The sequence below is a fragment of the Limnobacter sp. genome, from assembly GCF_036405155.1.
Lineage (GTDB): Bacteria > Pseudomonadota > Gammaproteobacteria > Burkholderiales > Burkholderiaceae_B > Limnobacter.
Genome location: NZ_DASWYD010000004.1, coordinates 57672 through 115207 on the forward strand (window position 1 = coordinate 57672; position 57536 = coordinate 115207).

A 57536-nucleotide genomic window follows, 5' to 3' on the forward strand; every position below is an offset into this window, starting at 1 on the left:
GCTGCGCGGTTTGAAAACCACGTACTACCTCCGCACCATTGGCGCAACACACGCCGAAAAGTCCACCCTGAGCGGTGGCGAGCTGAACTCGGTGAGTGCCGACGGTGCCGGTGGCGGCAACAGCTTTGCCGGTGCGGCAGCCGGTGGCGTGGTGCCCAACCTGCCCGAGCCTGAAATTGAAGGCAAGGTGTGCACACTGCGCCCAGGCGACGCCGGTTTCGAAGAGTGCGAGGCCTGCCAGTAAGGTTAGTTTGAGTAAAAGACCAGCGATTTGGGTGAGCCTTCAAGGCTTGCCCAATTAAATAAAAATGAACATAATGGCACTGTTGTTATATACAGTGTATTGGTTAAGGAGTTAAAAATATGCTGTCTTGGGACGATGAATTTGACGCGGCCATGAGCAAACCTGCAGCGGCTACAAAGCCTGCTGCCATGCCCATGCCGCCCGCCATGGGGTCTGTTGCGTCAGGTCAAGGCCTGTACCAGCAAGCGGCGCGCCCTGTGCAGCAGCCTGCTGCTGAAGGCGCACGTGCTGGCCGTGTTAACGCAGCCGACAAGCGCGTGATCAATGGCACCACCGACGTCAACCAACTGGTGCCCTTCAAGTACAAGTGGGCCTGGGAAAAGTACCTCAGCCAGTGCGCCAACCACTGGATGCCGCAAGAAATCAACATGGACCGCGACATCGCCTTGTGGAAAGACCCCAACGGGTTGACCGAAGACGAGCGCCTCATCGTGAAGCGCAACCTCGGCTTTTTTGTCACGGCCGACTCGCTGGCCGCCAATAACATTGTGCTGGGCACCTACCGCCACATTACAGCGCCCGAGTGCCGCCAGTTTTTGCTGCGCCAGGCGTTTGATGAAGCCATTCACACCCACGCCTACCAGTACATTGTGGAAAGCCTGGGCATTCCCGAAGCCGAAACTTTCAACGCGTACAACGAAATCAAATGCATTCGGGACAAAGACGAGTTCCTGATTCCGTTCATTGACGTGTTGACCGACCCCGAGTTCAAAACCGGCACCCTGGAAAACGACCAGAAACTGCTGAAGAGCTTGATTGCCTTTGCTTGCATTATGGAAGGCATGTTCTTCTACGTGGGCTTTGTGCAAATTTTGGCACTGGGCCGCCAAAACAAAATGATTGGTGCTGCCGAGCAGTTCCAGTACATTTTGCGTGACGAGTCTGCCCACTGCACATTCGGTATCGACCTCATCAACACCGTGAAACTGGAAAACCCACACCTGTGGACACCCGAGTTCAAGGAAGAGATCAAGGCCATGTTCCGCAAGGCTGTTGAGCTTGAGCACGCCTATGCCGTAGACACCATGCCCCGTGGTGTGTTGGGTCTGAACTCGGCCCAGTTTATGGAGTACATGAAGTTTATTTGCAACCGCCGTTCAAACCAGATTGGCCTGGGCACACTGTACGAAGGCGCGACCAACCCATTCCCGTGGATGAGCGAGATGATGGACCTGAAAAAGGAAACCAACTTCTTCGAGCGCCGCGTAACCGAGTACCAAACCGGTGGAGCACTCAGCTGGGATTGATTCGGTTCAATGCCCTGATTTTTAAAAAGCAGCCTGCGGGCTGCTTTTTTTATGGCGGACCGCTTGTGAACCTATCATTGATTGTTTGTTTATTATAGTTTATGGTTATTAAACTATAAATATTGATGGCGGTTTTATAGATTGCGTAAATCTGACTTGCATCCAACACTGCAAAAAACATGCGTTCCTGTTCCGGGCCGGTCAGGTTGTTTTGCTGTTGTTCCACCACCAGTTCCTCATTTGCTACAGCTTCCCGATACCTACGTTATTTCGGGGGTTGCGCATGCTGAGTTGTCGCATTTGGTGATGCGCTTAAAAAAAAGCCCGGATATGGCTGAGTTGATTCTTTTTATGCTGAATCGACGCGAGGCCGTAGAAAGCAGCCAGATTGAGGGTACTTCAACCACATTCGATGGCTTGCTTTTGCATGAAAATACAACGGATGTTGAGGCCGACACAAACCCCGATGCAGCCGAGACACTGGCGTATGTAGTGGCGTTGCAGGAGGCGCTACAAAAAGTGCGCCAACCAAGGTTCAAAGGTTTTAGTCACCAGTTGATTGCGCATATTCACCAACGTTTGATGCAACAGTACCCCGACAGGCTGCCGGGTAAATACAAAAACAGTGTGAATTACATCGGCGGTTTTCACATGGAAACCGCGCGCTTTATTCCCGCCCCGCCCCAGTGTGTAAAGCCGTTGATGGATGACCTATTGACGTTGATGAACTACGAGCAGGACAGCCCGCTTGCCACACCACTGCTCATGCGGGCCGCCATTGTTCATGCCCAATTCGAATCAATTCACCCGTTTCTGGACGGCAATGGGCGAACGGGGCGCATGCTGATCCCCTTAATGCTTGAGGCCGAGGGATATCCGGGAATACATCTCGCCACTTTTTTAAAGTTGCGCAAGCAGGATTACTACGATGCCTTGCTCCAAGTTCAAATGAAACTGAATTGGTCGCCCTGGTTAACGCTGTTTTATGAATGTGTGGTTGCATCTTGTCGACACACCATTGCGCTTATCGACAAATTGGAAGCCTTGCAAGCGCAGTGGTCTATTCAGTTGGATCAAGCTGGTGTGCGCAGCGATGCTTCCGCCCGAAAGATTGCAGCGTTGCTGTTGGGGCGGCCTATTTTGACTGTGAAACAGGCCTCGGCGCTGTGCGATGTAACGTTTGCAGCAGCAAACAACGGTTTGGAAAAGTTGCATGCGTTGGGTATTGTTTCGCAGCGGGGGCAGGCAACACGGAAGCGTGTATTCCAGGCCAATGCGGTGCTTTCAGCGTTGTACGATGGTGTGAACTCCATGATGGATTCAGCGGCAAGCCGCTAGGCACCGTCCTGTTTATTTCGGCTTGTACTGCGTGGGGCAATGGTGGCGGTTTACATCGCTGCTGCGCAGCTTCACGTGCTTGGTGTTACGCCCATGCATGCGCTTGCGCCACATGCGGAAGCTGGAAGACTTCATGTGGGTGCGCATCAGCTCAATCACAGCCGACTCGTTCAGGCCAAACTGGGTTTCAATCGCCTCAAAGGGCGTGCGGTCTTCCCAGGCCATTTCAATAATGCGGGAAATGTCTTCTTCAGAAAGCGTGGACATGGCATGCAACGGTGCTACAAACAACAGCGCCCAGCATAACGCCAAAACGGTCCGTGAGGCATACTAACCGCACAGCCACCCATCACAGTCCAACCACGCCATGATCAAAGCCCTGTTGCGCCAACTGCCTGCCACTGCCCTCAGCAAAATTGACCGGGCCGACGCCGCGCAAGGTAAGCCCTTTACACAAGCCGACATCTTGGTGCCCGAGGTGAACTCGCGCTATTACGGCTGGACCCACTACGGCGTGATGATTCCAGACCTGCCTGCTCCGCACCGGTTTTTCAGCATCATGTCGGTGATTGGCACGCCCGGCGCGTTGGCGTTTGACACCGACCATGCCCTAAAAACCAGCCCCCGCAACAACGCCACCGTGGTGTGCGGCACCGCCGCCACCCACCCCAGCCACTTTGGTGGCTACAGCATTGCCGGGCAATGCCACATGGTGGCAGACGGCAGCCACATTCAGTTTGGTGAGGAGGTGACCATTACCGGCCAATACCCCAACTACACCGTGAAGGCGCAGTGGGCTGGCTTTGAGCTAAGCATTGAACTGCGGTGTACGGACAAGGTGTCGTGGTTTGTGAAAAACCCGGTGTACGACCACCTAAGCCTGCTGAGCCACTACAGCGGCCACATTACCCTCCACGGCAAAACGTTGCATATACAGGGCGCATGCACGTTTGAATATGCCCGCTGCCCCAGCCCCTACCTGCTGCGCAACCAACCCCTGGCCAGCCAGCTGAAGGTGCCGCTGGACTTTTTTACCTACCATGTGGTGAACCTACCCAACAGCGAACAACTGCTGATGACACAGGCCATGGTGAAGGGTGTGCCCATCATTACGGCGGCGTATATGCGGTCAAGCACAGCCTACAGCTTGACCTACCGCGATGTGCAGTTTGTGGTGGAGGAATACGCAGCCGATGAGTTGGTGTCGCCGGATGGCATTGCCATGAAAGTGCCCAGCCGGTTTCGGTGGGAGATTAAAAAGAATGGGGCTCATGTGATGAGCCTGCAGGGTGTGGTTGATACACCGCTGACGTATGGGCTGGGTAGTGGATATGTGGGTGGGTACAGTTACACGGGTGAGTACCAAGGGCAGGCGATTGCAGGCCCGGGGTACATTGAATATATTGATCGACGGGTGGGGTAGATATTTGGTTTGATGGAATTTTAGGTCCAAAATTTTTATCGCGGATCATTAGTTGTAGATTGTCACTCTTTCATTTCCTACTTATCGGATATCCACAGTGAATTCGTTACGGCATTAAATTACTATGTTTAAACAAGTAAATTACGGCATCATCGTTTTATAAATTAACTTAGGTCGAGGGTATAGGAGATGCGTGATGTCAAGTGATGGACTGGGCGACTGGCGTATTGCTGTAGTGACGACTCTAGCCGAAGATATACCGCCGGCGTATTTTGGCGGGCCATCGCATAAGAAGGGTGCAGGTGTTTATTTGACTACTGCCACCGAAAGTGAGGCACATGGGAAACTATCATTCATCACGCCACATCCAAGCGCGCTGTCATTTAATATCGCATTCGAAAACTCTCGGGAGGCGAAAAAATTACAGTCGCGTCTAGCTAGGATTGAGGTCGTCGCGCCCGGGGGGCCAGCACAAGCGATACAGATGCAGAACATACCATTTCTGTATGACTATTTTGAACAAGCTATGGTGGTTGTTACATTTAGTTTTCAGGCTATTGAGGCATTTGTTAACAATGAAATCGTTCACAACGCAAAGGGTGACATTAGAATAAAAAGAAAAGGTAAGTTGCATGTGTATACCCCAATAGATGCTGAAAGAGCACTATCGACGGAGGAGAAAGTAGCTATAGTCCTCCCGGATATATTAAAGATTCCCACGCCTAGAGGAAAAACGCCATGGGAAGGTTTTAAGAAGCTAAAAAAAGCAAGGGATGCAACGATGCACTTAAAGAATAAGGATGTTCATCAATTATCGGGCTCCGAAAGTCTTTTTATAGATCTTCTGGTAGATGATCCAGAGCAATACCCGTTATACGCGTTTGAGCTTGTAAACTGGTTTTACAAGGGCCGCGAGAAACCTAGGTGGTTTCAGTTATTAGCAGATCAGAGAAATCTCGTTTAATAAAAGAACGCGGCGGCAAAAATTGTGTAGTCATTTACATTGGTTTTTACAGTTCACATCTTATGGCTGCTAATGGAGGGGTGATCCCCCAACCATAAGCAGGGCAATCCATGTGCGTATAAAAAGTACCTAGAAGAAGCAATGCGACTCACCCCCAAAATGAAACGCCCCAGCGTTACACTGGCGGTTCTTATTGCAGTAACCAAGGAGCAGTACACATGGATTTGTTTGATGCAATTTACCAGCGCCGCGCAATCAAGGGCTTTGATCCCGAGTTTGTCATTCCCGCTGCGGACGAAACCAAAATGCTGGAGGCCGCCATTCAGGCCCCCACCAGCTTCAATATTCAACACTGGCGTTTTGTCGTGGTACGCGACAAGGCCTTGCGTCAAGAAATGCGCAAGCTGGGTAACGACCAAGCGCAAATCACGGATGCATCGTTGCTGATCATCATGACCGCCGACACCAAAGCCTGGCAGAAAAACCCCGCGCGTTATTGGGAAAAGGCGCCCAAGGAAGTGGCGGACCTGTTGGTCGGTTGGATGGGCCCTTTCCACGATGGCCGCGACTGGCTGCAGCGCGATGAGGCACAGCGTTCAATCGGCATGGCCATGCAAACCCTGATGCTGTCTGCAAAGGGCTTGGGCTACGATTCCTGCCCCATGATTGGCTTTGACATTGAGGCGGTGGCCAAGCTGATCAACCTGCCGGCAGACCATGTGATGGGCCCCATGGTTGCCATCGGCAAAGGCACCAAACAGCCTTGGCCAAAGCCAGGTCAGCTGGCACTGAATGATGTAGTCATCAACAACAAGTTCTAAATGAGCTGATGCATTGAACTCAAAAAAGCGGGGCACATTGTCCCGCTTTTTTATTTGAACTTGGGCAGCTGTGAATGCGCTATCCTCCCCTTGAGGAGGAGGCAACACCATGACAACAACACCCACCAGCCCCACAACCCGCATTGCATTCAGCGGTGCTCCGGGCTCGCCCTACACCCGCAAAATGTTGGCGCTGCTGCGATACCGCCACGTGCCTTACCGGTATTTGGTCAACAACGATTTAAAGGCCAACTTGCCCGTTGCGAAGCCCGCACTGCTGCCCACATTTTATTTGCCCGGCGAGGGCGGTGCGCTGCAAGCCGTCACCGATTCAACCCCGCTGATTCGTCGTCTGGAAACTGTTCAAACGGGCAGGGCGGTGGTGCCCAACAACCCGGTGCTGGCCCTGCTGGACTGTTTGTTGGAAGACTACGCAGACGAATGGCTCACCAAGCCCATGTTCCATTACCGCTGGGCTTTCCCGGCCGATGTGGACCGGGCCAGTCGCATTGTGCCCCTGCCCATGAACATTCAAGCCAGCGACGACGAGTTGGCGTGGGTGGCGCAGGCATTTGGTGGGCGGCAGGTGTCTCGCTTGGGGGTGGTTGGGTCCAACCCTGGCACGGCGCCGTTGATTGAGGCCAGCTACACGCGCTTGTTGAGTATTCTGGAACGGCACTTGGCCAGCAACGCTTTCCTGATGGGTCGCAGGCCGGGCGCAAGCGACTTTGCGTTGTATGGGCAACTTAGCCAGTTGGCATTGTTCGACCCAACGCCCATGGCTTTAACCTGCCAAACAGCACCGCGCGTGGTGGCGTGGACCCAACTGGTGGAAGACCTCAGCGGCCTGGAGCCTTCGGATGCCGATTGGTTAAGCCCCACTGCATTGCCACCCACACTCACCGAGCTGTTGGCTGAAATGGGCCGAACCTATGTACCGGTCATGCTGGCCAACGAACAGGCCTTGCAGGCCGGTAGCAAAGAGGTGAACACCGAGGTGGACGGCAAACCGTGGGTGCAGCAAACCTTTCCATACCAGGCCAAGTGTTTGGGTTGGTTGCGGCGTGACTTTGCAGAACTGAACGCACAAGACCAGGCTCAATTCATGAGCCTGCTAAACGGCACGGGTTGTGAACGTTTATTTGCTGACCGCTTGTGTTTGCGCCCGCTTTGATTCAAAGTCAGGCTTATTGCCCCGTTCTCCGCCGCCATGAAAGCTTGCCTTGCCATTGTTGTTTGCGTGTTCGCACTGCCTTGTTTTGCACAGTCTGTACCGCCCGGTGGCGTAACCTCGGTGAAACCCATTTTGACCCCCGATGCCTTAAAGGGGGAGTATTCAACACCGCCACTGGCTGGTTTGGAGCGTGCAGCCGAAGGGGGCGACGCCAATGCGCAGTACCAGATGGGCATGGCCTATTTACAGGGGGCTGTGGTGAAAAAAGACCTGGCGCAGGCGGCACAGTGGTTTGCCATGGCGGCCAATCAGGGCGATGACCGCGCACAGGTTCGGTTGGGCGACTTGCTGGCGTTTGGCCGCGGTGTAAAGGCCGATACCACGGCAGCGGCGCGCCTCTACGAGCAGTCCGCCTTGCAGGGCAACACGGAGGCGCAGGCGCGCTATGGTCAGTGCCTTGAGCAGGGTTCTGGTGTGAAAAAAGACCTCATCAAAGCCTATGCGTTTTACCTCTTGGGTCACCGTGGCGGAAGTGAACAGGCGGGCAAGGCTGTGCGGCGGCTTTCACCCACACTGACGGAAGCCCAAAAAGGCAAAGCGCAGGAACTGGCCGCCAAGGCGCAATCCCAGGGTGGTCGACAGTATTAGTCGTGCTGATTGAATAGACCCGCCTCTCAACCATTCCAGGTTGGCCACAGTACATCCACGTTGTAATCAGGGCGGTGCGGTATCCCTCTCTGTGTCGCGTGTGGCCTCGGCTTCTCACCCTTGAAGCCATGGTGATAGCCTTAGCCGCTATTCCACCCTAACTATTTCCCCATGTTCAAAAAACCGCTTCGATTCTGGTTGTGGTTGTCGGCCCTTTGTTTGCTGTTTCTTTCCTCAGGAGCCCTGGCCATGCGCTTGGACAATCTCATACTGTGCTCGCCGATTGAAGGCCAACTGCTGGACCATGGAAAGCCCGCGCCCGGTTTGAAGATAGAACGGCGATTGAAGTGGAACATGGAAAAAACGCCACGCACCGACTATGCCGTTACGGATGCGCAGGGCCGGTTCACCTTACCCGAGGTTAGAGGGGGGGCGGACTTTGGTTGGTTGAGCAAGTATTTGCATGTGCCCAGCGTCGGTATCCGGATACGGTTGGTTGAGGGCGATCAAAAATCGGATTTGGTTTACTTCACCAGAAACTCTTATGACGTGTCGGCCGAGTTTGGGGTTCCATTGATCCAGATGCGTTGCGACCTTGCTGATCGAACATTGGTTGATCAGACCTTTCCAGTCATCAAATGTCATCTGAACAACATTGAGGAGAGCTCCAATGTCAAATAGATCTTTGAAGCCCATGGAAGTCCACGCGCTATCTCAGTTTGTTTATGAGGCAGATGGTACTTATCAATCCGTCAGATCAGAGTCGCCCGGTAAGTCGAATGTGGCGGTTCGTAAGGAGGCAGAGTTTCTGTTGAAGTCAGCGGCGCCAACCAAAGGGCTTCAATTGAACACGGATCAGTTCTCCCTGCTCACCGCAAAGTCTGGCCTTTTCAATTTGGAAAAGCTCACCGGCTTTGGCTTCGTCGCCCAAGGCATAGGCGGCCGTTCAGGCGAACTGGTATTGGCCACACGGGGCACCAACTTTGAAGACAACAAATTCGACTTGGGCACCGATGCAAACTGTGGTGTCAGCCGTGGCCCCAGAAATTTGCCGGTCCACCGGGGCTTCTTGAAAACATTCCGGGGTTATCAGCAAGAGCTGGTGCATTTTGTAACCGATGGCGGGCGCAAGCGGCCCAGCACCATCCACTGCATGGGGCACAGTTTGGGCGGTGCCTTGGCCAACCTCAATGCGGTGGCCCTGTACGACCATGGCTTTGATGTGCACCTCTACACCATTGGCTCGCCACGGGTGGGTGTTCATTCATTTGCGGCGGATATTACGCGGCACATACCCGCATCCAAAATTTACCGCGCGGTGAACCCTTGCGATGTGGTGCCCATGATGCCCCTGTATCCCTTTATGCATGGGTCCAGCGGCACCTCCGAATACCTGGTGGACAACGGTTCCGACAAAATCAGCCTGCAAGCGCACTTCATGAGCGAGGGCTATTTGCCCATGAGCCGCAAAACCAGTTGGAGCGACTTTCCCCAGCCCGAGAATTACCTGCGGGCCAGCATTCGCGATTTAAACGCAGAGCTGGCCAAGGTGGGCGGTGGGCACATGTTCAGCAAAACCGTGTTGGTGCTCATCAACCGGGCTTTGGTTGAGCTGGCCAAGGCTTTGGGCTATGTCACGTTGATATGTCTGCAATCCACTTTCAGCAACCTGTTTACGGCGGCCGACTTGCTCAGCGAAATATTGACCAAAGCCTACTATGCAGGAAAGGAATTTCTGGAGGCTGTGCGCAGCGTATTGAATGGCATGTTGCAATTCATGGGACGCTTGGCCTTGGTGCAAGAAACCATTGAGGTGACCACGCTGCGCTGGATCGTCAACCAGTTTCGCTCAGACATGGGTGGCCGTGCACAACAGGCCATGAACCAGGCCATGCGCCTTGCCTAGCAAGGCGTTTTAATCGCCCACCCACTCCAGGTCGGCCACATAGGCGCGGCTGCTGCCTTGGGTGTTGTCGGCGTCGCCCATAATGGCCACGTTCAGCAGCTTGCCGGGCGCTTGGCCAAACGCCTTCACATAGTCTTCGTGAATGTTGCGGTCAAACGCCCGCCACTGGCCTTCGCCTTGGGGCTCGCCACGCACTTGCACTGCTTTAATCCGCACGGTCTGCGTGTGTTGCGAGGTCACAATCTCCATGGGTTCAACACCGCCAGCCACCGAGTACATCAAGGTGGCAAAGGGGGCTGGGCGGCGGGTCAACATTTCCAGCCGCTGCAAAAAGCCTTGGTCCGCTTCGCTCAGTGTGCTGCGGTTGCCGTCAAAGGTGAGCACCACGCGCACGGGTGAGTCTTCCAGCGCACGGTCGCGGGTTTGGGCTTTGGGGTTGCCTTCGGCCACCCACCATTTCCAGCGCAGCCGGCTGTTGTTGCCCACAGGTTTGTTCATGGCAAACACCAGGGACGATGCCGAGGCCTTGGCATCCACCGTGAGGTAGCGCTGGCCATTGCTGGGGCATTGCTGCAAACCAAAGCGGGTGGGCAATTTGAACGGAAAGAAGGTGATGTGCTGCCAGTGTTGAAGGGGGCTGTCGTCGGGCAGGCCATGCACGGTGGCGGGCTCCGTGTTCAACAATTGAAGACCGTTAGTTGCAGGGGTAGCCTCGAGTTGCTCGCACGCGGCTTGCCGCTCGGCAGCCAGACGAGTGGTTGGGGAGGTTGGCACGCTGCTGCAAGCGTTTATCAGCAGTGCAATCAACAATGTCGGGTAAATGGCCATGTTTGTTTTCATCCTGTCCTCAATACATTCCCAGGCTCAAGCCCGCTGCAACGGCAGCACCCAAATCGCGGCAGCGTTGCAGGTCGGGTTCATCAATCATTTTCGCTTGCGCAATCCGCTCGGGTGTTTGTGCATGGGTACACACCACCAAGGGTTCGGCCACTGCCTTTAAGCGCCAGCCAGTGGCAATGCGCTGCACTTGCCGCACAGCGCCTTGTCCATCACTGCCCGCACACACCAGCAGGGCGTAGGCTCGCCCGGTGAGCTTGTCCAGCACCGGGTAATAGCACCGGTCAAAAAAGTCTTTCATCAGTCCCGACATGCTGCCCAACATTTCGGGGCATGCAAACACCAAACCATCGGCGCGCAACACGTGTGCGGGGTTCGCTTGTTGCGCAGGCAGGCAGACCACGCTGCAGTGGGGCTCGCTTTGGGCGCCCTGTGCCACGGCGTCGGCCATTTGCCGGGTTCCGCCTGTCACAGAATGATAAATGATGGTCAGTTGTTTCATGTTGCAATGTGGGTGACAAGCTGGCCGGAGGCATACCCTGCATCTCGTCTTTTTGTACGATTTTCTGCCTTGTCGGCGAAACCTATACTGGGCCACCGTTCAGTTTTTAGGCCTGTCGCATGTTCGCGTTCCTCATCAAACCCCGTGTGGCGTTTCAAAACCGTGTTCTGTCCTGGTGTGTGGCCGGCATGCTCGGCCTGGGCCTGCTGGGTGGCTGCGCCATCATGGATTTCACCAACTCGATTGTGCCCGGTTTTCGCAGTGTTCTCAAAGGTGAAAACGGCAAAGAGGCCCTGGCTTCGCTGACGCAGGAACAGCGGGACACCTTGCTGTACTTCACCTATGGCGATGACTACCTCTACCTGACCCCGGCGCAACGCGACAGCATGTTTGCCGATTCACGCGCGTTTTTGTGGAATGTGGCGGCCCGGTTTGATGTGTACCTCAGCGTGTACATGGACAACCTGTTGGCTGGTAAAAAAGTGGAAATTCCGAATGGAAAGGGCGGGTTTGTTACGCTGCAGGCTGAGCCCGGCATGATGGATGAACTGAAAGCACGCAAGCTGGAAATCGATCAGGCCATCAAGGCGTGGCCCACCGTTCGGCAGTTGAACATTGGTTTGAACAAAGCCGCCATTGATGAGCGCTTGGCACTGATCAAACAGCGTGTGGGGCAGGCCGCCTTCAACACCTTGACATCGGGCCGGGCGCGCACCTTGGCCACCCTGGTGCACGACGATGCGGCCTTGGCCAAGTTCCTCACCGACGACCAAACCGCGGTGGACGCCGTGCAAGCCGCGCTGGGTGAGTACGGCTACGACAATGAAGTTCGTGGTTATGCCTTCGACAACCGGCCCACCGCGTATTTCACAGCCGATTCATTGCTGCAGCAATTGCAACCGGTGACTTCATTTCCAACCACCCGAATTGGCAGCTGATTGCCAACCAAGCAACCCAATATTTTGCCCCGAGGATTGTAGTGATGAGACTTTCCAATCGATTGCTTGAACAAGCGCTGTTGGCCGCTGGCCTGTTGACCCTGCCTGTGGCCGTGATGGCGCAGCAAATTCCCTCGGACCTGGTGCCTGCCAAAGGACCCAAGCTGGGTGCGTACACGGGGCCACGGGACATCAAGCCGCTGGGTGAGATTGATCCGCCCTTTTTCTCGGACATCAAGGTGAAGTTGGACGTGGGGCAAAGCCAGGCCGATTCGAAGGATGCCAGCCTGCCTGCCTCATCCATTGACGGCACGGATGTGACGGCAACGCTGTCGAGCCGCTTGGGCAGCAAAGGCTTTGGAGCGTTGTCGGTGGGCTACGTCAAGAACGAAACCGATTCGCAAATTGTGGCCTTCCCGTTGCAGTTGACTGGCAACTCAAGCCAGGACCAATACACGCTGACCCTCGGTTACATGCCTTTGGACTGGTTGGCTGTGGGTGCGTTTTATGGTCAAAACAATTTGTCGGGCAGCTACCAGTTCACCTTGGGTGGCCCACCCACCGACACCACTGGCGACACCGATGTGAGCGGTGCATTCATCACCGCATTCATGCCTTACCAGGACTGGTTGTTTAGCGCGGGCTATTCGCATGTGCGCTCTAACCAGCATCAGGATTATGGCAACGGCAACACCCCACCCACGCAGCAGGCGGTGGTGGACATCGACACCGTGTCGGTGGGGGCCAATTACAACTTTGGGAATGGGTGGATGTTCAAGTCCAACCTGGCCAGCAATTTCACCGATGGTCGTCAGCCGCTGCCCACCGAGCCAGCGCTGGACAAGCAGTGGTTTACCTTGGGGCTGGGGGTTGATTACAAAATCAATGCCAACTGGACGGCTGGTGTGAATGCATCCACGTGGCTGGGCAATTCCAAAACGGATTACAACCGCGTTGGTGTTTCTGTGGTGTATTCGTTTTAAGGGGGCACTATGAAAATGATGCGTTGGATTGCCCCCGTATTGCTGAGTGTGGCATTGCTGCAGGGCTGTGTGTCCGTGGACCGCATGGACCAAGTGGCCTATGCGTTTTTGTTGAAAACTCAAGATGGAGACATCAAGGACCTGGACAGCGCGCTGGCCCTGGCTGATCGGGATAAGCGGGATTCCTTGGTTCAGCAAATTTATGGGGATGACGCCAAGTATTTGTCGCAGCAGCAGGTGGACGACATGTTCACCAACACCCGCAGTTTGATTCTCAATTTGCTGGGTGGCAAGGCCGATGAATTGAAGGCCATGATTATTGAAAAGGCCATTGAGTTTTTGCCGAAAGACAAAGCGATCAAGACGTCGTATGGCAACATTGCGCTGAATGATGCGCAAGCCAAATTACTGGAAGACATTCTGGGGCTGCTTGATTTTTCCAAAGCAAATTGGGAAAAAATCAAGGCCTTGAACATTCAACAAAACAAAGCGGCCATTGATGAGCGGGCTGACTTGTTGAAACAACGCTTTGGTGAGGCTGGTTACCGCCTGCTGGAGCAGGGTGACCGTGAGCAATTTCGACGCTTGGTTAGCGGCACTTCAGACGACGAACTCATCAAGGTGTTGACCGATGCTGACGCAGCCAACCGGGCGCTGAACAATGCGCGCTTGTCTGCTTCGATTGGCCGCACTTACCCTGGCAATGCCATGGATGACTTCAATGCAGGCATCAAGGATTTGGGCCCGGTGATTTTTTCGCCCACATCTCGCATTGGTTCTTGACCAGCAGGTCCTCCTCGGGGGTGTCCGCAGTGGAAATGGGTCGTGCTAAACTCAGCCGACCCATTTTTATTCTCTGCCATGTCACTACTGTCCAGCCTATTGATCTTGATTGTGGCCGCCCGGTTATTCGGCCGCCTGTTTGCCCGTTACAACCAGCCAGAGTTGATCGGTGAGATTTTGGCGGGCGTGTTGCTGGGCCCGGCAGTGCTGGGCCTCATCAGCCCCAACAAGGCCTTGGCGGGCATTACCGAGCTGGCAGTGTTTCTCATCATTTTGAGTGCCGGGCTTGAAATGCGGCTGGCCGACATCGTGAGCGCCATGAAAGGCCGCGGCCTGGCCTTGGCTGCGCTCAGCTTTGCCATTCCGTTTGCGGGCGGTATTGTGGTTGCCCAGGCTTACGAGTTGGACGTGATGCGCATGGTGTTTTTGGGCTTGTGTATTTCGATTACCGCATTGCCCGTGGCTGTGAAGTTGATGGAAAGCCTGGGTGTGCTGCACACGCCGATTGCCAAGTACGCCCTGGCCACAGCCATTGTGAATGATGTGGCTGCGCTGTTTGTGTTGGGCATTGTGTTGAACCTGCCCGAAAAAATCACGGTGAATGACGCCTTGGACACGGTGGGCATTGCCACGCTGAAACTGATGGCATTTGCCGCTGTGGTGTTTGCACTCAACAAACTGCTGGAATGGCTGGATGCACGCAATTTCAGTGTGGCCACATTCCCTGAGGCCGCCATTCGCATTTTTGGACCCGAGGCTTTGTTCGGCATTGTGGTGGTGTTTGTGCTGGTGTTTGGCACCATCAGCGAGGCCTTGGGTTTTCACTTTGTGATTGGTGCTTTTTTTGGTGCCTTGTTTTTGGACAAGCGGCATTTTTTGGCGTCCCGCTACACCGATTTGCAAAACACCTTGGGATCGATTACCAACGGTTTTTTGGCACCGGTGTTTTTTGCTTACCTCGGCCTGGAGTTTCATTGGTTCTCGCTCAGCGATTGGGATTTCCCCCTGATCGTGATTATTATTTCCGTATTCACCAAAATGCTCTCGGGCTGGCTGGGCGGGGCCATCGTCGGCATGGGCTCCCGTGAAGCCATTGGCCTGGGTTGTGTGTTGAATGGTCGGGGCGTGATGGAGCTGGTGGTGGCGGGCATTGCCTATCAAAAAGGGTTTATCGGCCCTACCATGTTTTCAACATTGGTGTTGATGGGCATTGTGACCACATTTTTAACCCCCATCTTTTTCAAGCAGGTGTTTTCAGGCGGCTTGCTGGAGCAGTATCGAAGCCAGCACCGTTGACAGGGTATTCAATTTCTGTTTTAATGTGTTTAAACGCATCAACGCGTTTTAAACCCTCGAGCACCAACATACATGAGCAAAGCCGCCAAGCAGCACTGGACCTTGAAAGACGTCAAAAAGTCGCTGGACCGGTGTGCGCCGCTGTTTCACGCCTTGGGTGACGTCAACCGGCAAGCCATTTTGTTGTTGCTCGCCGAGTTTGATCGTTTGAATGTGAGCGAAATCAGCGAGCGGGTCAGTTTTTCCCGGCCCACGGTGTCGCACCATTTGAAGGTGTTGAAGGAGGCCGGGTTGATCGCTGTTGAAAAAGAGTCTCGCGAAAACTACTACACCTTGGTGTGGGATGAGCCCATTGGGCAGTTGAAGACATTGATTGAACAGGCGGAAGTGGCCTGTTCCTGACATTTGTGAAGGAACCGCGCCCGGGGATATTCAGTGAACCCGGGTTTTTAAAGGTTAAATAGGTTGATGTGTTTAAACGCATCGGTATTTTTACAATGGGAGAATCACCATGAAACAGTGGGCATTGGTGACCGGCGCTTCGTCCGGTATTGGATTGCATTTTGCAGAACAGTTGGCCAAAGGGGGCGTGTCGCTGGTGATTTCAGCGCGCAGCGCCGGCAAGCTGGATGAGTTGGCCGCCCAGTGGCGCAGCCAGTATGGTGTGCAGGTGGAAACCGTGCCCGGCGACTTGTCGCGCCAAGGTGCAGCCAGCGAGTTGGTGGAGGCTGTGCGCGCCAAAGGCATTACCCTGAATTACCTGGTGAACAACGCCGGTGTGGGTGTGTTTGGCGAGTTCAAGGACACCAACCTGGAAGACGAGTTGGCCATGATGCGCTTGAATATGGACTCGCTCACCATACTCACCAAACGCTTTTTGCCCGACCTCATGGCCAACCGCGGCAAAATTCTGAATGTGGCCTCCACCGCTTCATTCCAGCCCGGTCCATACATGGCGGTGTACTACGCCACCAAGGCGTATGTGTTGAGCTTCTCCGAGGCCTTGGCCGAGGAGTTGGCACCGCACGGTGTGTCCGTCACTGCCCTGTGCCCTGGCCCAACCGCATCGGGCTTTCAGGACAAGGCCGACATGCACCATTCGGCCATGGTCAAGAACAAACGCTTGCCCACTTCCGAGCAGGTGGCCATTGAGGGTTATCACGCCATGATGGGCGGCAAGCGGGTGTTCATCCAGGGCTTCATGAACTGGTTGATGGCGCAAAGCGTGCGCTTCACGCCCCGGCGCGTGGTCACTGCCTTGGTGGCCTACCTGACCCGCCCCACCCGGATTTGACCCACAGGCTAGGCATGCCCGATAATTCGGGCATGTCAGCATCCACCTTCACGGTGTTGTCGCTCATCCCGCCGATGACGCAGCTCAACACCCCATACCCCTCCACAGCCTACCTCACCGGCTTTTTGCGCTCGCAGGGCATTCATGCCGTGCAGGCCGACATTGCCTTGGGCTTGGTGCTGAGGCTGTTTTCACCGGAAGGGCTGGATGCGATTGCCGACGAAATTGAAGCGCAACCCGAAGTGACTGAGCGCGTGGCCGCCTTCATGAGCCGCTTCGACCAATACCGCGCCACCATTGGGCCCACCATCCGGTTTTTGCAGGGTGGCGACTCCACCTTGGCCCACCGCATCAACACCCGCAACTATTTGCCGGAGGGTGAGCGCTTTGAGTCGCTCAACAGTTATGTGGACGAGGGGGGCGATTCACTGGCTTGGGCCTTTGGGGCACTGGGCGCACAAGACCGTGCCCGCCATTTGGCCACGCTGTACTTGAACGACTTGTCCGATGTGATTCGCGACGCCATCGATGAACGGTTTGAGTTTGTGCGCTATGCCGAAAGCCTGGCCAGCGGCCAAGCCAGCTTTGACCCCATGGAAGCGGCGCTGGAAGGCGACACCACCTTGGTGGACGATGTGCTGGTGAGCCTGGCCCTAGAAGCCTGTGACGAACACCAACCCAACCTGGTGCTGTTGTCGGTGCCGTTTCCCGGTGCCATGTATGCAGCACTGCGCATTGGCCAGGCCATCAAGGCCGAGTTTCCCAACACCCACATTTCGCTGGGCGGTGGCTACCCCAACACCGAGCTGCGCGAGCTGGCCGAACCCCGGGTGTTCAACTATGTGGACACCATCACGCTGGACGCAGGCGAGCGGCCGCTGCTGGCACTGATTGAGCATTTGCAGGGCAAGCGTGGCCCACAGCGCCTGGTGCGCACCTTTGTGCGAACCGATGCTGGCGAGGTGAAGTACGTGAATTGGGCCGAACCCGATGTGCCGTTTGAACAGGTGGGCACACCCACTTGGGACGGTTTGCCCATTCACAGTTACCTCAGCCTGCTGGACATGTTGAACCCCATGCACCGCCTGTGGAGCGATGGCCGCTGGAACAAGCTGACGGTGGCCCATGGCTGCTACTGGAAAAAGTGCAGTTTTTGCGATGTGTCGCTGGACTACATTGGCCGCTACGAAACCGCCACCGCCACCGAGTTGGTGAACCGCATTGAACGCATTGTGGAAGAAACTGGGCAAACCGGCTTTCATTTTGTGGATGAGGCTGCACCCCCCAAGTCGCTCAAGGCGCTGGCGCATGAACTGCTGGAACGGCAGGTGTCCATCTCCTGGTGGGGCAATATCCGGTTTGAAAAATCCTTCACGCCCGAGCTGTGCCAACTGATGGCGCAAAGCGGTTGCATTGCCATCAGCGGTGGTTTGGAAGTGGCCTCAGACCGTTTGCTGAAGCTGATGCAAAAGGGCGTGTCAGTGGCGCAGGTGGCGCGGGTCACCAAGGCGTTTTCAGAGGCTGGTGTTCTGGTGCATGCCTACCTCATGTATGGCTTTCCCACACAAACCGTTCAAGACACGGTGGACGCGCTGGAGTATGTGCGCCAGTTGTTTGCGGAAGGGTGTATTCAATCGGGGTTTTTTCACCGGTTTGCCTGCACGGTGCACTCGCCCGTGGGCAAAAACCCGGAAGCCTATGGGGTGACCTTGTTGCCGCTGCCCGAGGGCAAATTTGCCAAAAACGATGTGGGCTTTGTCGACCCCACCGGGGTTGACCACGACGCACTGGGCAAGGGCCTGAACAAGGCCCTGTACAACTACATGCACGGCGTGGGGCTGGACCAGAATGTTCGCAGCTGGTTCGACATGACCGTGCCCAAGCCCACCGTGCCGCGCGATTACATCGCGCGGGCACTGGCGGGTCAGGAGTCGCTGTCCACCTTGGTGAAACGCTGAACCGGGTGGTTGTTGACCATCACCTTTTCAAAGAACACCGACAGGGGCCTGCACCAGGCTTGGTGCTTGTCGCCTTTGTCCAACGGGTGGTAGACCACCATTTTGCTGCCGTCTGATTCCAGAATGGCTTCGCAGATCACTTCGTACAAACCGCCCTTGTAGTGCCGGTAACGTTCACCGGGTTTGACATGGTGCTCTGCAACGGGCACTGCGCTCATGGTGGTCTCCTGTTCGCGTTTTAATGTTTACAGCGCACCGATGGCGGCCAAGCCATGTTTGGCCACAAAGGCATCCTGTGTGGAATGCATGCCGGATACGCCGATCCCGCCCACCACTTTGCCATTGAGCAGCACTGGAAGTCCACCCTCCAGTGGGGTCATGCCGGGCATGGCCAACAGGCGTGTGCCCAAACCACCACCAGCCACCAGTTCTTCAAACACGCGGGTTTCGCGGCGGAAGTTCACGGCGCAGGTTGCTTTGGCGATGGCGATGTCCACACTGGCGCGCTGGGCGTTGTCGTGGCGGTGCAGCATCAGCAGGCTGCCGGTGCTGTCCACAATCGCAATCACCATGGGCCAGCCTTCGGCATTGGCGCAGTCCTCAGCGGCCTTCATCATTTGTGCGGCTTGGGCGGCGGTCAGCGGTGTGCCGTATTCCGGGGGCAGTACGGTGGGCACGGTGGGGCGGGCAATTTCAGCCATGAACAGTTCTCCAGAAAGGTTTTTCAAGACCGACAGTGTGGCGAATGCAGCGCTGCAGGGCAATGGGTGAAGTCCCGAGGGGCAGTGATTGGTCCAGATTCATTTTTTCGGACAAAGCAGCGGAAGAGGGCTTGTAGGACTTCCCTTCGCTGTCAAATTTCAGCAATCTAGGGTCCACAAATATTCCTATACATTGCGAGACACATGAACCACTTTGAAGAAGACATCCTGATTGTGGGCGCTGGCCTGTCGGGCATCAGCGCCGCCTGCCACCTGCAAAAGGAATGCCCCAAGCGCCGTTTCACGATTCTGGAACGCCGCACCAACATTGGCGGCACCTGGGACTTGTTCCGTTACCCCGGTGTGCGGTCCGACTCGGACATGTTTTCCTTTGGTTTCAAGTTCAAGCCTTGGCGCAATGCGCACTTCTTTTCCCAAGGGGCCGACATCCGGGACTATGTTCACGAGGCGGCCACCGAAAACAAGGTGTTTGACCACATTCGCTTTCAGCGCAAGGTGGTGAGTGCAGACTGGAATTCGCGCGCCAAGCGCTGGATTGTGAAAGTGGTCAACGATGCCACGGGCGAAGAGGAAACTTACCGCGCAAAATTCTTTTGGTGCTGTGCCGGCTACTACAACTACGACAAAGGCTACAAGCCCGACTTCCCGGGTGAAGACACCTTCAAGGGTCAAATTGTGCACCCCCAGCACTGGCCCGAGGGCCTGGACTACACCGGCAAACGGGTGGTGGTGATTGGCAGTGGTGCCACAGCCGTGACCCTGGTGCCCAGCATGGTGGACAAAGCCGCGCGCGTGACCATGCTGCAGCGTTCGCCCACCTATATTTTCTCGCTGCCATCGGTGGATGCCATCACGCAGGTGCTGCAAAAAACCCTGCCTGCCAACCTGGCCTACAAACTGAACCGCACACGCACCATTGGCTTGGCGCACGTCATGTTCAAGGCCTGTAAAAGTCGGCCAGCGGCCATGCGCAAGTTTATTTTGAAGATGGTGGCCCGCCAGTTGAAAGGCTCGAATGTGGACATCAAGCACTTCAGCCCCAGCTACATGCCCTGGGACCAGCGCCTGTGCCTGGTGCCCGATGGCGACTTTTTCAAGGCCCTGCGGGGCGGCAAGGCTGATGTGGTCACCGACCAGATTGAACGCTTTGAGCCGGAAGGCATTCGCTTGAAGTCGGGAGAACTGCTGGAGGCCGACCTGATTGTGACGGCCACCGGTTTGAACGTGCAGATGGTGGGCGGCATGGCGTTGATGAAAGACGGCGTGCCGGTGAACCTGGGCCAGAAGATGTTCTACAAAAGTGTGCTGCTGCAAGACGTACCGAATGCTGCGGTGGTGCTGGGCTATACCCACGCCAGCTGGACCTTGAAGTCGGACCTGGCCGCCGGGTTTGTGTGCCGCCTGCTCAAGCACATGGACAAGCACGGCCTGACCGTGGCCACGCCGCATGCAGGCGATGTGCCTGTGGTCAATGAGCTGACGGTGCTGGGTGGTTTGAGTTCAAACTATTTGAAACGGGTGGCTGACCAGTTGCCCCGGCAAGGCGCCACGCACCCCTGGCGCAACAAGCAGGACTACTACCACGACCAGAAAGTATTGCTGAAAGACCCGGTGGATGAAGACGGCTTAATGTTTGCTTAATTCCGATTGCTTACGCTTTGCCCAACTTGAGAGGGACAAAGCGTGCAGCAATACAGGGGTGTCGAGCAGGAAGGCCTGGGGGTTCAAGCCGTGTTGTTGCTGCTGCTGGGTGCGTTGATTGTGTACATCAACCGCTTTACCCACTTGGATTTCACCGTGGCTGACTGGTTTTACTCCAGTTCGCAGCATGCGTTTCCGTTACAGCACCAGTGGTGGGCCGAGCAACTGCTCCACAACCGCCTGAAGCACTTCAGCACCGTGCTGTGGTTTGGTTTGCTGGCGTGGGTGTTGGTTCAGCGTTTTGTGCGGAAGGCTGGTTGGTCGCACCAGGCGTTGTTTGTGCTGATCAGCAGCATGGTGTCGGCGGCTGTGGTCAGTCTGCTCAAGACCAAGTCGATGCACAGTTGCCCCTGGGACCTGCAAGCCTACGGTGGCCAAAGCACCTGGTTGCCCTTGTTTTACGATGCCTCCTCCGTTGACTTGTCACAGGCTGGATCTGGCAAATGCTTTCCCAGCGGGCATGCCAGCGTGGGCCTCATGTGGTTGGGGGTGTTTTTTCTACCACGCATTCGGCGCGCCTTGGCATGGCCTGCAGGGCGCCACCAGCGGGCCTTGTCGGTGGCTGTGTTGTCGCTCAGCCTGGTTGTTGGTCTGGTGCAACTGGTGCGCGGGGCTCATTTCTTGAGCCATGTGTTGGCAACACTGTGGCTTTGTTGGCTCATTTCCCTGTTGGTGTCGGCGCTTTACATTCGGCTATTTGTTGTGTATTCAAGACCTTACTGCTACTCTTCTCAGAGCAATTCTAAGAACAAGATGGGAGAGTTTGCATGCCAGCCACTCAGCGAGCCAAAGGATCATCCAAGCCTGCCGTGAAGCCCGCGGCCAAGTCCACCGTGAAGGGGGCAGTGAAACCGGCAGCGAAACCTGCTGCGAAACCAGCCACCAAGCCTGCCGCAGCCAAGCCTGCAGCTAAGCCAGTGGCAAAGAAGACCGAGGCAAAAAAGCCGGCGCCCAAGAAAGCGGCCCCGGTGGTGGCCACCAAAAAAAGCCCGGCCAAACCCTCGGCCAAGTCGGCAAGCAAGCCCGCTGTGAAAGCCACCGCGAAGCCAGCCCCAAAAGCGACCGCCAAGAAGACCGCCAGCACGGTGGTGTCCAAGGTGAAGGCCGCTGTGAAAAAAGCGGTGAGCACCGCAAAAAATTCTGCGAAATCCAAAGCAAGCGACGTGAAGTCTTCGGCTGTTAAAAAAGCCGTGCCGGTGGTGAAAGCCGTCAAGACCACCCTTAAGGCGGTGCCCGACAAAAAGGTGAAAAGTCCTGCAAAGTCCGGTAAAATAGCGGATTCAGTTGTGCCAACCAAGCCTGTGGCCAAGCCCTCGCCCAAGGTTGCGCAGAAACCCACTCAACCCCCTGTGGCCAAGCCTGTTCAAGCGCCTGCCCCGGTGATTCAAGCACCCGTGGTTGTGGAAGCAGCAAAGGCCCAGCCTGTTCAAGAAAGCAGTCCTGTGACCACTCCGATCAAATCTGCAAGCTCGTCTCGCAAACCGTCCAAAACTGCCCTGTCACCCGGCGAGGTAACCCCCTTGGCCCTGTTGACCCCGGTCAAGCCTGCACGTCGCCGGCGTTCGGGCGCTGCAAAACCACGTAAACTGAAAGGTGCAACCACCACCTGGCCGTTCCCCACGGGTTCACGGCCCTAACAGTTTTACGGGGGCATATGCTGCTGATTGATATTTTGCGCCTGGTGCTTGAGACAGCCGCCAGCCTTGTCGTGTTTTGCTTGCTGCTGCGGGCCTTGATGCAATGGGTGAGAATTCACCCCAACAACCCCTTGTCGCCGTTTATTTTCTCCATGACCGATTGGCTGGTGAAGCCCTTGCGCAAAGGCGTGCCAGGTTATGGTGGTGTGGACTGGGCCTCGGTGTTGGGGGCATTCCTGGTCTCGTTTGTGTTGCACATGGTGCTGGTGGGGCTGTCGGTTGCCTTGTCCCGAAGCAGTCCAGGCGTGGCAGCGTTGGTCACCTTTTCAATCCCCTTGGCCATTTTCTGGGTTATTCGCAACATTGCATACCTGTTGATGGGCATTGTGCTGGTGCAGGTGGTGCTGAGCTGGGTCAACCCGTTTTCGCCCATGGCCGCCATTCTCAACGAGTTGTCGCGGCCCTTTCTGGAGCCGCTGCGGCGGGTGTTGCCATCCATCGGCAACGTCGACTTGTCGCCGCTGGTGTTCTTCCTCATCCTGCAAATCGTGATGATGGTGCTGCAGCGGGTCATGCCCGGGTTTTAAGCGGCATCGTCCGCCAAACCCGACTCTGCACTGCCACAGTGGGCGCAAAACTTGGTCAGCGAGTTTTTGACTTCACCACAACTGGCGCACCGGGTTTTAATGCCAAACCCACAGTGTGGGCAGTGCAGGGGTTTGCCTTCGTGCTCTTTGATAAAGTCCGCAATCGGTTTCTCGCAACTGGGGCAAGTACCGGCTTTCAGTTTTTTCATCGACGCGTCGTACTGGGTGTCTTTTGACAACATCGCCTTGCGGGCCTGGCTGCTGGTTTTTTCCAGTTCCCTTTGCCGGGCCAGGTAGTCATTCAATGCCTGTATGGTTTTCACCCCGGCAAACACCGTCAGGCCGATGGCGCACAGGCTGTACACGTATTTTCCAAAACCAAAGTCTGGAATGTAGGGCGTTAGCTCCACAAAAAAGAAGGTGAAGGCCGCGGCGGCAAAGCCATACACAAAGGGCCAGTAGGTGCCTTTGCGGTGCTTTTTTAGCACGTAGGCGGCAGCCAGCACCAAGGGCACAATCAGTGCGAGGCGAATAAAAAACACCCTCAAGTCAAAGGCTTGTTTGGCTTTGGCCTCTGCCTCGTCCATGGTGCCCTTCAGGGTATTGAGCGCTTGTATTTGAACTGCTGCGCCTTCCCGCAAATCCGACAGTGACTTCTTGTCTTTGGCAATTTGTTCGTCCAGGCCTTGAAGGTCTTTCAGTGCTTGCGCCACCTCTGCGTTCAAGGTTTTGATGCTGTCGTTGTACTGCGCATCCTGACTGGCGGTGCGGCTTTCAAGCAGGGACCGCTGTTGCGCTTTCAGGTTTTGATAGACGCTGTTTTGGGCATCCCGTTGCGATTGCAGTTCCTTGAGGTGGGTGTTGATGGGGGCCGTTTGGCTGTCCAGTTTTTCCTGCACGCCTTGCAGTTCTTTCAGGCGGGCGCGGTCTTGTTCACTGGACGCGGCATACGGAGTTTGGCTCTGCTGGTAGGCCGTGGGCAGGTCTTGCATCAGGGTGGAGCCAAAGCTCACCAGGGTGAAATAGAAAAACGCGCTAACCACCCATAAAATTCGCTGATGATTTTTGGCTGAACTGCTGATGTATGTGTTCACGACCCGTCCTTTTAAAACGCCAATCTGAAATGCCCAATAAAAAACCCGCCCTCTGAATATATCTAGAGGACGGGCCTGGTTCAATCCGCAGAACGGATTGTGGGGTGATGTAGTTTTGAGTAGCTTGCTTGTGGACTCGCTTAGTGACTAACGCGCGACACACCGCCGTTGCTGACAATCCGAACACGTTCGCCAGGGCGGAACTGCTCGTCCGCATCTTGAACATAGGCGCGCAGTGTGCCGTTGTCCATTTTCACGGTGATTTCAAGCCCTGGGCGGTTGGACAGGTTGCGCTCGGCAGCCTGGCCTGCAATGCCACCGGCCACAGCACCCAAAATGGCGCCCGCTGCACGGCCACTGCCGCCGCCAATGTTGCTGCCAGCCATGCCGCCCAGCACGCCACCGGCCAAGGTGCCCACGTTGTTGGTGTCGCCTTGAATGGTCACATTGCGGACGCTTTCAACCACGCCCTGCTCAATGATTTGCGCGCGGCGTGCCTCGCCCTCGCGGTACACCTGCCCAGAAGTGCTTTGAGTGGCACAGCCCGCCAGGCCAGTCAGGGCAATGAAGGCGACGATTGCGGTGGTTTTGATGCGTGAATTCAAGCGGTTGGACATGGTGAACGGTTCCTTTCAAATAATCAAAGTTGCTCGCCAAACGCGGTGGCGTAATGCGCTGCAATGTCTTCGCGGGTCAGGCGGTAATTTTGGCCACCCTTGTGCGCAATCTTCAACGACCCCATCAAGCTGGCCAACTGGGCGGCCTTGCGGATGGGCATGCCCTGCGACAAGCCATACAGCAAACCACCCCGGTAAGCATCGCCACAGCCAGTGGGGTCGGCAATTGTTTCAGCTTTAACGCATGGGATGTCCAGGCGTTGACCCTCTGTAAATATCCAGCTGCCTTCGGCACCACGCGTGACCACCAGGGCTTTCAGCCGGGTCGCAATCTGCTCCAGGCTGAGGCCGGTTTTGTCGCACAACATTTTGGCCTCATAGTCATTGACCGCTGCGTAGGTGGCAAGTTCCAGAAAACGCTCCAACTCCGGTTTGCCAAACATGGGCAAGCCTTGGCCCGGGTCAAACACAAACGGAATGCCAGCGGCGGCAAATTGTTCAGCATGCTGAATCATCCCGTCCCGTCCGTCTGGGGCGATGATGCCCAAGGCAATCGGGCCGGCTTGCGCCACGGTGTTGAGGTGGGAGTGGCTCATGGCACCGGGGTGAAATGCAGTGATCTGATTGTCGTCGAGGTCGGTGGTGATGAAGGCTTGTGCCGTGAACTCGTCGTTCACCATGCGCAGCATGCTGGTGTCGATGCCCAGGCCTTTCAAGCGTTCAACATACCCGGCACCATCGTGACCCACGGTGGCCATGGGCACGGCCGAGCCACCCAGCATGTTCAGGCTGTAAGCGATGTTGCCAGCGCAACCGCCCCAGTCCTTGCGCAGGGTGGGCACCAAAAAGGCCACATTCAGGATGTGAACCTGGTCAGGCAAAATCTGGTCTTTAAAACGGCCTTCAAACACCATGATAGTGTCAAAGGCGATGGAGCCGCAAATCAGAACGCGTGGACTGCTCATGGTGGGGTGTCGCCGGTAAAAAGGTCAGTGGGGGTCGAGCAATGCAACCCGAAACCCCGTGGTGGCGCTTTCAGGCAATTGCTCGTTCAGTGTTCGGGTGTTCAAGTATGCCAGCACTTCCACGGTTTGATGGACCCGGATGGGCGCTGCAAGGGCTGCGCTGGGCGATTCCGCAGCTGCTGTCTTTGCTGCATCCCGAAGCTGGTATTCGCTGGGTTGGATCAATTTGCTGACCAGCACCAGGCCTTGGGGGTCCAGCAGTTCGACCTTCAACACGGGCCACTGTACAGGCAGGCGGCCTTGGTTGTTCAAGGTCAGGTCCACTCGAAGGGTGTTTTCGTCGAGTGCCGTCAGGCCGCTGCCATCCACCACCAAAGCGTTGCCGGGCTTGCCCGCAGCCAGCTTGAGCACCCAGCCGGGCAGGTTGGTTTGCTGAAACACGGGCAGGTGTTGCATCCAGCTTTGGCGCCACCACCACAGGCTTTGCACCAGCAGCAGGGCAAGCAGCAGGCCTGTGGCCCAGCGCTGCGGGCGCGTCAGTTGAACTTTACGAGCTGAGGGGCGGGCTGCCGCGCCCAAAAACTCGGGTGCTGTTGGGGTGGCTTGCACCGCGCTGGGGACGCTGATGTGCGTGGTTTGCCAGGCATCGGCATCGGCCGCGGTGAGGTGGTCAATGCCTGAAAACACCTGCTGGCAATGGCCACAGCGCACCTGCCCCTGGTGAATTTGCAGTTGCCCTGACGTGACCTTGAACAGGGTGTTGCAGTGGGGGCAGCGCGTGGCCAGGCTCATGGAGTGCGCCTGGCGTCAGTGGGTGCTTGGTTTCGTGCCGTGCAGGCACACCCAGCCGTCGCGCTCGGCCCACACCTGCATGGGCATCCACTGGGCGTAGTGTGCAATCACTTCGTCGGCCTGGCGGGCCAACACGCCCGACAGCACGAGGTGCCCGCCGGGCTGCACATGCCCACACAGCGATGGGGCCAACACTTTCAGCGGATTGCTCAAAATATTGGCAACCACCACCGGGAATGTGCGCTTGGCTTGCTCAAAGTCGGGCAGGCCACAGGGCATGCTCACACCATTGTTTTGGGCATTGTAGGCCGTGCTTTCCACGGCTTGGGGATCAATGTCCACGCCGATGGCCTGGGATGCCCCCAGCTTGAGTGCTGCAATACCCAAAATGCCAGACCCACAACCATAGTCGAGCACAGCCTGCCCGTTGAGCGTGTGTTGGCAGAGCCAGCGCAGGCACAGGGCGGTGGTGGGGTGTGAACCTGTGCCAAACGCCAAGCCGGGGTCCAGCACCAGGTTGACCCGGTTGCCCGTGTTTTCCGGGGTGTGCCACGAGGGCACAATCCACAGCCGTTCGGTGATTTCGATGGGGTCGAATTGCGATTGCGTGAGCCGAACCCAGTCTTCCTGTGGCACTTCGGAAAACTCGATGTCGGCCATGGTGAAGGCGGTATCGGCCGCATCTTCGGCGTACAGGCTCAGAATTTCGCCAAACACCTGCTCACCTTCTGCCCGGTTGCGAAACAGGGCCACCACGTGGTTGGTGCCCCAAGCGGCTTGCTCCGGTTCCATGCCGGGCTCGCCAAACAGCGGTTGTTCGTCTTCGCTGTTGGCGTTGGCATCTTCCAGGCTGACGGCCAATGCACCCAGTTCCATGAGGGCATCGGACACCTGGTCGGCCAGATCGAAGGGCAGGGTGAGGGTGGCTTGGACGAGGTTCATGTCATTTCACAACGCGATGCTCAAGCTTGTGCTCAAGGTAATGGATGCTGGTGCCGCCCTCGATAAAGCGCGCATCGTCCATCAGTTCCCGGTGCAGCGGGATGTTGGTTTTGATGCCGTCCACCACGGTTTCGGCCAGTGCCTGGCGCATGCGGGCCATGGCCTGCTTGCGGTCTTCACCGAAGGTGATGATTTTCGCGATCATGGAGTCGTAATGTGGAGGCACGTTGTAGCCGGAGTACACGTGCGAATCTACCCGAACGCCCGGGCCGCCCGGTGCGTGCCAAGCCTTGATGGGGCCTGGGGAGGGGGTGAATTTGAACGGGTCTTCGGCATTCACGCGGCACTCAATGGCGTGTCCACGGAATTCGATGTCGCGTTGGCGGAAGCGCAGTTTTTGGCCGGCTGCAATGCGGATCTGTTCCTGAACGATGTCCACGCCCGTGATGAGTTCGGTCACCGGGTGCTCAACCTGCACGCGGGTGTTCATTTCAATGAAGTAGAACTCGCCATTTTCGTACAAAAATTCAAAAGTGCCGGCGCCCCGGTAGGCAATTTTCCGGCAAGCCTCGGCACAGCGCTCGCCAATGCGCTCAATCAACCGGCGTGGAATGTTCGGTGCAGGCGCTTCTTCAATCACCTTTTGGTGGCGGCGCTGCATGGAACAGTCCCGCTCACCCAGCCACACTGCGTTTTTGTGCTCATCGGCCAGCACCTGGATTTCAATGTGCCGTGGGTTTTCCAAAAACTTTTCCATGTACACGGCCGGGTTGTTAAACGCCTGGCCGGCTTCTGTTTTGGTCATGGTGACGGCGTTGAGCAGTGCTGCTTCGGTGTGCACCACCCGCATGCCACGGCCGCCGCCGCCGCCGGCGGCTTTGATGATGACTGGGTAGCCAATTTGGCGGGCAATTTTCACGATCTCGCGGGGATCGTCGGGCAACTCGCCCTCGGAGCCCGGTACGCAAGGCACGCCCGCTGCAATCATGGCGCGTTTGGCGGACACCTTGTCGCCCATCAGCAAGATGGACTCGGCACGGGGGCCAATGAACACGAAGCCGCTTTTTTCAACCCGGTCTGCAAAGTTGGCATTCTCGGACAGGAAGCCATAACCGGGGTGGATGGCTTCCGAGTCGGTCACTTCGGCCGCACTGATGATGGCCGGAATATTGAGGTAGCTCTCTTTGGAGGAGGGCGGGCCAATGCACACCGATTCATCGGCCAATTTGACGTATTTGGCGTCAATGTCGGCCGTGGAGTGCACTGCAACGGTTTTGATGCCCAGCTCTCGGCACGCTCGCAATATGCGCAAGGCAATCTCGCCCCGGTTGGCGATCAGGATTTTTCCAAACATGGTGATCGTCCTCCGACCTACTCGATGATGAACAGCGCTTGACCGAATTCAACAGGTTGGCCGTTGTCCACCAGAATGGCCTTCACCACGCCGGCTTTGTCGCTTTCGATTTCATTGAGCAATTTCATGGCTTCAATGATGCAGAGTGTTTGGCCTTCCTTAACGGTGCTGCCAATTTCAACAAAGTTGGAGGCGCCGGGGCTGGGGGCGCGGTACAAGGTGCCCACCATGGGTGATGTCACCTTGTGGCCGCTTTCAATGGCCGGAGCGGCCGGTGCACTGGCCACCGCCGGTGCAGCAGCTGCAACCGCCGGTTGGGCTGCGGGTGCCATCATGGTTGGGGCAGCCATGGCGTATTGCACGGGCTGGCTTTTCACAATTCTCACTTTGCCTTCGCCTTCCGTCACTTCCAGTTCGGAAATGTCGGATTCAGCCACCAGGTCAATGAGGGTTTTAAGCTTTCTGAGGTCCATCTACGACTCCATCGAGGAGGTTGATCGTTTGGGCCCGACTCTTGGGACGGGCCATCGAGGTGTGTCGCTTGGTGCTGCCCATTTGCGCTTAATGTTGTATTAAGTTCGCTCAGTGTGCGCCCAATTGCGATCTATTTCTAGTTGGTACTGCCGAAAGTACAATGCGCGTTTTCATGGTGCACATGCAGCAATTTCGAACTTGCGTGAGCATACAACAATTTACCGGGTGAGTGCGGCCTTGATTTCATCGGCATGGATTCTGCCGGCTTTGGTGAGGATTTTTTCACCATCTGCGTTCAAAACGACGGTATAGGGCAACCCGCCCTGGGTATTGCCGAGTTTTTTGGCGAGCTCTGTTCCAGTTAGGCCACCCAGTACCACGGTGTAGTCTACCGGTGTTTTTTCCAGAAATTGCTTCACGTTCGAGGGTGAATCAATGGCAATACCGATCAATTCAATGTTCTTGGCCTTCAGTTCTGGGTACAGGGCGTTGAGTTCTGGCATTTCTTCCACACAGGGGGGGCACCAGGTGGCCCAGAAGTTCACCACCACGGTTTTTCCTTTCAGTGCTGCCATGTCCAAGGCTGTGCCTTGAGGGGTTTCAAAGGTTTGACCGGCCAGCGGGTAAGCAGTTTGAGTGCTGACAGGGGACAGGCCCAGTTGCACGGATGCGAAAAAACCAATGGCCAAGGCTGCAACGCCGGTCAATGCAGGAATCCACTTCTTGTTCATGATGCCTCGAGTAAGCGGGTCAAGCCCGGAATGTCTGTTTGGAACATAGACCCATCGCCATGGTTTCGGTTCAACAACCCACGCCGCTGCGCAGGGTTGGCCACACCCAGTTGCACCCACCGGTGTTTCCACTGGAATGCCACCGCTGGAAAAGCCTTGCCAGCCAACAAGGCATCCTCGCAGGCATCAAACGCCACGTTTTGATTGAGCAGCCAGTAGTCCACTTCCTTTTCATCGTCTGCAAACACCAGCAGGTGGATGTCGGAATGGGCGCTGCCAGTGCCGTTGACCTGTGCGCCGTACACAATCGGCTCAAAATGGGCCAGTTTTTGCATCAATTGCAGGGTGATTTCGCGCAGTTCACGCAGCTCGCGGGGCTGTGTGTCGGCCAAAAACAGGGCTTGATAGGCCCGCACTTCATCCTGAATTTCGGCATGGGTTGGAATGCGGTCGCGTGGAAGGCGCTCACGGCCGGCCACACTGCGAACCGCCTGATTGCAGGCCGAACCGTAGTCCAAACCATCTTCAGCAATCAATCGGGCCGCTGCCATGGCAATTTCACGGCGCAGATCGTCTTCCGGGGGGGTGAATTCGTCCATCGCCAGAGTGTATCCAAATTCGGAGGCACTACAATATGCACTTGCTCTGACAGGACGAAAGAATGCACATCCATATCCTCGGAATTTGCGGCACCTTCATGGGTGGCGTGGCCCAGCTGGCCAAGGCGCTGGGGCACACCGTGACGGGCTGCGATGCCAATGTTTATCCGCCCATGAGCACGCAGCTCACCCAGGCAGGCATTGCGCTGACCGAGGGTTTTGGGGTGGAACAGTTGGCCATACAGCCCGACTTGTGGGTGGTGGGCAATGTGGTGTCGCGAGGCAACCCCTTGATGGAAGCCATCTTGAACCAGGGCTTGCCCTACACCAGTGGCCCCCAGTGGGTGGGCGAACACATTTTGCGGGGGCGCACGGTGCTGGCGGTGGCCGGTACCCATGGCAAAACCACCACGGCGTCGATGTTGGCCTGGGTGCTGGACTGGGCCGGCCAAAAACCCGGCTTCCTGATTGGCGGTGTGCCCGGTGGTTTTGATGTGTCAGCGCGGTTGGGCGAAGGGCCCACCTTTGTGATTGAGGCCGATGAATACGACACGGCCTTTTTCGACAAGCGGTCCAAGTTTGTGCATTACCGGCCCCGTGTGGCCGTGCTCAACAACCTCGAATACGATCACGCCGACATCTTCCCCGATTTGGCGGCCATTGAGACCCAATTTCACCACTTGGTACGCACCGTGCCCAGTGAAGGGCGCATTGTTTGTCCAGCCAATACAGACAGCCTGCAGCGGGTGTTGAGGCGCGGCTGCTGGACGCCAGTGGACCATTTTGGTGTGCAGGGGCAAGGGGCGCTGGGCAACGATGTGGCCTGGCAGGCACGGCCGCTGGGCGCTTCCCGCTTTGAGGTGCTGCACCAAGGCGCTGTGGCAGGTACTGTGGATTGGGCTTGGTCGGGTGTGCACAACATCAACAACGCTCTGGCTGTGATGGCTGCGGCCCAAGCGCTGGGTGTGCCAGTGGCCACAGCATGCGATGCGTTGTCCAACTTCCCGGGTGTGAAGCGCCGCATGGAATTGCGGGGTGAGGCCGATGGTGTGCGGGTGTACGATGATTTTGCCCATCACCCCACAGCCATAGACACCACGCTGGCGGGTGCCCGCGCTTTGATGAATGAACAGGCTGCGCGCGAAAACCGCCAGCCCGGCCGTTTGATTGCCTTGTTTGAACCGCGCTCCAACACCATGAAAATGGGCACGCTGGCGCAGGCCTTGCCAGCCTCGTTCAACATGGCCGATGCCGTGTTGTGCTACACCGCAGGCATTACCTGGAATGTGAACGACACGCTGAGCCCACTGGGCGAACGTTTGTTTGCCAGTGCCAACCTGGACGAGGTGATAGGCCGGGTGGTGGCGGATGCACGTGCGGGTGACTGGGTGGTGGCCATGAGCAACGGCGCATTTGGCGGCATACACCAGCGCTTGCTGGATGCCTTGGCCCAACGCCAGCAGGTTGCCTGACCATGTGGCCTTTTGTGCTGGAAAGCCCGGGTGGATTTTCCGCACCGCCTCAACCCTTGGACTGGGTGGTGTATTTGCACGGCTTTCGCTCCAGCTCGCGGTCTGTGAAAGCCCAAAAAACCATTGATGCGTTTGCGCAAGCAGGCCAGGGCGACCGCCTGTGGGTGCCTGATTTGCCCGCCTCACCGGCGCAGGCGCTGGCCTTGGTTGAAGACGAGTTGCGGGTTCGACTGCACAACAACCCCCGCTTGCGCTTGGGGTTTATGGGCAGTTCGCTGGGCGGCTTTTATGCCACGGTGTTGGGCGAGCGCCACCTCAATGCACGCGTTGCCTTGCTCAACCCGGCGGTGAAGCCTTACAACGATTTGCAAGAACAGATTGGCCGCAAGGCGGTGTATTTTTCCGATGAGGAAATCGAGTTTGTTCCAGCCTACCTGGACGAGCTTCGGGCCATGGAAACAACGCAGTTGACCCAGGCAGACCGCTACCTGCTGGTGGCGGCGACCGGGGATGAGGTGCTGAGTTTTGCCAGCATGGTGGCCCGCTACCCAGGGGCCCACCAATTGCGCATACAGGGCTCAGACCATGCCCTGAGCGATTATGACGAGCAACTGCCGTTTGTGCGCCTGTTTATGGGGTTGGCATGACAGTGAACCGCTGGCATGCTGCATGCCCGGCCACCTGGCCGACCTGGGCGCGCGACTGGGCCTGCACCACAGGCTCACTGACTGTGCGCTTAAAAAGCCTGCAACGGGGGTTTGAGGTGGAGCCCGTGGCGCAAGGGTTGGCTGCGGTGCCGCCACGAACAGTGCCTGATGACCTGGCGACACGGCGGCACACCATGCGGCAGCGGCTGGTGCGCTTGAAAGTGGGTGGCCAGGTGGTGGTGTTGGCGCAAACCGTGATGACCTTGAACGGCAAAGCCTGCGACTGGCCTATTTGGAGTCGACTGGGAAAGCGCTCCTTGGGGTCGGTGTTGTTCACCGATCCGCTCGTGAGGCGCGGCCCTTTGCGCTTTGCGCGCTTGCCCGCCAGCACGCCGTGGATACAACAATTGCTCCGCAGGCAACCGGCATGCGCGGGGTTGCCGGTGGATTTGAATTTGAATGCGATGCGGATGGTGTATGCCCGATGTGCGCGGTTTGAACGCCGCCCGGGCCGCACGCCGCTGTGGGTGATGGAAGTGTTTCTTCCCACCCTAAACCTTTTTAAGCAGGACACAGCATGAATGTGTATTTCGAAGAAGCCGGCGCCTTCAAAATAGGGCGGGTGCTTCAAGAGCAGGGCAACGCTTACCAGGTGGAAACCTTGCATGGCAAACGCACCAAAGTGAAAGCCAACAGCATCTTCCTGAAGTTTGATTCACCCGACATGGCCGAGTTTGCAGAAAGCATCGACGCCCTGTCCAAGGAAGTGGACACTCAGTTGCTGTACGACTGCGCACCGGCCGATGAGTTTGAGTTCACCGCAATGGCTCAAGAATACTTTGGTGAAAAGCCGAACGTGGTTCAGCAGGCCGCCACCTTGCTGGCCCTGCATTCGGCGCCGATTCATTTTCACCGCAAGGGGCGTGGCATGTACAAGGCCGCACCCGCCGATATTTTGCAGGCGGCATTGGCTGGTCTTGAAAAGAAGCGTTTGCAGGCCGAGCAGCAGGAGGCCTGGGCCGAAGCCTTGGTGCGACGGGAATTGCCCGACCCATTCTTGAAGCAGGCCGCTCTGCTGCTGGTGCGGCCCGACAAAAACAGTCAAGAGTACAAAGCCCTGATGCTGGCGTGCACCCGCGCAGGCCGCTCGCCCGACGTGTTGTTGCTGGAGTGCGGTGCGTTCAAGAGCGTGCACGAGATGATGCGGGCCCGTTTTGCGGCCGTGCATTTCCCCAGGGGTACCGAGATTGATTTGCCCGCGCCCGCCGTACCGCAGGAATTGGCTGAATTGCCAGTGGCCTCGGTCCGTGCTTTTTCAATTGACGACATTTCCACCACGGAAATTGACGATGCATTCAGCGTGGTGCTGCTGGAGGGCAAGCGCGCCCGCGTGGGGGTACACATTGCCGCACCGGCCTTGCTGATTGAGCGTGGCAGCCCGCACGACAAAGTGGCGCGGGACCGCTTGTCCACCGTGTACGCACCGGGCGACAAAATCACCATGCTGCCCGCCAATGTCGTGGAGTTCAGTACCTTGGCCGAAGGCCGCACCGTGCCAGCTGTCAGCCTCTATGTGGACGTGGACACGGAAACCGGCGAGGTGGTTGGCACCCACACCAGCGTGATTGAACAGGTGCCGATTGCCGCCAATTTGCGCCACAACCACTTGGACGAGGCCTTGAGTGCCGAGGTGCTGGAAGATGCGTCGCTCACCGAGTTGCCTGCAGTGGGCGAGTTTTTACCGGCGCTGAAGGTGTTGTGGACCTGTGCCAAGGCCCTGAAGGCGGAGCGGGAGCGCGTGCGTGGACAACCCGAGAAACATGCCCGCATCGACTTCAACTTTTATGTTCACGACGATGGCACGGTGGACATTGTGCCGCGCCGCCGCGATGCGCCGTTGGACATTCTGGTGGCCGAATGGATGATTTTGGTGAACCGGGAGTGGGGCGGCTTTCTGAATCAACACAAGGTCACCGGCATTTACCGAATTCAACCGCCCATGGGCCGCGTGCGCATGTCCACCCATGCTGCACCCCATGCGGGTTTGGGTGTGCCCCAGTATGCCTGGAGCACCTCACCCCTGCGCCGCTATGTGGATTTGGTTAACCAGCAGCAACTCATTTCGGTGCTGCGTTCGGAAGCCCCGGTGTACACCGCCACCGATGCCGACTTGCTGTCGGCGGTGAACAGCTTCGACATCACCTACAAGGCGTATGCCGAGTTCCAGCAAAGCATGGAACGCTACTGGTGCCTGCGCTGGATTCAACAGCGCAACCGCAAACAGTTTGATGGGGTGGTGGTGAAAGACGAACTGGTACGGCTGGATGAAATCCCTCTGTTTGTCCGCTTGGTGGGCGTCACCTCACCGGGCCGTGGTGTGCAGGTGGAGGTGGAGCTGGACGAGGTCGATGAATTGACCTTGACGGTGTCCTGCAAGTTGATTGCGTTGAAGAAAGGCACGCCGACCCGTTTGCTGGATGATGAGGAGTTGGATGAACTGGTGGGTGATTCACCGGTTGGTGAATCTGTTGGGGAAGCTGCGGATGTGGCACCCGACAATGGGGAGGCTGCCGCTTGATGGTGATGGGTTTCCAAGGCCGCATGTTCAACCTTCAGAAAGCCTTGTTGCTGTCTGTGGTGTTGCATGCTGTGCTGCTCAGCATTCACTTTGTGAAGCCCCGTGCGGACAAACCCCTGCGCGCACCCCTGGAAGTGATTTTGGTGAATGCCAAATCCGCCAAGTCGCCCGACCAGGCGCAGGCCTTGGCACAGGTTGCACTCGATGGTGGTGGGCAAGCGGACAAAGGCCGCGCAACCACCTTGCCCAGCGAGGCTGAAGATGAGGTGATGCAGCGCGAGTTGGTGGCCAGCCAGAAAAAGTTGCAGGCATTGGAGCACTTACAGCGTGAGCTGACGGGTGGTGGCCTGCGGTTTTCGCCCAAAGACCCAGCGCTTGGGCATGCGGATGGCAAGTCGTCCATCGAGTCGGCAGACAGCCGCAACGGCCAGGACAACCAATCCCAGCGTGCCCTGGAGATCAAGCGTTTGCAGGCCCAAATCGCCGACAACATCAAGACCTACAACGAACGGCCACGCAAGCATTTCTTTTCCCCACGCACATCGCCGTATATATTCGCCATGTACGAAGAAGCCTGGCGGCACAAAGTGGAAACCGTGGGAAATGCCCATTATCCCGATGAGCTGAAAGGAAAAATTTACGGCAAACTGCGATTAACTGCTTACATCAAGGCGGATGGCAGTTTAGAGGAAGTGGAAATTGACCGGTCGTCAGGCTCAACCATTTTGGACCGTGCGGCAGTGCGCATTCTTCGGCAATCCGCGCCGTTTCCGCCGTTTTCCTCAGACATGCGGCAAAAAATTGATGTGCTGGCCATTACCCGAACCTGGGTATTCAGCCGTGACGAAATACGGACCGAGTAGACACAATGAGCACGCCTTTGCGTTTGGTGGTTTTGGGCAACCCGATTGCCCACAGCAAGTCCCCAGCCATTCACCGGGATTTTGCCAGTCAGTTGGGTTTGCCTGTTCAGTATGAGCGTGTGCTGGCCCCGCTGGATGGCTTTGTAGGCACAGTGCGCGCTTTGCAAGCAGCGGGTGTGGCGGGTGCGAATGTCACCGTGCCCTTCAAGCAGGCGGCCTTTGAATTGGCTAGCCAGTTTAGCGAGGGTGCGCGGTTTGCAGAAGCGGCCAACACGCTGGTGTTTTCTTCGGAAGGCATACGTGCCGACAACACCGATGGCGGTGGGCTGTGTCGCGACCTGAACCGGCAACTTCAGGCTCAGCAGTTGAGCCTGGCCGATTGTGAAGTGGTGTTGCTGGGGGCCGGGGGTGCTGCCAGTGGTTGCATGGCCGCCTTTAAAAACCACGGTGTGCAGGCATTGACCATTTTGAACCGCACGGTTCACAAGGCTGAGGCCCTGGCCCAGCGGGCCAGCAGTATTGGCTTGCCCTCTGCAGGTGCTGGCTTTGATGCAAAAGCCCCATCCACCAGTTTGCCTCGCGTGGTGGTGAATGCCTCGTCGGCCAGCCTGGCTGGTGAGGCACCTGCAGTGGACCCCGCTTGGTACAACAACGCGGTGTTGGCCTACGACATGATGTACGGTGCAGAGCCCACAGCCTTTGTACGCAAGGTGGCGAGCATGAACCCGGCATTGCCCACCAGCGACGGTTTGGGCATGCTGGTGTTTCAGGCGGCTTTGGCCTTTGAAATTTGGACTGGGCGTGCGCCCGATGGGCTGGCCACCCTGGCCCGCATGCGACAAGGGTTGGGGCAGCAACATGGTTAAACGGGGCAATACACAACGAGGCGCCGGCGGTGTTGTATTCGCCCCGGTGCGCTGGGTGTTCAAGTTGCTGTTCTGGGCATTTTGTGCAGTGGTGTTGCTGCAGTTGTGGTACTTGGCGCAAATCACATACTGGGCCCGCTTTAACCCCAGCAGCACCAGTTTCATGAACATTCGCCTGGAAGAAATGCGCAAAACCGACCGCAGTGCGCAGCTCAAACACGAGTGGGTGCCGTACGACCAAATTTCGATGAACCTGAAGCGCGCTGTGGTGGCGGCTGAAGACAGCGGTTTCATGAACCACTATGGTGTTGAGCCCGAGGCCATCGAAGTGGCCATTCAAAAAAACCAGCGGCGCGGCAAGGTCACGCATGGCGGGTCGACCATCACCCAGCAACTGGCCAAAAACCTGTTTTTGACCAGCAAGCGCAGTTACATCCGCAAAGGGCAGGAACTGGTCATTGCCTTCATGTTGGAGGCGATTTGGGGCAAACGCCGCATTCTGGAGGTGTACCTGAACGTGGTGGAATGGGGCAATGGGGTGTACGGTGCGCAAGCCGCATCGCGCTATTACTATGGCGTCAATGCCAGCCAGTTGAACGCTGCCCAAGCCTCCCGACTGGCCAGCATGCTGCCTGCCCCCCGTTACTTTGACAAACGCCGGGGCTCACCCTTCCTGGCTCGAAAAACCGCCACCGTTCAAGCCCGGTTGTATCAGGTCGCGGTGCCCAAATAAAACACGTCTGCGTCAATTGGCCTGGTTCAGTCTTCACCCATCAGCTCAGCCCACAAGGCTTGGATGGGCTGACGCAGGGCCATCATGGCGGGGTCGCTGCTGCGGCTTTTTTCATGGCCAGCCAATCGAAGGGCGTGTTGTTTGGCACGCAGCAGTCGGTAGGCATCGGCCACTGTCTGCGCCAGGTCTGCGGGTATCAAGCCCAAATCACCCGACTTTTTCAGCAAGGCAATGTTGCCCTTGTTTTTGGTGAGCGCCGGGTATTGGTGTGAATGGCCCAGCACCAAGGCTTGCACCATGAACTCGACATCCACCATGCCGCCGCGGTCGTGCTTGACATCAAACAGTTCAGTCGGGTTGGGGTGGCCTTCCAGCATTTTGTGGCGCATCGCAATCACCTCACGTTTCACCTCAGCCCAGTCACGGGGCAGGCAAAGAATTTCATCCCGCAGGGCTTCAAACCGTTGCCCAATGTGTGCATCGCCCACACAGAAGCGCGCGCGGGTGAGGGCTTGGTGTTCCCAAAACCATGCACCCACACCGCCTTCACGGCGTTGGTAGGATTCAAATGAGTCCACGGTGCTCACCAACAAACCAGCCTCTCCATTGGGGCGTAAGCGGAAGTCGGTTTCAAACAGGGTGCCCGCTGCGGTGTGGGTGGTCAGCCAGCGGTTCACGCGTTTGGCCAGGCTCGCGTACAGTTCGGGTGCACGCTCGTCGTCGTCTTCAAACAGGAAAATCATGTCCAGGTCGGACGCATAGCCCAACTCTTTGCCGCCATGTTTGCCGTAGGCGATGATGGCAAATTTGGGTTGCTCCACATGGCGTTTGGGCACCTGGCTCCACGCGGCTTCCAGCACCACTTCCAATGTGCAGTCGGCCAGTTCGGACAACAGGTCCGACACCACTTCCACGGTCAGCAGGTTTTCAAGGTCTTGTGCCAACACCCGGAAGAGCTGTGCATGGTGTTGCTCGCGCACCAGGTCCATCTGGCGCTCCAGGTCGGGTTGCCCGTCGGGCGTCACGGCCTGTGCCAAGGCTTCCCGAACCTGGGCTTTCCATTGGCCAAAGTTGGGGGGTGCCAGCAGGGTGCGGCTGTCCAGCAACTCATCGAGCAAAATGGGGTGGCGAATCAGAAAATGTGCCGCCCAAGGGCTGGCCGCCAGCATGCGGCTGACGCGCATGCGCGCCACCGGGTATTCGTCCAGCAGCGAGAGGTAAGCGCCGCGTCGCGACACCGTCTCAATGAGGTCGCAGCAAAATTTCCAGCAGGTATCGGGCTCATTGGATGAGCCTGAGGCTGCCAGCAAAGCCGGCATTACCCGGTCCACCCGTTCCCGGTGGGCAGTGGGCAGCGTTTGGTAGCGGCCCGACTCGATAAACTGTTGGTAACGGTCTTGGGCTGCCTGCGGGTTTTTAAATCCTTGGGTGAGCTTTTCCGGCCAGGGCAGGGACAGGTCCGCAGTTTCTTCGTCTTCGGTTTTGTCGCCAAACACCAGGTCAAAGTGATCGGCCACAAAGGCCATGTGCTCGGTCAGGGTTTGCTGGAACAGCGCAGCATCGTCAAAACCCATGGACAAGGCAATGCGCTGTACCTCGGCATCACCTGCAGGCAAGCGGTGGGTTTGGGCATCGTCCACATACTGCAGGCGGTGCTCTACATCGCGCAAAAAATGGTAAGCCGCCACCATGCGTTCAAATTCGTGAGCATTGAGCAAACCCAGTTCAACACACACCGCGAGTACGTCCACTGTGCGCCGCCGTTGCAGCTTGGGTTCGCGCCCACCCCGAATCAGCTGAAAAGCCTGGGCCGTGAATTCAATTTCGCGAATACCGCCGCGGCCCAGTTTGACGTGCACGGTGCCGGGGTGCTGGTGCTCACGTTTGTTCACCTCGCTGCGAATTTGCGCATGCAAGGCCCGCAGAGCCCGAATGGCGCCGAAGTCGAGGTATTTCCGGTAGACAAAAGGCCGAATGATGCTGTTCAGGTTGTTCAGCGTTTGCTGAAAAGCCTCGTCCTGGCTGGGGTTCACCGTCCAGTTGATGACCCGCGCCTTGATCCACGCATAGCGTTCCCATTCCCGGCCCTGCACCATGAAATACTCTTCCAGCATGTCCAGGCTGACCACCAGGGGGCCCGAGTCGCCATTGGGGCGAAGCCGCATGTCCACCCGGAACACAAAGCCGTCCTCGGTCACTTCCGAAATCAATTTGATCAGCTTGCGGCCCACTTGGGTAAAAAATTCTGCATGGGACTGTTTGCGGCCGGTTGGACCACCCAGGGTCTCGCCGTCCTGGTTGTACAAAAAAATCAGGTCAATGTCGCTGGAGGCATTCAGTTCTAGACCCCCCAGCTTGCCCATGCCCACCACCATCAGGCTGTCTTGCTGCTCGGGCTCACCATACCGTTCGACCTGGGCAGCGTGGCAGTGGTTGAGTGCAATTTGCACCGAGGCATCGGCCAAAAAGGACAGGGCCTCGGTGACCTCAAAGAGTTCCGCCTGCTTCAACAGGTCCCGTTTCATGATTTCCAGCATGCTGCGCTGGCGGGCCAGCCGCAGTGCCTTCATCAGCGCCGCCTCGTCGCTCAGGCCCCGCGCCGGTTCCAGCCAGCGGTTGATGAGCGTGATCAGGTCCAGCCCCGGGTCGGTGTCGGTGTTCCAGTCCGGAAAACGGTTCAACCAGCGTTGGGCGTAGTGCGAATGGGCGGGCCACACAGCGTGGCAGAAATCCATGGGGAGGGTCATGTGGTGGCGGTACGGTAAGGGTGCTTGGTTTTACAATAGCGTACACGATGTACCACTTCTTGTTGGAAGCACTGTTTGCTGGACGAATCCACCCCTGTTGAAATGACCACACTGGCTGTGGTTGACCCGTGGCGCCGGGCGCGCACCTGGGCGTTTTGGGTGTTGGCTTCCCTCTACATCCCGTTGTGCATGGCCTTGATTGCGCTCAAGTGGTGGGTGTTGCCGCAGGTGGATACTTATCGACCCCGCCTGGAGCAGTGGTTGAGCGAACAAACCGGTCAGCCCGTCAAAATGGGTGCGCTAAAGGCCCAATGGCGGGGCTTAAGTCCGCAAATCACGCTGGAAGGGCTCACCATTTCAAGGGCTGATGGCACGCCCGGCTTTGAAACACCGCTGGTTCGCATGGACTGGTCGCTGCCCAGTTTGCTGGCTTTCAACCCCAATTTGTCCAATCTGGAAATTCATTCGCCCGTGTTGCAAGTGCGTCGGTTGAATGACGGGGTGTTTGAAGTGGCTGGCATTCACATCAAGCCGGACGGACGTACCGACAACCCTGGTCTGGACTGGTTGCTGCGTCAGCGGCGCGTGTTGCTGAACGACATTCAAGTGGTGTGGCAAGACGACCAAGGCCTCTGGCCCAACGCGGCCATTACACAGGGTGAGGTCCTTCTCCGCAATGCGTTTGGGCAGCACCGTTTGGGGGGCGAGCTGGTGTTGCCTGCCTTGGGCCAGCAACCCATCCGCGTTCAGTCCCGATTCAGCACGCCTTTGTGGTCGACCCAACCCGGCAATGTCCGGAATTGGTCCGGCGTGGTGTTTACCAGCCTGAAGCTGGACAATTCGGAGCCCATCGCCCGTTTGCTGAAACTGTTCAAACTGGACGTGGGCTTGGAGGCTGCCGACGCCCGAATCTGGCTGGATTTTGCAGAGGGTCTTGTTCAAGGTTCCCTCATGGATGCCCGGGTGGAGCGTTTCAGCCTGTCCAATCCGGATGTGGATGCCTCGCCATTTCGTTTGACCCATGCCAGTGCCTTGGTGGAGGTGCAGGGTGAGCATTCATTGTTCAAGCCCACTGCAGTCACCTTGAAAAACCTGACCGGGCAGCTGAGTGGGCAACGCCAGTTTGGCCCTAGTAATGTGGGCTTTGCCAGGGCTGAAGTGCAAAGTGCCTTGAACTGGTCACTGATTGTTCAAAATCTGGATGCTGAGCAAGCGCGAGCTGTGGCCCGTGAATTGGCCCCGCACATTGGGCAGGCCGAGGCCTTGGCGCGCCTCGATGATTACGACATTTCCGGCCGTCTCGACAAAGCCCTGTTAACCTGGAAAACACCGATTTCCGCGGTAAGTGGGAATGCTGGCCAGGAATCTGCGCCCGTTGATCTCGCCTTTCAAAGCGATGTGGTTTTTCGGGACTTGACCTTGCTGCACACCAGCGAGATTCAAACCAAAGGCCAGCCAGCTCGCAAGCAGGTCACAGGTTTTCGACATCTCAGTGGTTCGTTCAGGGGCAATAACCAAAAAGGCCAGTGGCAAATCAACGGCCAGAACAGCAGTTTGGCGCTGCCTGAGGTGTTTGAAACCCCCTCGCTGGAATTTGCAGACCTCCAAGGTGAAGGCCGCTGGGCGAACCTGTTCACACCCGGCTCGCCGGTTGACCTCACCGTTCAACAGCTTCGGGTACATAACGCCGATTTAACAGCTGATGTGCAGGGCACTTACCGTTTTGTTGAGCAGGGGGAAGATGAAATGAACCTCCGGGGTTCGATTGAACAGGCCCAGGTTCAACAAGTGCCCAAGTATTTGCCCTTGGTGGTGGGTGAATCGGCCCGCAGCTGGTTACAGACCGGCCTGAAAGGTGGTGTGGCCCGGCAAGGCCAATTTGTGATCGAGGGCAAGGTCAGTGATTTTCCGTACGGTGAGGCCAAGTATCCGGGGCGTTTCAACATCGACATTCCCTTTTCAGAAGGTGTGCTGCAATTTGCACCCGAGTGGCCCCAGATCAGCAACATTCGCGGCCGGGCCGTGTTTGAAGGCAAGGCCATGCGCATTGTGGCGGACACCGCCGAAACCCAGGGTGTGCCGCTGCGCAACGTGGAAGCCAAAATTGCCGATTTGGGGGCCACCAAAACACTGTTGACCATTGATGGCCACGGTGAAGGCGAACTCAAGAACATGGTGGCGTATGTCAACAACAGCCCGGTGAGTGGCCTCTTGGGGCAGGCACTCAGCAAAGCGGATGCGGAGGGCAATGCAAAGTTGCTGCTGGGCTTGCGCATCCCCCTGGATGCTGTTCAAAACACCGAGGTCAAAGGCAACCTGCAATTGAAGGGCAACGCCATCAAACTGGTGCGTGGCATGCCCAAGGTCACTGCGTTGGACGGCAGCATTGCCTTTTCCAACAAAGGCCTGCGAATCGACCAATTGCAGGGGCAGGCCCTGGGTGCTCCTGTTCAAATCAAAGGCACCACCGACGCCAACGGTCGCATGGAAATTCGGGCCACGGGTGTAGCCCGCGCCGCTGGTTTGGCCCAATACCTCAACCCCTTGATGGAGCCGTATTTGTCCGGCTCAACGCCTTTTAGTGTCATGGTCAGCAGCCGCAACAATCGGCTGGACATCGACATCAACAGCCAGCTTCAGGGCTTGGAGGTCAAACTTCCCGCGCCATTGGGTAAAAAGGCGGATGTTCGTTTGCCCCTCAAAATCCAGCAATCCATCAGCAACAACACGGGCCGGTGGACGGTGGACTTGGGGCCAGATGGCAGCACCAACAGCGCCGCCATGGCAGGCCAATTGCGTGCGGTGGTCAGTGACCGTGGTGAACAAACCGACGTTGATTCACTTCAGTTTGTGATTGGCACCCCCTTGCCAGTGCCTGCTGCTGGCATTCAGGGTGACGTGCGGGTGGCCACGCTGGATGTCGACACATGGCGCAACATTGTCGATCAAATTTCTGGTGAGGCCTCGGCCCACAAAGGCAGCGCGCAACGCCCCACCGGTTTGTTGGGCGACTGGTTGGCAGAGCAAGGGGATGGCTCAGCCCGGGTGCGCCTGCGCCTGCGCGCAGACAAAATCAACCTCAGTGGCAAGTCGTTTGAAGGCGTGTCGCTCACGGCCCGCACCATTGAAAAGCGTTGGCAGTTTGATGTGGCAGCCAAAGGTGTGGATGGCTACTTGTCCTGGGTGAAAGACAAAGCCCGCCCGGAAGGCGCTGTGCTGGCACGCTTCAAAAAGCTGACCATTCCGAAGTCGCTGGATGGCGGGGTGAAAAAGCTGGTGGATGAACCCGCATCCAGCATTCCTGCACTGGATGTGCAGGCCGATGAGTTTGTGATGAACGACCTGCGCATGGGTGCGCTCACGGTGCGGGCATTCAACCAAACCCGGGATGAAGTGCTGTCCAACCCGCAGCGGCAACGCGAATGGCGTCTGGAGGAGTTGAAACTTGAAAACCCCGAGTCCGTGACTGTAGCGAAAGGCGTTTGGCAGTACACCCCGGGCCTCGTTAACCAACGCACAGACCTCGACATCAATCAAACCGTGAAAGACGCCGGTGGGTTGCTGGCCCGCTTGGGCATGAATGATGTTTTCAAGGGCGGTGAAGGCACCTTGACCGGCCGTCTGCGTTGGAACGATGGGCCCACCAGCATCGATTACGACAGCTTGAGTGGGCAGTTCAAACTAAGTAGCCGAAAAGGCCAGTTTTTGAAGGCCGACCCGGGTGCCGCCAAGTTGCTGGGCGTGCTGTCACTGCAAAGCATTCCTCGGCGCTTTACGCTGGACTTCAAGGACATTTTTTCCCAAGGTTTTGCCTACGACACCATTGAGGCCGATGTCACCCTGAATGAAGGCATAGCCACCACCCGAAATTTCAAAATGACGGCGCCCAGCGCCACGGTGCTGATGGACGGCACCCTCGACCTTGACAAAGAAACGCAAAACCTGAACGTGGTGGTGTTGCCTGACTTGAACGCCACCGGGGGGTCGCTGGTGTATTCGCTGATTGCAGCCAACCCCGCAGTGGGCATTGCCTCTCTGATTGCAGATTTTTTGTTCAAAGACCCCATTTCCAAGGTGTTCTCGGTTCAGTACAAGGTCAGTGGTCCATGGGCATCACCTACCATTGAACGCCTGAAAAAGTCGGGTGAAACCGGCGATGCCCGAGGAGGATGAATGACCCCAAACACGCCTGCCGCAGTGCGCGTTGCTGCCCTGCAAATGATTTCCACCCCCGAGCTAGAGCGCAACCTGGAAACCGCCGAGCGCCTTGTTCAGCGGGCTGCCGCCGAGGGCGCCGAGTTGGTGCTGTTGCCGGAGTATTTCTGCCTGATGGGCCACAAAGACACTGACAAACTGGCCATTGCCGAGGCCTATGGACACGGGCCCATCCAAACATTTTTGTCCGAAGTGGCGGCCAGCAACCAAGTCAACATCGTGGCGGGCACGCTGCCGCTGAAAGTGCCCGAGGTCGATCTGCCCGATGCAACACCGCGGGTGTTCAACAGCAGCCTGGCCTTCGACAGCACAGGCCAGTGCGTGGCCCGCTACGACAAAATCCACCTGTTCTGCTTTAACAAAGGCGCCGAGAGTTACGACGAGGCCCGGGTGTTGAAAGCCGGCAACACGCCCGTGGTTGCCGAATTGGCTGGCTTGAATGTCGGCTTGTCAGTCTGTTACGACCTGCGCTTTCCCGAGTTGTACCGCCGCATGGGGCAGCTTCAAGGCCCGCTGGACCTGATCCTGATGCCGGCTGCATTTACTTACACGACCGGCCGTGCCCACTGGGAGGTGTTGATGCGCGCCCGCGCCATTGAAAACCAATGCTATGTGCTGGCCTGCGGGCAGGGCGGTCTGCACCCCAATGGTCGCCGCACCTATGGGCATTCCATGCTGGTGAATGCCTGGGGTGAGGTAGAGGCTGTGCAAGCCGACGGTGAGGGTGTGGTGATGGGCACCGTGGACCCTGCTAAGATGAACGATATCCGGGCCAGCCTGCCAGCGCTGACCCACCGCGTGTTGTAAAAGGAACATCCATTCATGAACGTTGTTGACCCATCCATCGAAAACCTCGCCATTGCCCAAAACCTGTTGTGGACGCCCTACGGCATCGACGAGCAGGTGGTGCACAAGGCCTTTGGCGAAATGTTCAGCCACAAGGTGGATTTTGCCGACCTGTATTTTCAGTATGGGTGCGTGGAAGGTTGGTCCCTGGATGAAGGCATTGTCAAAAGCGGCAGCTACAACATTGAGCAAGGCGTGGGCGTGCGCGCGGTCAGCGGCGAAAAAACTGCCTTTGCCTATTCCGACGACATTGCTTTGAAGCCCATCTTGGCGGCGGCCAAAAGCGTGCGTGAAATTGCCGCCCTGGGCAAAACCGCCAACCGTAACCTCAAAACAGGCAAAGGCTTTACCGCCAATGCTGGTTTGGCGCTGTATGCGCCGCTCAATCCCATTCCATCCCTCAGTTCAACCGAGAAAGTGGCCCTGCTGAAGCGTCTGGAGCAGTTTGCCCGCAAGCGGGACCCCCGCGTGAAGCAGGTGATGGCCAACATTGTGGGCGCCTACGACGTGGTGCTGGTGGCCCGCAGCGATGGCGTGCTGGCCGCCGATGTTCGCCCCTTGGTTCGCATCAATGTGAGCGTGGTGGTGGAGCACAAAGGCCGCCGCGAAACCGGCAATTCTGGCGCGGGTGGCCGATTCGACTTTGCCCGGTTTACCGATGAGTTTTTGCAGGCCCATGCCCACAAGGCGGTGGACGAAGCCTTGGTCAACCTCGAAGCCAAACCTGCACCGGCAGGCGCTCAAACCGTGGTGCTGGGCTCGGGCTGGCCCGGCATTTTGCTGCATGAAGCCATTGGCCATGGTCTGGAAGGCGACTTCAACCGCAAGGGCAGCAGCGCTTTCTCGGGCATGATCGGCCAACGCGTGGCCGCCAAGGGCGTGACTATTGTGGACGATGGCACACTGGCGGGCCGCCGGGGTTCGTTGAACATTGACGATGAAGGCAACAAAACCGAGTGCACCACACTGATTGAAGACGGCATCCTCAAGGGCTACATTCAGGACATCACCAACGCGCGTCTCATGAAAATGCCGGTGACCGGCAATGGCCGCCGCGAGAGTTTTGCCCACCTGCCCATGCCCCGCATGACCAACACCTACATGTTGAATGGCAACAAAACGCCCGAAGAAATCATCGCCAGCGTGAAGGACGGTGTGTACGCCGTGAACTTTGGCGGCGGCCAGGTGGACATCACCAGCGGTAAGTTTGTGTTTTCGGCTTCGCTGGCCTACAAAATTGAAAACGGCAAAATCACCTACCCCTTGAAAGGCGCCACGCTGATTGGCAACGGGCCAGACTCACTCACCAAAATTTCCATGGTCGGTAACGACATGGCCCTGGACGACGGCGTGGGTACCTGTGGCAAGGAAGGCCAGAGCGTGCCCGTTGGTGTGGGGCAACCAACCCTGCGGATTGACGGTTTGGTGATGGGTGGAACGCAGTAAAGGGCTTAACCGACGCTTGCGCTGTGTCAGCGAGACCACAGAAAACCTTGTTACAATCCGGTACTTGGCTTGCCCGGCACAGCAAAAATCGTTTAGAGTAAAGGCATGAAATATACCCACGCCCATTCTTTTTACGCGTTTTACAGCTTCTTTGCCTGGTTTTGGCAAGCGGCGGACGAGGGTTGTGCGTAACACACACTGAAGTACCAAACACCCAAAACCGCCAGGCTCTGAATACCTGGCGGTTTTTTTTTAACCCATGGGTCGCGAAAACGGGTTGATAAAAAACACGCCAGCGCTCAGGAGAATTGGCAATGAACACGGTAACAGACGACTTGAGAATCAAAGAAATCAAAGAGCTGCAAACCCCCGCAGCCCTCATCGCAGAGGTGCCCATCACCGAGGCCATCGCTCAAACGGTGTCGGGCTGCCGCAAGGCCTTGCACCAAATTTTGCATGGGGCTGATGACCGCCTCATCGTGGTGATGGGCCCTTGCTCCATCCACGACACCAAGGCCGCCATGGAGTACGCTGGCAAGCTGATGGCCTATCGCCAAAAGTACGCGGAAGACCTCGAAATCGTGATGCGGGTGTACTTCGAAAAGCCCCGCACCACCGTGGGCTGGAAAGGCTTGATCAACGACCCCGACCTGGACGGCAGCTTCCAGATCAACAAGGGTTTGCGAATTGCCCGTGAAGTGCTGGTGAACATCAACAGCCTGGGCCTGCCCGCCGGTACCGAATTTCTGGACATGATTACCCCGCAGTACATTGCCGACCTGGTGAGCTGGGGTGCCATTGGTGCCCGCACCACCGAAAGCCAGATTCACCGCGAACTGTCTAGTGGGCTGAGCTGCCCAGTGGGCTTCAAAAACGGCACCGATGGCAACGTGAAAATTGCAGTGGACGCCATCAAGGCCGCCCAGCACCCCCACCACTTCCTGAGCGTGACCAAGGAAGGACGCAGCGCCATTGTCAGCACCACCGGCAATGAAGACTGCCATGTGATTTTGCGCGGCGGCAAAGCGCCCAATTACGATGCAGCCAGCGTAGAAGCAGCGGCTGTTGAGATCGGCAAATCGGGCCTGGCTGCCCGCATCATGATTGATGCCAGCCACGGCAACAGCAGCAAAGTGCCCAAAAACCAGGTGGGCGTTTGCGACAACATTGCCGAGCAGTTGGCTGCTGGCGACCGCCGCATCATGGGTGTGATGGTGGAAAGCCACTTGGTGGAAGGCCGCCAAGACCTGGAGCCGGGCAAGCCCCTCACCTACGGCCAGAGCATTACCGACGGCTGCGTGGGTTGGGATGACAGCCTGCAGGTGCTGGAAACCCTGGCTGCAGGGGTGCGCAAGCGCCGCTTGGCCTCTGCTGGGCAGTAAACGCCGGGCAGTCACAGCACACCTCAGGGTTTGCAGCCAGCAGCCCCAATCCACCAGCCAAACCGGGCCCTGTGCCCGGTTTTTTTACGTCCAGGCCTGGCGTCTGCAGAACTGAGGCGTTTCGAACCATTCATTTGCAAAGTGCTACTTAGGGGTCCATTTCAAATCATGGAGGCCTTAATGCCATACGCCGAAAGCAGTTGCATGCAGTTGAAAGCACAGGGTTTGCAACACGACATGCTCAGCAGCGTTGGCGCGTTTAACGACTGGTTGGGGCCGGTTCGGGAAATCAAGGCGCAGGCGAAGGTACTCAAAGATGCGGTGAAATCGCTTGGCCGTGAAGCGTGCCCCCAACTCAAAGCCTCCGCAAAAAATGTGTACCAACTCAGCAGCAATTTGAAGGCTGGTCTCAAGGCCATTTTCCGAACCTACGACGAGGACCTTAAATGCATCCGCAAGGGAAAGCCCCCCTACTCATTGTTCGATCGGGAGCAGGAGCTTGGCACCTTCAAAGACCATGTGCGCTTTGCTGAAAGCCTGGTTGCAGCGGTGCTCGACCCCACCGACGCACCCGACTGTCAAGGCCATGCTGTTGACGGTTCCGAAAAACACCATCCATTGGCGTTGGCCTACGGCGATGCCAACTTGCGCGTGGCCCCGTCCGAGAAAGTGGCAAAGATCGCGGATGCCTATCGCAAAACGGTTGGGGCTACCAAAACACTGCACACTTCCATCCAATCTTCGGCGGTTCGCAGCCGTGTGTCGCCTTTCTCAGAAGATCCAGACTATCTCGTGACCCAGGCCAACCAACGTGCGCAGCGCTATCCGTCCTATGTCGCAGACCACTGGTGAGGTGTCTTTAATCCACGTATTGGAAAGGCGATGATTGGCTCACATAGAATGACCATTTTGGGTCGGCAGTTTCAGGCTGACCCAAAGTCGCGTTCACCCCCAGCGTTTACAATCAAAAGCTTGCAGTAACCCACTCCGCAGGCTTTCCGATGACACGCAAGCGCGCACCTTCCCCCGCCACCGAATCCACCTACCTGGGCAAGCTCATCCGCATTCGCGGTGCCCGGCAGCACAACCTCAAAAACCTCAACCTCGATATTAAAACCGGCGAAATCACCGTGTTCACCGGGGTCAGTGGCAGCGGTAAAAGCTCTCTGGTGTTCGACACGTTGTATGCCGAAGGCCAGCGCCGGTATGTTGAAACTTTCTCGCCCTATGCGCGCCAGTTTCTGGACCGCATGGATAAACCCGATGTGGACAGCATTGACGGCGTGTTGCCTGCCATTGCCATCGACCAGGCCAACCCGGTACGCACATCCCGCAGCACCGTGGGCACCATGACCGAAATCAACGACCACTTGAAACTGATCTACGCGCGTGCTGCCCATTTGCACTGCCGCCAATGCGGGCAGTGGGTGCGCGAAGACACACCCGCCAGCATTCAGTCCACCCTGCGTGAGCGGGCTGCTGCACAGAACGACCCCCGTGTGGTGATTACATTCCCAGTCACCGTGCCGCTGACCTTGAGCGAACAGGATGTAGAAGACTTTTTGAGTGCGCAGGGCTACACCCGTGTGCACCGCGAAACCTTGGTGCAACTGGCTGATGCAGTGGTTGACCCAAAAAAAGACAGTAAAAAAACCAGCAAACCCAAAGGTGCCAAGTCCAAAAAAACGGTGGCCAGCAATGCACCCACCCACAAAATTCTGGACGTGGTGCAGGACCGTTTCCGCGTGGGCAACACCGAAGAAAGCCGTTTGAGCGATGCCATCGCCTCGGCCCTGCACCGGGGCAAAGGCAAAGTGAACATTTTTGCATTGCCCGATGATGATGGTGAGGCTGCCGCACCTTGGCGTTTCTCCGAAGGCTTGCATTGCGCCACTTGCGACATCGACTATGCCAAGCCCTTGCCCAGCCACTTCTCGTTTAATTCCCCCTTGGGCGCTTGCGAAACCTGCCGGGGTTTTGGTCGGGTGATTGGCATTGATTACGGTCTGGTGATTCCCGATGAAAACAAATCCCTTGCTGAGGGCTGCGTCAAGCCCTGGCAAACCGAAAGCTTCAAGCCTTGCCAAAAGGACCTGGTGAAATACGCCAAGCAGCGCGGCATAGCCACCGACATTGCCTTCAAGCACCTGCCCGAAGAACACCAACTTTGGGTGATTGAGGGTGATGCCAATTTTGATGGCAACTGGGATGGCCCCTTGTTTTATGGCGTAGCCCGTTTTTTTGAATGGCTGGAAACCCGCACTTACAAAATGCATGTGCGGGTTATGTTGTCGAAGTACCGCAGCTACACCCCCTGCACAGCTTGTAACGGCGCACGGCTAAAGCCCGACTCGCTGTTGTGGAAACTGCCGCATGCCGATGCACGCCACAACATTCACGACATCATGATGATGCCCTTGGTGAAAGTGGCCCAGCTGTTTGCAAACCTGCAATTGCCCGGCGCGCTCGACGAAGCCAGCGACCTGGTGCTTCAGGAAATTCGCACCCGCTTGCAGTTTCTCATTCAAGTGGGATTGGGCTACCTCACGCTGGACCGGCAAAGCCGCACGCTGAGTGGTGGTGAAGTGCAGCGCATCAACCTGACCACTGCCTTGGGCAGTTCGCTGGTGAATACCCTGTTTGTGCTGGATGAACCTTCGGTGGGTCTGCACCCCCGCGACATTGCCCGCGTGGCCACGGCCATGCAACGCCTAAAAGAGGCGGGCAATACCCTGGTGGTGGTGGAGCACGACCCGCAGCTCATGAACCAGGCCGACCGTCTCATCGACATCGGTCCAGGCCCCGGTGAGGCGGGTGGACAGATTGTGTTTGATGGAGCCCCGGCAGCCATTGAAACGGCGGACTCATTGACTGCCCGTTACCTCAAGGGCGACCTCAAAGTGGTGGCCCCCACTGATAAAGCGCTGGGCGATGGTGCGCAGCACTTGCTGCTCAGCGGTGTGCGCGCCAACAACCTGAAAAACATTGATTTCAAGCTGCCCCTGAATCGGCTGGTGGTGCTCACAGGGGTGTCGGGTTCAGGCAAGTCCACCCTGGTGCAAGACGTGCTGGTGCCCGCACTCAAAAAAATCAAGGGCGAGCCCACCGAAGCACCAGGTGAGTTTGACTCCCTGGATGGTGCCGAGTTGATCGGCCAACTGGCCTTCGTGGACCAAAGCCCCATCGGCAAAACCACGCGAAGCAACCCCGCCAGCTATGTGGGCGCATTTGATGAGCTTCGCAAAATATTCTCTAAAACCACGGTGGCGGTGGAGCGGGGCTATACCCCCGGCTTTTTCAGTTTCAACAGTGGCGATGGCCGTTGCCCCATGTGCGGTGGCAATGGCTTTGAGCATGTGGAAATGCAATTCCTGAGCGATGTCTATTTGCGCTGTGGTGAATGCAACGGCACCCGCTACCGGCCCGAGGCCCTGGAAGTGACCATTGAACGCAAGGGCCAGGTGCTGAACATGCACCAAGTGCTGGAACTGACCGTGGACCAAGCCCTGCACCTGTTTGATCACGACAGTGCCTTGCGCAAAACATTGCAACCCTTGGCTGAAGTGGGTTTGAACTACCTGCGCCTGGGGCAACCCGTGCCGACCTTGAGCGGTGGCGAAGCCCAACGCCTGAAGCTGGCTGGCTTTTTGGCTGAACTCAAACCCACCGTCAGCGGCCAGAAAGTGGCCAAGCGGGGCGATCTGTTTGTGTTTGACGAACCCACCACCGGCCTGCACTTTGACGATGTAGCCAAGCTCATGAAGAGCCTGCGCCTGCTGCAGCAGGCCGGCCACAGTGTGTTGGTGGTGGAGCACAACCTGGATGTGATTTGTGCGGCCGACTGGTTAATCGACCTAGGGCCCGAGGCGGGCGAGTTTGGGGGTGAGTTGGTGGCCCAGGGTACGCCCGACGCATTGGCCAAACACAAGCACAGCCATACGGGTGTGGCCATTGCGCAATACCGCAAGCAGCGCAATTTGCTGAAAGCTGCCGATCTCAATGCAGGCGAACACGCAGGCTCAGCGCGTGAGCCCGATGCACTGTATGAAGTGTCAACTACACGCCGCGCCAGTACCGATGGCATTGAAATTCTGCACGCCCGCGAACACAACCTGAAAAACATCAGCCTCACCATTCCCCGTGAGCAAATGACGGTCATTACCGGTCCATCAGGCAGCGGTAAATCCACCTTGGCCTTTGACATTCTGTTTTCCGAAGGTCAGCGCCGGTATCTGGAAAGCCTGAACGCCTATGCACGCCAATTTGTGCAGCCTGCTGCCAAGCCCGAGGTGGACGCTATTTTTGGCATTCCACCTACGGTGGCCATTGAGCAGCGCACCAGTCGGGGTGGTCGTAAAAGTACAGTGGCCACCGTCACCGAGGTGTACCACTTCCTGCGCTTGCTGTTTGTGAAGCTGGGTATTCAACATTGCCCCACGTGCGAAGTGCCCATTGCCCCGCAAAGCATGGACTCGATGCTGGCGCAAATCATGCAGGCCTACAAGGGTAAGGAAATTACTTTGCTGGCTCCCTTGGTACAAGGCCGAAAAGGTATTTACAACGAAATCGCCAAATGGGCGGTCGACAGGGGTTATGAACGCTTGCGGGTGGATGGTGCATACGTACCCACCAACCCTTGGCCCAAACTGGCCCGTTATCAAGAACACCACATTGAAGTGCCGGTAGACACACTCACCGTGAATGCCAAGGGTGAAAAAAAACTGCGCGAAGTATTGGCGCGTGCCCTTGAGTTTGGAAAAGGCACCGTGATGGTTGAAAGTACGAGCTCAGGCCGTGAGCCTGAATCAACCATTCAGTTTTTCTCAACCAAACGCGCCTGCCCAAGTTGTGCACGCAGCTTTCCTGAGCTTGACCCCCGCTTGTTCAGCTACAACAGCAAACACGGCTGGTGCCCAAGCTGCTTTGGTGTTGGCGAAAAGGTGGATGGCTTTGATGCCGACACCACGGGTGAAGAAGGGCGCTGGCTGGCTGAGCAAGACCGCAGTGAGCAAGACGACGAAACCGATGACGCTGGCTACCTCGGCAGCGGCTTGGTGTGTGGCCAATGTGATGGCCAACGCCTGAACGCCACGGCCCTGGCTGTGAAGTTTAAAGGGCAAAGCATTGCCGAGCTGGCCGACCAAACCGTGACCGATGCATTGCACTGGGTGGAGGCCCTTAAGCTGGATGCGCGCGAAGAAACCATTGCCAAAGACATTCGAATTGAAATGGCCGGCCGCCTGAAGTTTTTGAAGCAGGTCGGTCTGGATTACCTGCACCTCAACCGCAGTGCACCGACCTTGAGTGGTGGTGAGGCGCAGCGTATTCGCCTGGCCAGCCAGTTGGGTACCAACCTGCGTGGTGTGTGTTATGTGCTGGACGAGCCCACCATCGGCCTGCACACCCGTGACAATCATCGCCTGCTGGATGCGCTGGATGAATTGCGCAGCAAGGGCAACACCTTGGTGGTGGTGGAGCATGACATTGACACCATGCTGCGTGCTGACCGCTTGGTGGACATTGGCCCAGGTGCGGGCAAGCTGGGTGGGGCCATCATGTCGCAAGGCAGTGTGGCCGAGGTCCGCGATGACCCCAATTCCCTCACCGGCCGTTACCTCAAGCAACCAATACCACACCTGTTGCAACCGCGCCGCCCAGTGGACAAAACCACGCAACAGCTGCGCATTCGCAACGCCACACTGCACAACATTCAAGGTCTGGATGTGGACATTCCATTGGGCCGCTTGGTGGCGGTTACCGGTGTGTCAGGCTCGGGCAAGTCCACCCTGGCCCGCGACATTCTGTTGGCCAATATGCGGCAAGCCGTGGCCACCCAAAGCAAACGCGGGGGCGTCCATTCAAACTGGTTTGCTTGCGATGCGATTGACAATGCACCGGCCGTGGCCCGTGTGCTGGAAGTGGACCAAACCCCCATTGGAAAAACCCCGCGCAGTTGCCCGGCCACGTACATTGGCTTTTGGAACCGCATTCGTACGGTGATGGCAGATACTGCCGAAGCCCGCTTGCGGGGTTTTGAAGCCAGCCGTTTCAGCTTCAACACCGGCCCAGGGCGTTGCCCGGTGTGTGAAGGGCAGGGTATGCAAACCATCGAGATGAACTTTTTGCCCGATGTCAAAGTGCTCTGCGAGGCCTGTCGGGGAGCACGCTTCAACCCCGATACCTTGCAGGTGACCTGGCGTGACAAAACCGCTGCCGACATTCTCAACATGAGTGTGGAAGAAGCCGCACCATTTTTTACTGCACACCCCAGCATTGCTCAGCCACTGCAACTGTTGGCCGATGTGGGCTTGGGTTACCTCACCCTGGGCCAGCCCAGCCCCACCCTCAGTGGTGGTGAGGCGCAGCGCATTAAGTTGGTGACAGAGCTGACCAAGGTTCGTGACAACCGCGTCAACCCCCACACCCTGTATGTGCTGGATGAACCGACGGTGGGCCTGCACATGAACGACGTAGAAAAGCTGATTGCCGTGCTGCACCGCCTGGTGGATGCGGGCCACACGGTGGTGGTGATAGAGCACGACCTCGACTTGATTGCCCAGGCCGATTGGGTGATCGACATGGGGCCAGAAGCGGGTGTGGGCGGCGGGCAGTTGGTGGCCCAAGGCAGCCCACAGCACGTTGCGGCGGGCAAGGGCATGGGCAAGGGGAAGAAGCCCAGGTACACGGCCAAAGCGCTGGCTGATTTTTATGCCAGCCGGGGCGGGTAATTGTTTACCGTGCGTGTGCGTTAACTGAGCGCATTCAACTGAGCGCATTCAACAACACGGCGTGCAGGCAGTATTCCCGGTCTGCACGTGGATATTTGGCTGTCAGGTAATTCAATACCGGTGCCAGTTCTTTGATGCCCGTCATGGCCAGCCAGGTTGCCGCCACACCGGTGTTGTCCGGCTTAAGGTTGACCAAAAAATCCGACTGCTGCCCCATCACCACGGCCAGGCACTGGGCCAGTTTGTCTTGCGCATCATCAAAGCTACGGTCAATGGTTTGCAGTTTGTCTTGCAGAGCCAATGTCATGGTGTCGATCAATGCGGCGGTGGCTGCTCGTTGGCGTTTGCGAACACTGCTGCCTTCGGTCTGAATGTGCGGTGGTATCAGGCCGTCTTCAATGGCCAGCAACTGGCTTTTTTGGCTTTGAATCAATCCGCTGACAGGCAGACGCAATGGGCCCACCTGTTCATCGGTATTTTCCAGCCACTGAAAATAAGCCGCCACAAATCGGGTGCTGTCCTTTCGGTAAGTGGTCACCACCTCACCCAGCGACAGCAGGGCGGTCAGCAATTTCTCACGGGCCAGTGCCTGCATGGTGTGTACTTATTCCGGGGTCAAGGTGCGGTTTACGCCGCCTGCGTCATTGCTTTGCGTTACCCATTCCACACCTTCCTCGGTCAGGGTAATTTTTAAGCGCACCACGCTGTTGCCGGTGGCTTTGTCTTTAATGTCTGCTGTTCGGATGTTGGTCAAAATGCGTGGGGGAATGCTCGGCTTGGCCAGTGCAGCCAGGCCTGCTTCGGTGCGAATGTCTTTCACCACGGCCAGTTTATCCTGCGCAGACAGCTCAGTGTTGGTCTTCTTCAGTGTTTCCACAAAGGCGTCTTGCACGGTGCGCGACACCAGCTCTTTCGACACGGCGTCGTTACTCTTTTGAACCTCGGTTAACCGCAGCTTGGCTGTGTCTGCAAAGGCCTTTTGAAAGTTGGCCGATAGTTTGATGTTGGTGTTGGCCAAGGTGTTTTTCAGACGATTGCTGGTGGCATCGACCACCTTGGACGGTTCGTTGAGTTCGCCTTCCTCACCGGCTTCGTGGCTTTCAATGATCAAAGGCAGGTCGATGCTCACCTCGGGTATGCGCACCCGGGGTACCGACAAACCCTCCAGCAACGGGTTGTCCTTATAAAGCTCGGCCAGCGCCGCCGTTTGCAGGTCGGCCGCTTGCCGGGCGCGAATCAGCCCTGTCATGAGTGAACCCAAAATATCGCCCAAATCATTCATGGTCTGATCCGTTCAGTTGCAGTCAAGCGGGCAGTGCCGCCTTAAACCTTGGTTTCCTTGATGTTGTCTTCCAGAATCGACAACAGCTTTTCAAGACCAGCCGGCAATTCGTCCTGCACGGCCCGCACATGGATTTGCAGGCTGTAGGTGCGTTCGGTTTTTTCGCCGCTGGTATTACTCTTTTTGTTGCTGTAGGAGCATTTCAGTTCAGCCGACACAGGCCCCCAACCCCCTTTGACTGCCAGTGAGGCGCTGAGGTCTGAGGAATTGGTAGTGGTCGACTCGGTCACCGAATTGATTTTGGCGTTGAAGTCGATGGTGGTCTCTTCCACCCGAATAAATGGAATGGGCAACATCGTCAATATGGGCACTTCCAGCTTGAACGGCACCGCGGTCACGGTGATGTTGCCCTGCGCGTCTTTGCTTTCCACGGGCTTGTCGTACTTGAATGACACCATGGTGGGCTTGCCGGGGTCGGTTTGCGCATCGGCCGCATTGAAGCCCACGCTTTTGATGAAGTCGACCGAGGTTTGGGCAGACTGTGCCTGCGCCTTGATGACCGCACTCAGCGGTCCGCCAATCATGGCTTGAAAGTCGATGGATGAAAGTTCTTGTCCGATGGCCATATGAAGGGTCTCCGGTTAGGGCAGCGCAGGGCATGCAGGGGTTTGGGTGGGTGCAACCTCGGCAATGTGCCGCAAGCGCTGCGGAAGAATCAAATCGAACCCTCCCTCTGCAGAAGCAGGCCCCCCAGTGAACCTTGGTTGATGCAAACATCACCTACAAATGATGTTGTTTTTGATGCTTGGGTTTCACCCGCAGGGCGTTTTTGGTCGCTCACCTTGGTTAAACCAGAGGGTGGTTCTGCAGAAGCAAGCTTTGTTGACTGGTTGTGCATCTGTTTTACAGATTTGGTGAACTTGTTTGTCTAGCCTGTCCACCAAAAGAAAATGTACCTGAGCAATCGGTATGGACAATGATGTGTTGGAGCGCCCATGACAACCCCAATCAATAAAAAGGTCACCCCGGAAACATTTCAGCGCTATTTTTCCAAAGACGGTTTTTCAGAAGGGGATGTGTCGTCTATCAACAGGGCGGTG

The 57536-nt window shown here is 57.1% G+C and carries 53 protein-coding genes (2 of these 53 cut by a window edge); 35 read left to right on the plus strand and 18 right to left on the minus strand.

All coding sequences use genetic code 11. From position 1 onward, the window contains the following. The 3 genes from VGE55_RS04185 to VGE55_RS04195 all read left to right on the plus strand — a co-directional run. Positions 1-244 carry the final stretch of a ribonucleoside-diphosphate reductase subunit alpha gene (locus tag VGE55_RS04185; protein ID WP_331130867.1) on the plus strand. The gene continues 2639 nt to the left of window position 1, outside the view, so 244 of the gene's 2883 nt are visible here — the last part of the coding sequence; its start codon lies off the left edge, out of view; the stop codon is at positions 242-244. 119 nt (positions 245-363) lie between these two features. Beyond that, positions 364-1551, plus strand: coding sequence for a ribonucleotide-diphosphate reductase subunit beta (locus tag VGE55_RS04190; RefSeq protein WP_331130457.1), 1188 nt, complete (start codon positions 364-366; stop codon positions 1549-1551). A 291-nt stretch (positions 1552-1842) separates the two neighbouring features. Then, entirely contained in the window at positions 1843-2889 is a 1047-nt protein-coding gene (locus VGE55_RS04195; protein ID WP_331130868.1) for a Fic family protein, read from the plus strand. Between the two features lie 12 nt (positions 2890-2901). Here VGE55_RS04195 and VGE55_RS04200 read toward each other — a convergent pair whose 3' ends face one another. After that, a complete protein-coding gene (locus VGE55_RS04200; protein WP_331130458.1) occupies positions 2902-3156 on the minus strand; it encodes a TIGR03643 family protein in 255 nt (84 codons plus the stop codon). 100 nt (positions 3157-3256) lie between these two features. Here VGE55_RS04200 and VGE55_RS04205 point away from each other — a divergent pair, with 100 nt between their 5' ends. From VGE55_RS04205 to VGE55_RS04235, 7 genes are all read left to right on the plus strand, one after another. Further along, a complete protein-coding gene (locus VGE55_RS04205; protein ID WP_331130459.1) occupies positions 3257-4312 on the plus strand; it encodes a DUF6670 family protein in 1056 nt (351 codons plus the stop codon). A gap of 196 nt (positions 4313-4508) precedes the next feature. Further along, positions 4509-5276, plus strand: coding sequence for a hypothetical protein (locus tag VGE55_RS04210; RefSeq protein WP_331130460.1), 768 nt, complete (start codon positions 4509-4511; stop codon positions 5274-5276). Positions 5277-5494: 218 nt separating this feature from the next. Beyond that, complete coding sequence (locus VGE55_RS04215; RefSeq protein WP_331130461.1) at positions 5495-6097, plus strand: nitroreductase family protein; 603 nt, start codon at positions 5495-5497, stop codon at positions 6095-6097. A gap of 109 nt (positions 6098-6206) precedes the next feature. Beyond that, entirely contained in the window at positions 6207-7271 is a 1065-nt protein-coding gene (locus VGE55_RS04220; RefSeq protein WP_331130462.1) for a glutathione S-transferase N-terminal domain-containing protein, read from the plus strand. Positions 7272-7391: 120 nt separating this feature from the next. Beyond that, on the plus strand, positions 7392-7919 hold the full coding sequence (locus VGE55_RS04225; RefSeq protein ID WP_331130463.1) for a tetratricopeptide repeat protein: 528 nt from the start codon (positions 7392-7394) through the stop codon (positions 7917-7919). Positions 7920-8168: 249 nt separating this feature from the next. Continuing rightward, on the plus strand, positions 8169-8600 hold the full coding sequence (locus VGE55_RS04230) for a DUF6795 domain-containing protein (protein ID WP_331130464.1): 432 nt from the start codon (positions 8169-8171) through the stop codon (positions 8598-8600). Beyond that, a complete protein-coding gene (locus VGE55_RS04235) occupies positions 8590-9825 on the plus strand; it encodes a lipase family protein (RefSeq protein WP_331130465.1) in 1236 nt (411 codons plus the stop codon). The genes VGE55_RS04230 and VGE55_RS04235 overlap by 11 nt, the downstream gene beginning before the upstream one ends. 9 nt (positions 9826-9834) lie before the next feature. Here the strand turns inward: VGE55_RS04235 and VGE55_RS04240 are convergent, their stop codons facing one another. After that, positions 9835-10665 (minus strand): DUF3047 domain-containing protein, encoded by an 831-nt coding sequence (locus tag VGE55_RS04240; protein ID WP_331130466.1) that lies wholly within the window; start codon positions 10663-10665, stop codon positions 9835-9837. Positions 10666-10672: 7 nt separating this feature from the next. Further along, the gene (locus VGE55_RS04245; RefSeq protein WP_331130467.1) at positions 10673-11164 is read right to left on the minus strand and encodes a flavodoxin family protein; all 492 of its coding nucleotides are present in this window, start codon (positions 11162-11164) and stop codon (positions 10673-10675) included. 119 nt (positions 11165-11283) lie between these two features. Here VGE55_RS04245 and VGE55_RS04250 point away from each other — a divergent pair, with 119 nt between their 5' ends. The 7 genes from VGE55_RS04250 to VGE55_RS04280 all read left to right on the plus strand — a co-directional run bounded on the left by VGE55_RS04250 (position 11284) and on the right by VGE55_RS04280 (position 18416). Next, positions 11284-12102: a hypothetical protein gene (locus VGE55_RS04250; protein WP_331130468.1), complete on the plus strand. Its 819-nt coding sequence runs from the start codon at positions 11284-11286 to the stop codon at positions 12100-12102. 44 nt (positions 12103-12146) lie between these two features. Then, the gene (locus tag VGE55_RS04255; RefSeq protein WP_331130469.1) at positions 12147-13085 is read left to right on the plus strand and encodes a hypothetical protein; all 939 of its coding nucleotides are present in this window, start codon (positions 12147-12149) and stop codon (positions 13083-13085) included. A gap of 9 nt (positions 13086-13094) precedes the next feature. Beyond that, positions 13095-13868, plus strand: a complete 774-nt coding sequence (locus VGE55_RS04260; RefSeq protein WP_331130470.1) for a hypothetical protein — start codon at positions 13095-13097, stop codon at positions 13866-13868. Positions 13869-13910: 42 nt separating this feature from the next. Next, positions 13911-15164, plus strand: coding sequence for a cation:proton antiporter (locus VGE55_RS04265; protein ID WP_331130471.1), 1254 nt, complete (start codon positions 13911-13913; stop codon positions 15162-15164). Positions 15165-15236: 72 nt separating this feature from the next. After that, on the plus strand, positions 15237-15566 hold the full coding sequence (locus tag VGE55_RS04270) for a metalloregulator ArsR/SmtB family transcription factor (RefSeq protein WP_331130472.1): 330 nt from the start codon (positions 15237-15239) through the stop codon (positions 15564-15566). A 109-nt stretch (positions 15567-15675) separates the two neighbouring features. Continuing rightward, positions 15676-16458 (plus strand): SDR family oxidoreductase, encoded by a 783-nt coding sequence (locus VGE55_RS04275; RefSeq protein WP_331130473.1) that lies wholly within the window; start codon positions 15676-15678, stop codon positions 16456-16458. A 32-nt stretch (positions 16459-16490) separates the two neighbouring features. Beyond that, positions 16491-18416: a B12-binding domain-containing radical SAM protein gene (locus tag VGE55_RS04280; RefSeq protein ID WP_331130474.1), complete on the plus strand. Its 1926-nt coding sequence runs from the start codon at positions 16491-16493 to the stop codon at positions 18414-18416. Here the strand turns inward: VGE55_RS04280 and VGE55_RS04285 are convergent. Then, positions 18383-18634 carry a DUF1653 domain-containing protein gene (locus VGE55_RS04285; RefSeq protein ID WP_331130475.1) on the minus strand — a complete coding sequence of 84 codons (252 nt, stop codon included), beginning with the start codon at positions 18632-18634 and terminating at the stop codon, positions 18383-18385. The two genes, VGE55_RS04280 and VGE55_RS04285, sit on opposite strands and share 34 nt — an antisense overlap. 27 nt (positions 18635-18661) lie before the next feature. Further along, positions 18662-19117 carry a GlcG/HbpS family heme-binding protein gene (locus VGE55_RS04290; RefSeq protein WP_256764807.1) on the minus strand — a complete coding sequence of 152 codons (456 nt, stop codon included), beginning with the start codon at positions 19115-19117 and terminating at the stop codon, positions 18662-18664. A 204-nt stretch (positions 19118-19321) separates the two neighbouring features. On the opposite strand from VGE55_RS04290, the gene VGE55_RS04295 reads away from it, so the two are divergent. The 4 genes from VGE55_RS04295 to VGE55_RS04310 are packed head-to-tail and all read left to right on the plus strand — an operon-like array spanning position 19322 to position 23063. Next, positions 19322-20779 carry an NAD(P)/FAD-dependent oxidoreductase gene (locus tag VGE55_RS04295; RefSeq protein ID WP_331130476.1) on the plus strand — a complete coding sequence of 486 codons (1458 nt, stop codon included), beginning with the start codon at positions 19322-19324 and terminating at the stop codon, positions 20777-20779. 42 nt (positions 20780-20821) lie between these two features. Further along, positions 20822-21652: a phosphatase PAP2 family protein gene (locus tag VGE55_RS04300; protein WP_331130477.1), complete on the plus strand. Its 831-nt coding sequence runs from the start codon at positions 20822-20824 to the stop codon at positions 21650-21652. Continuing rightward, entirely contained in the window at positions 21607-22476 is an 870-nt protein-coding gene (locus VGE55_RS04305) for a hypothetical protein (RefSeq protein WP_331130478.1), read from the plus strand. Before VGE55_RS04300 ends, VGE55_RS04305 begins: the two co-directional genes overlap by 46 nt. A gap of 17 nt (positions 22477-22493) precedes the next feature. Beyond that, on the plus strand, positions 22494-23063 hold the full coding sequence (locus VGE55_RS04310; protein WP_256764803.1) for a YggT family protein: 570 nt from the start codon (positions 22494-22496) through the stop codon (positions 23061-23063). On the opposite strand, the gene VGE55_RS04315 is transcribed toward VGE55_RS04310, so the two are convergent. The 9 genes from VGE55_RS04315 to VGE55_RS04360 all read right to left on the minus strand — a co-directional run bounded on the left by VGE55_RS04315 (position 23060) and on the right by VGE55_RS04360 (position 30631). Continuing rightward, positions 23060-24157, minus strand: coding sequence for a hypothetical protein (locus VGE55_RS04315; protein WP_331130479.1), 1098 nt, complete (start codon positions 24155-24157; stop codon positions 23060-23062). The two genes, VGE55_RS04310 and VGE55_RS04315, sit on opposite strands and share 4 nt — an antisense overlap. Before the next feature lie 140 nt (positions 24158-24297). Next, positions 24298-24774 (minus strand): glycine zipper 2TM domain-containing protein, encoded by a 477-nt coding sequence (locus VGE55_RS04320; protein WP_331130480.1) that lies wholly within the window; start codon positions 24772-24774, stop codon positions 24298-24300. A gap of 23 nt (positions 24775-24797) precedes the next feature. After that, positions 24798-25739, minus strand: a complete 942-nt coding sequence (locus tag VGE55_RS04325) for a carbohydrate kinase family protein (RefSeq protein WP_331130481.1) — start codon at positions 25737-25739, stop codon at positions 24798-24800. A 24-nt stretch (positions 25740-25763) separates the two neighbouring features. Beyond that, positions 25764-26531 carry a DUF3426 domain-containing protein gene (locus tag VGE55_RS04330; protein WP_414674955.1) on the minus strand — a complete coding sequence of 256 codons (768 nt, stop codon included), beginning with the start codon at positions 26529-26531 and terminating at the stop codon, positions 25764-25766. Between the two features lie 15 nt (positions 26532-26546). Beyond that, positions 26547-27473, minus strand: a complete 927-nt coding sequence (gene prmA, locus VGE55_RS04340; protein WP_331130482.1) for a 50S ribosomal protein L11 methyltransferase — start codon at positions 27471-27473, stop codon at positions 26547-26549. A 1-nt stretch (position 27474) separates the two neighbouring features. Beyond that, on the minus strand, positions 27475-28827 hold the full coding sequence (gene accC, locus VGE55_RS04345) for an acetyl-CoA carboxylase biotin carboxylase subunit (protein ID WP_331130483.1): 1353 nt from the start codon (positions 28825-28827) through the stop codon (positions 27475-27477). Between the two features lie 17 nt (positions 28828-28844). Beyond that, on the minus strand, positions 28845-29300 hold the full coding sequence (gene accB, locus VGE55_RS04350; RefSeq protein ID WP_331130484.1) for an acetyl-CoA carboxylase biotin carboxyl carrier protein: 456 nt from the start codon (positions 29298-29300) through the stop codon (positions 28845-28847). Positions 29301-29519: 219 nt separating this feature from the next. After that, positions 29520-30032 carry a TlpA disulfide reductase family protein gene (locus VGE55_RS04355; protein ID WP_331130485.1) on the minus strand — a complete coding sequence of 171 codons (513 nt, stop codon included), beginning with the start codon at positions 30030-30032 and terminating at the stop codon, positions 29520-29522. Beyond that, positions 30029-30631 carry a hypothetical protein gene (locus tag VGE55_RS04360; protein WP_331130486.1) on the minus strand — a complete coding sequence of 201 codons (603 nt, stop codon included), beginning with the start codon at positions 30629-30631 and terminating at the stop codon, positions 30029-30031. Before VGE55_RS04360 ends, VGE55_RS04355 begins: the two co-directional genes overlap by 4 nt. 62 nt (positions 30632-30693) lie before the next feature. On the opposite strand from VGE55_RS04360, the gene mpl reads away from it, so the two are divergent. From mpl to mtgA, 7 genes are read left to right on the plus strand one after another with little or no spacing between them, the layout of a single operon-like run. Further along, on the plus strand, positions 30694-32103 hold the full coding sequence (mpl, locus tag VGE55_RS04365) for a UDP-N-acetylmuramate:L-alanyl-gamma-D-glutamyl-meso-diaminopimelate ligase (RefSeq protein WP_331130487.1): 1410 nt from the start codon (positions 30694-30696) through the stop codon (positions 32101-32103). Between the two features lie 2 nt (positions 32104-32105). Next, positions 32106-32750 carry a YqiA/YcfP family alpha/beta fold hydrolase gene (locus tag VGE55_RS04370; RefSeq protein ID WP_331130488.1) on the plus strand — a complete coding sequence of 215 codons (645 nt, stop codon included), beginning with the start codon at positions 32106-32108 and terminating at the stop codon, positions 32748-32750. Continuing rightward, positions 32747-33331, plus strand: coding sequence for a chorismate--pyruvate lyase family protein (locus VGE55_RS04375; RefSeq protein WP_331130489.1), 585 nt, complete (start codon positions 32747-32749; stop codon positions 33329-33331). The genes VGE55_RS04370 and VGE55_RS04375 overlap by 4 nt, the downstream gene beginning before the upstream one ends. Then, a complete protein-coding gene (locus VGE55_RS04380) occupies positions 33328-35328 on the plus strand; it encodes a ribonuclease catalytic domain-containing protein (RefSeq protein ID WP_331130490.1) in 2001 nt (666 codons plus the stop codon). The genes VGE55_RS04375 and VGE55_RS04380 overlap by 4 nt, the downstream gene beginning before the upstream one ends. Next, positions 35328-36191, plus strand: coding sequence for a TonB family protein (locus tag VGE55_RS04385; RefSeq protein ID WP_331130870.1), 864 nt, complete (start codon positions 35328-35330; stop codon positions 36189-36191). The genes VGE55_RS04380 and VGE55_RS04385 overlap by 1 nt, the downstream gene beginning before the upstream one ends. A 5-nt stretch (positions 36192-36196) precedes the next feature. After that, positions 36197-37057, plus strand: coding sequence for a shikimate dehydrogenase (aroE, locus tag VGE55_RS04390; protein ID WP_331130491.1), 861 nt, complete (start codon positions 36197-36199; stop codon positions 37055-37057). Continuing rightward, the gene (gene mtgA, locus VGE55_RS04395) at positions 37050-37790 is read left to right on the plus strand and encodes a monofunctional biosynthetic peptidoglycan transglycosylase (protein ID WP_331130492.1); all 741 of its coding nucleotides are present in this window, start codon (positions 37050-37052) and stop codon (positions 37788-37790) included. The genes aroE and mtgA overlap by 8 nt, the downstream gene beginning before the upstream one ends. A gap of 26 nt (positions 37791-37816) precedes the next feature. Here the strand turns inward: mtgA and glnE are convergent, their stop codons facing one another. Continuing rightward, positions 37817-40525, minus strand: a complete 2709-nt coding sequence (gene glnE, locus VGE55_RS04400) for a bifunctional [glutamate--ammonia ligase]-adenylyl-L-tyrosine phosphorylase/[glutamate--ammonia-ligase] adenylyltransferase (protein WP_331130493.1) — start codon at positions 40523-40525, stop codon at positions 37817-37819. An 87-nt stretch (positions 40526-40612) separates the two neighbouring features. Between glnE and VGE55_RS04405 the strand changes: the two genes are divergently transcribed. The 6 genes from VGE55_RS04405 (at position 40613) to uvrA (ending at position 55154) form a co-directional block, all read left to right on the plus strand. Continuing rightward, positions 40613-44710, plus strand: a complete 4098-nt coding sequence (locus tag VGE55_RS04405; protein WP_331130494.1) for a YhdP family protein — start codon at positions 40613-40615, stop codon at positions 44708-44710. Beyond that, the gene (locus VGE55_RS04410) at positions 44711-45559 is read left to right on the plus strand and encodes a carbon-nitrogen hydrolase family protein (RefSeq protein ID WP_331130495.1); all 849 of its coding nucleotides are present in this window, start codon (positions 44711-44713) and stop codon (positions 45557-45559) included. It begins immediately after the preceding gene. Between the two features lie 15 nt (positions 45560-45574). Further along, entirely contained in the window at positions 45575-47044 is a 1470-nt protein-coding gene (tldD, locus tag VGE55_RS04415; protein ID WP_331130496.1) for a metalloprotease TldD, read from the plus strand. A 314-nt stretch (positions 47045-47358) separates the two neighbouring features. Next, positions 47359-48426, plus strand: a complete 1068-nt coding sequence (gene aroG / locus VGE55_RS04420) for a 3-deoxy-7-phosphoheptulonate synthase AroG (protein ID WP_331130497.1) — start codon at positions 47359-47361, stop codon at positions 48424-48426. Positions 48427-48606: 180 nt separating this feature from the next. Beyond that, positions 48607-49278: a hypothetical protein gene (locus VGE55_RS04425; RefSeq protein WP_331130498.1), complete on the plus strand. Its 672-nt coding sequence runs from the start codon at positions 48607-48609 to the stop codon at positions 49276-49278. Positions 49279-49472: 194 nt separating this feature from the next. Further along, positions 49473-55154, plus strand: coding sequence for an excinuclease ABC subunit UvrA (gene uvrA, locus VGE55_RS04430; RefSeq protein ID WP_331130871.1), 5682 nt, complete (start codon positions 49473-49475; stop codon positions 55152-55154). A gap of 34 nt (positions 55155-55188) precedes the next feature. On the opposite strand, the gene VGE55_RS04435 is transcribed toward uvrA, so the two are convergent. Genes VGE55_RS04435 through VGE55_RS04445 form a run of 3 tightly spaced genes read right to left on the minus strand, consistent with a single transcriptional unit; the run spans position 55189 to position 57062 of the window. Then, positions 55189-55749 (minus strand): hypothetical protein, encoded by a 561-nt coding sequence (locus VGE55_RS04435; protein ID WP_331130499.1) that lies wholly within the window; start codon positions 55747-55749, stop codon positions 55189-55191. A gap of 9 nt (positions 55750-55758) precedes the next feature. After that, positions 55759-56436 (minus strand): hypothetical protein, encoded by a 678-nt coding sequence (locus VGE55_RS04440; protein ID WP_331130500.1) that lies wholly within the window; start codon positions 56434-56436, stop codon positions 55759-55761. Positions 56437-56477: 41 nt separating this feature from the next. Next, complete coding sequence (locus tag VGE55_RS04445) at positions 56478-57062, minus strand: DUF2589 domain-containing protein (RefSeq protein WP_331130501.1); 585 nt, start codon at positions 57060-57062, stop codon at positions 56478-56480. Between the two features lie 369 nt (positions 57063-57431). Here VGE55_RS04445 and VGE55_RS04450 point away from each other — a divergent pair, with 369 nt between their 5' ends. Further along, positions 57432-57536: the start of a hypothetical protein gene (locus VGE55_RS04450; RefSeq protein WP_331130502.1), read on the plus strand. It continues 612 nt past the right edge of the window; only the first 105 of its 717 coding nucleotides appear in the window; it begins with the start codon at positions 57432-57434; its stop codon lies beyond the right edge, outside the window.

Excerpts from the sequence above, each read along its gene's own strand:
- VGE55_RS04190 (WP_331130457.1), top strand. The coding sequence starts at position 364 with ATGCTGTCTTGGGACGATGAATTTGACGCGGCCATGAGCAAACCTGCA.
- VGE55_RS04200 (WP_331130458.1), bottom strand. The coding sequence starts at position 3,156 with ATGTCCACGCTTTCTGAAGAAGACATTTCCCGCATTATTGAAATGGCC.
- VGE55_RS04205 (WP_331130459.1), top strand. The coding sequence starts at position 3,257 with ATGATCAAAGCCCTGTTGCGCCAACTGCCTGCCACTGCCCTCAGCAAA.
- VGE55_RS04210 (WP_331130460.1), top strand. The coding sequence starts at position 4,509 with ATGTCAAGTGATGGACTGGGCGACTGGCGTATTGCTGTAGTGACGACT.
- VGE55_RS04215 (WP_331130461.1), top strand. The coding sequence starts at position 5,495 with ATGGATTTGTTTGATGCAATTTACCAGCGCCGCGCAATCAAGGGCTTT.
- VGE55_RS04220 (WP_331130462.1), top strand. The coding sequence starts at position 6,207 with ATGACAACAACACCCACCAGCCCCACAACCCGCATTGCATTCAGCGGT.
- VGE55_RS04230 (WP_331130464.1), top strand. The coding sequence starts at position 8,169 with ATGCGCTTGGACAATCTCATACTGTGCTCGCCGATTGAAGGCCAACTG.
- VGE55_RS04235 (WP_331130465.1), top strand. The coding sequence starts at position 8,590 with ATGTCAAATAGATCTTTGAAGCCCATGGAAGTCCACGCGCTATCTCAG.
- VGE55_RS04240 (WP_331130466.1), bottom strand. The coding sequence starts at position 10,665 with ATGAAAACAAACATGGCCATTTACCCGACATTGTTGATTGCACTGCTG.
- VGE55_RS04245 (WP_331130467.1), bottom strand. The coding sequence starts at position 11,164 with ATGAAACAACTGACCATCATTTATCATTCTGTGACAGGCGGAACCCGG.
- VGE55_RS04250 (WP_331130468.1), top strand. The coding sequence starts at position 11,284 with ATGTTCGCGTTCCTCATCAAACCCCGTGTGGCGTTTCAAAACCGTGTT.
- VGE55_RS04255 (WP_331130469.1), top strand. The coding sequence starts at position 12,147 with ATGAGACTTTCCAATCGATTGCTTGAACAAGCGCTGTTGGCCGCTGGC.
- VGE55_RS04260 (WP_331130470.1), top strand. The coding sequence starts at position 13,095 with ATGAAAATGATGCGTTGGATTGCCCCCGTATTGCTGAGTGTGGCATTG.
- VGE55_RS04270 (WP_331130472.1), top strand. The coding sequence starts at position 15,237 with ATGAGCAAAGCCGCCAAGCAGCACTGGACCTTGAAAGACGTCAAAAAG.
- VGE55_RS04275 (WP_331130473.1), top strand. The coding sequence starts at position 15,676 with ATGAAACAGTGGGCATTGGTGACCGGCGCTTCGTCCGGTATTGGATTG.
- VGE55_RS04280 (WP_331130474.1), top strand. The coding sequence starts at position 16,491 with ATGTCAGCATCCACCTTCACGGTGTTGTCGCTCATCCCGCCGATGACG.
- VGE55_RS04285 (WP_331130475.1), bottom strand. The coding sequence starts at position 18,634 with ATGAGCGCAGTGCCCGTTGCAGAGCACCATGTCAAACCCGGTGAACGT.
- VGE55_RS04290 (WP_256764807.1), bottom strand. The coding sequence starts at position 19,117 with ATGGCTGAAATTGCCCGCCCCACCGTGCCCACCGTACTGCCCCCGGAA.
- VGE55_RS04295 (WP_331130476.1), top strand. The coding sequence starts at position 19,322 with ATGAACCACTTTGAAGAAGACATCCTGATTGTGGGCGCTGGCCTGTCG.
- VGE55_RS04305 (WP_331130478.1), top strand. The coding sequence starts at position 21,607 with ATGCCAGCCACTCAGCGAGCCAAAGGATCATCCAAGCCTGCCGTGAAG.
- VGE55_RS04310 (WP_256764803.1), top strand. The coding sequence starts at position 22,494 with ATGCTGCTGATTGATATTTTGCGCCTGGTGCTTGAGACAGCCGCCAGC.
- VGE55_RS04320 (WP_331130480.1), bottom strand. The coding sequence starts at position 24,774 with ATGTCCAACCGCTTGAATTCACGCATCAAAACCACCGCAATCGTCGCC.
- VGE55_RS04325 (WP_331130481.1), bottom strand. The coding sequence starts at position 25,739 with ATGAGCAGTCCACGCGTTCTGATTTGCGGCTCCATCGCCTTTGACACT.
- VGE55_RS04330 (WP_414674955.1), bottom strand. The coding sequence starts at position 26,531 with ATGAGCCTGGCCACGCGCTGCCCCCACTGCAACACCCTGTTCAAGGTC.
- prmA (WP_331130482.1), bottom strand. The coding sequence starts at position 27,473 with ATGAACCTCGTCCAAGCCACCCTCACCCTGCCCTTCGATCTGGCCGAC.
- accC (WP_331130483.1), bottom strand. The coding sequence starts at position 28,827 with ATGTTTGGAAAAATCCTGATCGCCAACCGGGGCGAGATTGCCTTGCGC.
- accB (WP_331130484.1), bottom strand. The coding sequence starts at position 29,300 with ATGGACCTCAGAAAGCTTAAAACCCTCATTGACCTGGTGGCTGAATCC.
- VGE55_RS04355 (WP_331130485.1), bottom strand. The coding sequence starts at position 30,032 with ATGAACAAGAAGTGGATTCCTGCATTGACCGGCGTTGCAGCCTTGGCC.
- VGE55_RS04360 (WP_331130486.1), bottom strand. The coding sequence starts at position 30,631 with ATGGACGAATTCACCCCCCCGGAAGACGATCTGCGCCGTGAAATTGCC.
- mpl (WP_331130487.1), top strand. The coding sequence starts at position 30,694 with ATGCACATCCATATCCTCGGAATTTGCGGCACCTTCATGGGTGGCGTG.
- VGE55_RS04370 (WP_331130488.1), top strand. The coding sequence starts at position 32,106 with ATGTGGCCTTTTGTGCTGGAAAGCCCGGGTGGATTTTCCGCACCGCCT.
- VGE55_RS04375 (WP_331130489.1), top strand. The coding sequence starts at position 32,747 with ATGACAGTGAACCGCTGGCATGCTGCATGCCCGGCCACCTGGCCGACC.
- VGE55_RS04380 (WP_331130490.1), top strand. The coding sequence starts at position 33,328 with ATGAATGTGTATTTCGAAGAAGCCGGCGCCTTCAAAATAGGGCGGGTG.
- VGE55_RS04385 (WP_331130870.1), top strand. The coding sequence starts at position 35,328 with ATGGTGATGGGTTTCCAAGGCCGCATGTTCAACCTTCAGAAAGCCTTG.
- aroE (WP_331130491.1), top strand. The coding sequence starts at position 36,197 with ATGAGCACGCCTTTGCGTTTGGTGGTTTTGGGCAACCCGATTGCCCAC.
- mtgA (WP_331130492.1), top strand. The coding sequence starts at position 37,050 with ATGGTTAAACGGGGCAATACACAACGAGGCGCCGGCGGTGTTGTATTC.
- glnE (WP_331130493.1), bottom strand. The coding sequence starts at position 40,525 with ATGGATTTCTGCCACGCTGTGTGGCCCGCCCATTCGCACTACGCCCAA.
- VGE55_RS04410 (WP_331130495.1), top strand. The coding sequence starts at position 44,711 with ATGACCCCAAACACGCCTGCCGCAGTGCGCGTTGCTGCCCTGCAAATG.
- tldD (WP_331130496.1), top strand. The coding sequence starts at position 45,575 with ATGAACGTTGTTGACCCATCCATCGAAAACCTCGCCATTGCCCAAAAC.
- aroG (WP_331130497.1), top strand. The coding sequence starts at position 47,359 with ATGAACACGGTAACAGACGACTTGAGAATCAAAGAAATCAAAGAGCTG.
- VGE55_RS04425 (WP_331130498.1), top strand. The coding sequence starts at position 48,607 with ATGCCATACGCCGAAAGCAGTTGCATGCAGTTGAAAGCACAGGGTTTG.
- VGE55_RS04435 (WP_331130499.1), bottom strand. The coding sequence starts at position 55,749 with ATGCAGGCACTGGCCCGTGAGAAATTGCTGACCGCCCTGCTGTCGCTG.
- VGE55_RS04440 (WP_331130500.1), bottom strand. The coding sequence starts at position 56,436 with ATGAATGATTTGGGCGATATTTTGGGTTCACTCATGACAGGGCTGATT.
- VGE55_RS04445 (WP_331130501.1), bottom strand. The coding sequence starts at position 57,062 with ATGGCCATCGGACAAGAACTTTCATCCATCGACTTTCAAGCCATGATT.